This is a genomic window from Reyranella sp., from assembly GCF_965249915.1.
GTDB lineage: Bacteria > Pseudomonadota > Alphaproteobacteria > Reyranellales > Reyranellaceae > Reyranella.
The window spans coordinates 1-50,000 of the sequence record NZ_OZ252257.1 but is presented as its reverse complement, the minus strand read 5'-3'; the positions used below and the strand labels follow the sequence as shown (position 1 = coordinate 50,000).

Below are 50,000 nucleotides of genomic sequence, written 5' to 3'. Positions count from 1 at the left end.
CCCGCTTCAGCGGCCGCGCCCCGTAGACCGGGTCGTAGCCGCGATTGGCCAGCCACTGCAGCGCCTTCTGGTCGATCTTGAGCTCGATCTTGCGATCGGCCAGCAGCTTCAGCAGCTTCTGGATCTGCACCGCGACGATGTCCGTCATGTGCGCCCGGCTCAGCCGGTTGAACAGCAGGATCTCGTCGAGGCGGTTCAGGAACTCCGGACGGAACGCCCGGCGCACCTCCTCCATGACCTGCTCGCGCACCGTATCGGTGGACTCGCCGTCCTTCAGGGCCGCCAGATGCGAGCTGCCGAGATTGGACGTGAGGATGATCAGCGTGTTCTTGAAGTCGACCGTGCGACCCTGCCCGTCTGTCAGGCGACCGTCGTCCAAGACCTGCAGCAGGACGTTGAACACGTCCGGATGCGCCTTCTCGACCTCGTCGAACAGGATCACCTGGTAGGGCCGCCGGCGTACCGCCTCGGTGAGGACACCGCCCTCGTCGTAGCCGACATAGCCCGGCGGGGCGCCGATCAGGCGGCTCACGGAGTGCTTCTCCATGAACTCGCTCATGTCGATGCGAACCATCGCGGTATCGTCGTCGAACAGGAACGCCGCAATCGCCTTGGTGAGCTCGGTCTTGCCGACGCCCGTGGGGCCCAGGAACAGGAACGAACCGATGGGACGGTTCGGGTCCTGCAGGCCCGCGCGGGCGCGACGCACCGCATTCGCCACCGCGACGACGGCCTCGTCCTGGCCGATCACCCGCTTGTGGATCTCCTCCTCCATGCGCAGCAGCTTGGAGCGCTCGCCTTCCAGCATCTTGTCGACGGGCACGCCGGTCCACCGCGACACGACGGCCGCGATGTCCTCGGGCATGACCTCTTCCTTGACGCCCTTGCCACCGGCGACCTCATGGGTCTCGGCTTCCTTGAGCTTCTTCTCGAGGTCGGGGATCACGCCGTAGGCCAGTTCGCCCGCCTTGGCGAGTTCGCCGCGGCGCTGCGCGATGTCGAGTTCGGAGCGCGCCTTGTCGAGCTGCTCTTTCACCTTCTGCGAATCGGCCAGCTTGTCCTTGGCCGAAGTCCACTGCGCCGTCAGCGCCGCCGACTTCTGCTCGAGCTCGGACAGCTCCTTCTCGAGGCGCTCGAGACGGTCGCGCGACGCGGAGTCGCTTTCCTTCTTGAGCGCTTCCTTCTCGATCTTGAGCTGCATGATGCGCCGGTCGAGTTCGTCCAGCGCCTCGGGCTTGCTGTCGACCTGCATGCGGATGCGGCTCGCGGCCTCGTCCATCAGATCGATCGCCTTGTCCGGCAGGAACCGGTCGGCGATGTAGCGGTTGGACAGGGTCGCCGCGGCCACGATCGAGGAGTCCGCGATCCGGACGCCGTGATGCAGCTCGTACTTCTCCTTCAGGCCGCGCAGGATCGAGATCGTGTCCTCGACCGTCGGCTCGGCCACGAACACGGGCTGGAAACGCCGCGCGAGGGCGGCATCCTTCTCGATGTGCTTGCGGTACTCGTCGAGCGTCGTGGCGCCCACGCAATGCAGCTCGCCGCGCGCCAGGGCGGGCTTCAGCATGTTGGAGGCATCCATCGCGCCGTCGGCCTTGCCCGCACCGATCAGCGTGTGCAGCTCGTCGATGAAGACGATGATCTCGCCTTCCGCCGACGAGATTTCCGACAGCACGGCCTTGAGCCGCTCCTCGAACTCGCCGCGGAACTTGGCGCCCGCGACCATCGAGCCGAGGTCGAGCGACATCAGCTTCTTGTTCTTGAGCGATTCCGGCACGTCATTGTTGACGATGCGCAGCGCGAGACCTTCGGCGATGGCGGTCTTGCCGACGCCCGGCTCGCCGATCAGCACCGGATTGTTCTTGGTCCGGCGGCTCAACACCTGGATGGTGCGGCGAATCTCCTCGTCGCGACCGATCACCGGGTCGAGCTTGCCGTCACGGGCAGCCTGGGTGAGGTCGCGCGCGTACTTCTTCAGCGCGTCGTAGCTCTCCTCGGCGGAGGCCGAGTCGGCCGTGCGGCCCTTGCGCAGTTCCTGAACCGCCTTTTCGAGGGCCTGGGCCTTCACCCCGCCCGTGGCCAGCGCCTCGGCCGCCGGCGTGCCCTTGGCAAGCACCAGTGCGATCAGCATGCGCTCGACCGTGACGAAGGAATCGCCCGCCTTCTCGGCGATCGCCTCGGCCTGTTCGAACAGGCGCGCGGTCTCCGGCGCCATGTAGATCTGGCCGGCGCCCTGGCCTTCGACCTTGGGCTGCTTGGCGAGGTTGGCTTCCACGGCACGGTAGACCGCGCGCGAATCGCCGCCCGCCGAGCCGATCAGGTTGGCGGCGAGGCCTTCCGGATCGTCGAGCAGGACCTTGAGAATATGGTCGGGAATAAGCCGCTGGTGGCCTTCGCGCAGCGCCAGCATCTGGGCGCTCTGCAGGAAGCCCCGCATGCGCTCGGTATATTTTTCCTGGTTCATCATTAACCCTTTCCTTTACGCCCCCGTCGAGCGGCGGGCGGAAGAGCGGACCCTCTGAGTAGAAGCATCCTGAAGGCGATATGGGATCGGATCGGCAGGCTGCAAGACCTCATCGATCGTGCGGCTTTCGCTTGTAATGAACGCCGGTTAGAAAGCCGTGGATCAACTTCCGGAGCGCTCTTCATGTCAGGCGGACACGGCCACATCGACGGATCGAACAAGAAAATAGCCCTGCTGGTCGCCATTCTTGCGGCCCTGCTGGCGGTGTCGGAAATGGGCGGCAAGAGCTCTCAGACGAACTCGCTGGCCAGCCACATCGACGCGTCCAACCTGTGGTCCTTCTTCCAGTCCAAGACCATCCGGCAGACGACCCTGCGCACCGCCGCCGACGAGGTCGAGGCCACCTACAAGGACGGCCCGGCGCCCATGCCCCCGGCGCTCAAGGCGCAGGCCGAGCAATGGCGTCGCACGGCCCAGCGCTACGATACCGAGCCGGAGACCGGCGAAGGCCGCAAAGAGCTGGCCGCGCGTGCCAAGATCAAGGAAGAGCATCGCGACCGGTCGCTGTCGGCCTATCACATGTTCGAATACGGCTCGGCCTGCTTCCAACTCGGCATCGTGCTGGCGGGCGCCGCGGCCCTCACTTCCGTGATCTGGCTGACCTTCCTGTCGGTCGGCCTCGGCGTGGTGGGCTTCGCCTTCACCGTGCTGGCCTTCGTCGCCCCGACGCTGATCCACCTGTAGGACCAATGAAAACGCCCGCAGGCGGCTGCCAGCGGGCGTTTTCTCGAGAGATTGGGTCGACCGCTGATCAGGCGCGCCGGCCGCCGCTGGCCGGGACGAATTCCGGAAGCTCGGGCTGCTCCTCGACCGCCGGGTCGTTATTGATCGGCGCGCTGCGGCCCTTCTGAAGAAAAGCCACGCCGTTCAGACCGGGCTCTTCTTCGACTGGCTCGGCCTGGCGACGGTCAGGCTGGCGACGTTCGGGCTGGCGACGCTCGGCCTGACGATCGGATTGCCGATTGTCGGCCGGACGGTCGGTTTGGCGATTGTCGGCTTGAGGAGCCGATTGACGATTCTCGGATTGGCGATTGTCAGCCTGCCGATGATCGGCCTGGCGAGCATCGCCCTGCGCCTCGTCGGCCTGGTTCTGATCGGGCTGTTCGCCGCGACCACCGCGCTCGTTGGACGGCGCCTGATCGCTGCCGTTCTGCTGCGGCTGACCGCCGGGCTGGCCCTGCTGCTGTCCCGGCTGATCGGGTTGGCCTTCTTCACCATTTTCGCCCCAACCGAGGTTGTTGCGCTGGACGAAGCCGCCCTGGGCCTGAATCATCCGATAATAGTGATCGGCATACTGCCAGTAGGACTCGGCCAGAATGCGATCGCCGGAGGACGCCGCCTCTCGGGCCAGCGACTGATACTTGTCGAAAACCTGGTGCGCGTTGCCGCGAACCCGGACGTCGGGGCCGCTGCTATCGAAAATCTGATTTCGATTAGCCGGACGGTTCGAATTGTAATTCTGGGGCTTGTGATGGTGGTTGTTTCCACCGCCGCCACCGCCGCCGCCACCATTGCGACCGCCGCGCGACCGCTGACGATTGTTTGGTCTCATTAACCTAGGGCCAGTTGCACGCCGGACGGATGTTGTTGGAGCCCCTCTGCCCTTCCCGGGCGCCGTCACGGCTGAATTTCAGGGGAGTTGGTGTCCGCCGTTACAGACCGGTCGGACCAAGGCTCCCCAAGGGGTAAAGGGAACCTAGTCTCATTCCCCCTGATTGCCAACCGATTAATACTGGGCCGGCACGACACGTGCGATCCCACCCAAATCCTGCCGGGGCGGCTTGGGTGTCAGGCCCGCGGCGCCAAAAAGAGCCGCTATAGCCGGTGCTTGGCCCTCGCCTGCCTCGACGACCGCCCAGCCGCCCGGAACGACGAGCCGGGGCGCCTCGGCGGCGATGATGCGATACGCCGCAAACCCGTCGGTGCCGCCGTCGAGGGCCAGCCTGGGCTCATGGGCCGCCACCTCGGGCATCAACCCGTCCACCACGGCGGTCTCGATGTAGGGCGGATTGGAGACCAGCAGGTCGAAGGGTCCGTCCAGCGAGGAGGTCCAGCCGGCCTGCCGCCAGTCACCCGCCTGAAGACGCGCCCGGGATGCCACGCCGAGCGCGTCGGCATTGGACTGGGCGATGGCGAGCGCCGCCGCCGAGGCATCGATCCCGACGCCGGTCGCCCGCGGGTACTCCCGCAGCAAGGTGAGGAGCAGACAGCCCGATCCCAGGCCGAGATCGAGGATTCGCAACGTGCGGCTGCGGTCGGGCAGCAGGTCGAGCACCGTCTCGATCACCGTCTCGCTATCGGGCCGCGGGATCAGAACCGCCGGCGAGACCTTGAACGGCAATCCCCAGAATTCGCGCTCGCCCAGGATGTAGGCCATCGGTTCGCGCCGTACGCGGCGCGCCGTGAGTTCGCGCAACGCCACCGCCGAGGCCGCGGGGGCCGGATCGCGCCCGCGCGAAATCAACTGCTCGATCGTCAATCCCGCCGCGCGACTGAGCAGCAGGCGGGCTTCGAAGCGGACATTGTCGATACCGGCCGCCGTCAGGGCGACGGCGGTATCGCGCAGCAGGGCATCGTAGGAGGCGTTCTCCGCCACCGGTCAGGCCGCAAGCTCCGCGAGCCGCGTAGCCTCGTCCTCGGAGGTCAGGGCGTCGACGATGGCGTCCAGCCCGCGCCCGTCCAGAACCTCGGCGAGGTTGTAGAGGGTGAGGTTGATCCGGTGATCGGTCACCCGGCTCTGCGGGAAGTTGTAGGTGCGGATACGCTCGCTGCGGTCGCCGCTGCCCACCTGGCCCTTGCGGTCGGCGGAGCGCAGATCGTCGAGCCGCTGGCGCTCGGCATCGTAAAGACGGGCCCGCAGGATCTTCATCGCCTTGGCGCGGTTCTTGTGCTGGCTCTTCTCGTCCTGCTGGCTGACCACGACCCCGGTCGGAATGTGCGTGATGCGAACCGCCGAATCGGTCGTGTTGACCGACTGGCCGCCCGGGCCCGAGGCACGGAACACGTCGATGCGCAGGTCCTTCTCGTCGATCTTGATGTCGACCTCCTCGGCTTCCGGCAGCACCGCGACCGTCGCCGCCGAGGTGTGGATGCGGCCCTGGGCCTCGGTCGCCGGAACGCGCTGCACGCGATGCACGCCGGACTCGAACTTGAGGCGGGCGAACACGTTGCGGCCGGTCACCGTGGCGATCGCCTCGCGATAGCCGCCAATGCCCGTGTCGGAGAGTTCCATGACCTCGAACTTCCAGCCCTTTTCGGCGGCGTAGCGCTGGTACATGCGGAACAGGTCGGCCGCGAACAGGGCCGCCTCGTCGCCGCCGGTGCCGGCGCGGATTTCCAGGATGGCGTTCTTTTCGTCGGCCGCATCCTTGGGCAGCAGCATCCGCTTCACGGTGCGCTCCAGCTCGGGCAGACGCTTGCGAATCTCCGCAGCCTCCTCCTCCGCCATCGCCTTCATGTCGGGATCGGAGGCCATCGCCTCCGTGTCCTTCAAGTCGCGCTCGGCCTTCTGCCATTCGTTCACCGCCTCGACGAGCGGGCCGAGGTCGGCATATTCCTTCGAGGCCGCGACGAACTTCTGCGAATCGAGCGTGCCGGCAGACAGCGCCGCCTGCAGCTCGGCATGGCGCGTCACGATCTGGTTGAGTTTCAATAACAGCGACATCTCAAACCTTCAGGGCTTCAGCGAGACCGTCGAGCGACACTTCGCGCTGCGCGCCGCTGTCGAGATCCTTGAGCTGCGCCACGCCCTTGGCCAGCTCGTCGTCTCCGATGATCAGCGCGGCGCGGGCATTGAGCTTGTTGGCCCGCTGCATGCGCCGCTTCATGTTGCCACGATAATCCTGCTCCACCGCGATGCCCTGCTTGCGCAGGCTCCGCGCGATGCCAAGCGCCTTGGCCTCGGCCGCCGCGCCCAGAGGCGCAATGACGACGGGTCGCGGCAGGGGCCTGGGCTCGTCGGCCAGCATCATCAGCCGCTCGATACCGCCCGCCCAGCCGATGCCGGCCGTCGGCGGTCCGCCCAGCTCGGCGATCAGACCGTCATAGCGGCCGCCGCCCAGCACGGTGCCCTGGGCGCCGAGATGCGTGGTCACGAACTCGAAGGCGGTGTGGGTATAGTAGTCGAGGCCGCGCACCAGCGCCGGATCGACCTCGAAGGCGATGCCGGCGGCCGTGAGACCGTCCTGCACCGACTTGAAGAAGTCGCGGCTCGCCTCGTTGAGGTGATCGCTGAAGCTCGGCGCCTGGGCGTTGATCGCCTTGTCGCCCTCGTCCTTGCTGTCGAGGATGCGCAGCGGATTGCGCGCCAGGCGATTGCGCGAATCCTCGGAAAGCTTGTCCACGTGACCGGAATAATAGTCGGTCAGGACCTTGCGGTAGCCCGTCCGGCTCTCCGGATCGCCGAGCGAATTGATCTTGAGCACGCAGCGGTCGAGGATCGTCAGCCGGTCGAGGATGTCGGCCGCGACCGAGATCACCTCGATGTCGGCGCCGGGCTCGGGCGCGCCCAATACTTCGAGATCGATCTGGTGGAACTGGCGCTGCCGGCCCTTCTGCGGGCGCTCGTAGCGGAACATCGGGCCCGCCGCGAAGACCTTCAGCGGCAGCTGCTGCGCCAGCTCGCCGTTCGACACGAAGGCGCGGCAGATGCCGGCCGTGTACTCCGGCCGCAAGGTGAGCGATTCGTCGCCGCGATCCTTGAAAGTGTACATCTCCTTCGACACGACGTCGGTGGTCTCGCCGATGCCGCGGGCGAACAGCTCGGTGAACTCGAAGATCGGCGTGGCCATCTCGCGATAGCCGTAGAGGCGCGCGACCTCGCGTGCGGTGTCGACGACGTGCGCGAAGCGCCGGTAGTCATCGGGGAGGATGTCGTGCGTGCCACGCACGGGTTGCATCTTGCTCACGGGAAATCGCCTCGAAAGATCGTCGGGAAAGGAAGGCCTGGACTGCTACTCGGCAGCGGCGCGATGTCGCTCGGCTTCTTCCGCCCTGGCGGCCTCGATCTCGGCCGCCTTCTTCTCGATCAGCTCGACCAGATGGTCGACGACGTTGCCGTCCTTCAGCCGATGGTGCGGAACGCCGGCAATATAGACCTGGTGGGTGTTGGAGCCGCCGCCGGTGAAGCCGATGTCGGTTTCGCGCGCCTCGCCGGGGCCGTTCACGACGCAGCCGATCACCGACACCGTCATCGGCGTGGTGATGTGGGCGACGCGCTTCTCCAGCGCCTCGACCGTGCGGATGACGTCGTATTGCTGGCGCGCGCAGGACGGGCAGGAAATGACGTTCACGCCGCGATGCCGCAGGTTCAGCGCCTTCAGCATCTCGAAGCCGACGCGGACCTCTTCCTCCGGCTCGGCCGAGAGCGAGACCCGGATCGTGTCGCCGATGCCGGCCCACAGGAGCGAGCCCATGCCGATCGACGACTTCACCGTGCCGGTGCGCGTGCCGCCCGCCTCGGTGACGCCCACATGCAGCGGGTAGTCGCAGGCTTCGGCGAGCTGCTGGTAGGCCGCGACCGCCAGGAAGACGTCCGACGCCTTCACGCTGATCTTGAACTCGTGGAAGTCGTGATCCTGCAGGATGCGCGCATGGTCGAGCGCACTCTCCACCATCGCCTCCGGACAGGGCTCGCCGTATTTCTCGAGCAGGTCCTTCTCGAGCGAGCCGGCATTGACGCCGATGCGCATGGAGCAGCCGTGGTCCTTGGCGGCCTTGACGACCTCGCGCACGCGCTCGGCGCTGCCGATGTTGCCGGGGTTGATGCGCAGGCACGCGGCGCCCGCCTGCGCCGCCTCGATGGCGCGCTTATAGTGAAAGTGGATGTCGGCCACGATCGGGACCTTCGCGGCCCGCACGATCCGGGGCAGCGCCGCCGTCGACTCCTCGTCGGGGCAGGAGACGCGGATGATATCGACGCCCACCTCTTCGCAGCGGCGGATCTGGGCGATGGTCGCGTCGGCGTCCGCGGTCAGCGTGTTGGTCATGGTCTGCACGGTGATCGGCGAATCGCCGCCTACCGGCACGGCCCCAACCATCACGCGCCGCGACTTGCGGCGCTGGATGTCGCGGTACGGTCTGATGCTCATGGGGACAATGTAGCGGCGGCGCCCCGCCTCCGCCAGCCGGCGGCCGTTACAAAGGCGCGACGGACCCTACCGGGCCTCGGTGATGCGGTAGGCGATGCCTGCCGGGACGACGTAGCTCTCGCCCGCCCGGACATAAGTCTGCGTCAGCACGTCGCCATTGGGCGCGCGAAGCTCGACCCAGCTGTTGCTCTTCACGCTGATCGGGGTGTTGACCCGCACCGGAATCGGCGGCGGGGCGGCCGGCTCCGCCGGACGGGCCGTCGCTTCCTCGACGGGCGCGCGCGCCGGGTCGATGCGCGGCGGATCGATGGCGGCCGGCGGCTGCGCGGCCTGCGCCTGGCCGATCGAGGGAACGGTCATCACGACGGGGGGCGGCGCGGGAACGGCGACGACGACCGGCGGCGGCGCCAAAGCTGCAGGCGCCGCGCTACCATCGAGACGCTGCGCAGGCCAGACCTGCGCGGGCAGCGAGCCGCCGAGAGTGCGCGTGTCGGGCGCCGTCGCGGACGGCAACTGCGCGACGAACGGGTTGGGGGCGGCAGCCGGCGGGCTCGGCCGCTCGGAGAGCAGACGGTCCGGCACGGGCGGAACCTTCTGGGCGACGACGGCCTGATCGCGCGGCATGTAGTGCCACACGCCATAGCCCGCAGCGACGACGAGAAGAACCGTGAGGACCGCGAGGCCGATCGGCGCGCGCCTCTCCATGACCGGGAAATCGGCCGGCAGCGCCACCGGGCGCTTGATCGGCACGGCACCCGACAGGTGATAAGCGGTCATGACCTTCTCGGCATCGAGACCGACATGGGTCGCGTAAGCGCGCAGGAAGGCGGGGATGTAGGCGGCGCCGGGGAGTTCGTCGTAGCGACCTTGCTCGATCGCTTCGAGGTGAGAGCGCCTGATGCGGATGCTCTTCTCGACTTGAGTCAGGTCCAGACCGCGTGCCTCGCGTTGATCGCGTAGGAGTCGACCGACCGCCTGGCCTGGTCCGGCCTCGCGCTCAATCGCCCGCCAGTCAACCTGATCCGGCATTGATATTCCCTGCTTGTCCCCTCGTCGCGACTCTTAGCAGAGGCCCCATGGCAGGGCAAAAGCGATTCGACTTTCGGTCGTTAAATTTCGATCGCATGGTCGGCGGCGAAGAGACGCAACGTCTCGCGCAATGGACGATCCGGTTGCGTAAGCGCAGTGGTCATGAAACCTGCCGACTCATTTAGATCAAGCGAACGAATCATCGCCTTCACGGGGCCGATCGCGCCGGGCGACATCGACAAAGAGCGTATGCCTATTGAAAGCAACGCGAGGGCCTCGACCGGACGCCCCGCCATTTCTCCACACACCGCGACGTCCACGCCTGCAGGCCGCACTTTGTTCACTACAAAATGTAGCAGTCGCAGCAGTGCCGGGGACAAGCTGTCGTAACGGCCGGCGATGCGGGTGTTGCCGCGATCGGCGGCATAGAGGAACTGCAGGAGATCGTTCGTGCCGATCGAGATGAAATCGACATGAGGCACCAGACTGTCGAGTTGCCATGCCAGCGCCGGCACTTCGAACATGACGCCGACACGCAGACGCTCGGGCACCGGCTGGCCGCGCCGCCTCGAACGATCGAGTTCGAGATCGAGCAGATGACGCGCCCGTAGCAATTCTGTGACCTCGGCGATCATGGGGAACATGATCGACAAGGGCCGCCCGCTCGCGGCAAGGATCATGGCGCGCAACTGACGACGCAGCATCGCCGGACGATCGAGCCCGATGCGGATCGCGCGCCAGCCCATGGCGGGATTTTCATCTCCAAAGGCGCCGATATAGGGAAGGACCTTGTCGCCTCCCACATCGAGCGTCCGGAAAACGACGGGACGTCCGTCCGCCAGGTCGAGCACGCGCCCGTAGAGCCAGGCCTGTGCATCGACGTCGGGAAACTCCGAACGCACCATGAACGGAATCTCGGTCCGGTAGAGGCCGACACCGTCGGCGCCCGTATCGTCGAGATGCTGCATGTCGATCAGCAGGCCGGCATTCATGTTGAGCGAGATGCGCGCCTGATCGCGCGTGGCCGGCGGCAGGTCGCGCAGCGCCGCATACTTGCGGCGGCGTTCGGCGCGCGCATCGATCGCAAGATGGACTGTCTGGAGGATGTCCTCGGCCGGCCGCACCAGGACCTGCGCGTTGTCACCGTCGACCACGATCGGATCGCCGGCCTCGACCCTCGCCAGCACGTTCGGCGCGCGGCCAACGACGGGAATGTCGAGGGCCCGCGCCACGATCGCCACGTGACTGAGCGCCGAGCCTTCCTCCAGCACGACGCCGCGCAGACGGTTGCGGTCGTAGTCGAGCAGCTCGGCCGGTCCCATGTCGCGGGCGACCACGATCATGTCGTCCGGCAAGGTGCTGGGATCGGTTGCGACGCGACCGGTGAGACGCAGCAGCAGCCGGTTGCTGAGATCCTGCAGATCGCTCAGCCGCTCGCGGATATAGGGATCGGTCGACTGGCCGAGGCGCGTGCGGACATCGTCGAAGGCACGCTGCACGCCGGCCTCGGCGGTAAGGCCCGAGTCTATTGCCTCGCGCACCCGCTCGGCCCAGCCGCGATCGTCCACGAACATGCGGAAGGTCTCGAGAATCTCGCGCTGCTCGCCCGACTGCATGTCGTGCGCCTCGAGCATGCGATCGACATCTTCGCGCACGCCGCGCAGCGCTTCGAGAAAGCGGACCTTCTCCTGCTCGACATCCTCCGCCACCACGCGCTGGATGACGATGCGGGGTTCGTGCAGCACGGCGCGGCCGATCGCGACACCGGGCGTGAGCTGTACACCGTCGACGCGCAGCGGCAGCAGTCCGATGCCATCGACCTGCTGGACCTCGTTGGGACTGACGACGTGACTGGCCGAGACCAGTTCCGCCAGCACCATGGCGATGGTCTGAAGCGTCTCGACCTCTTCCTCGTCGTACTGCCGACGCGTGCGGTTCTGCACGACCAGAACGCCCAGCACGCGGCCGGCGCGCACGATCGGCACGCCTGCCAGCGAATGGTAGATTTCCTCGCCGGTCTCGGGGCGGTAGGCGAATTGCGGATGATGCTGGGCATCGTCGAGCGCCAGCGGCCTGCCGTGGGCGGCGATGTCGCCGACCAGTCCCTCGCCGACCCGCAGGCGCGTGGCATGGACGGCCGACGGGTTGAGGCCCTGGGTTGCGAACAGTTCCAGCACCTCGCCCGCCCGCAGCAGGTAGATCGAGCAGACCTCGGCCACCATTTCGTTGGCGACCAGGCGCACGACCTCGCCCAGCGTCACTTCGACGGACTCGGCACGCGCCATCGTGTCCCGGAGCCGCTTGAGGAGCATTCGCGGTCCGGCCAGGGGAGTCGATCTCTCCATGGTCAGACCGCTAGATGCTTGAGTCGAATGACGACGAAGCTGCGGTCGATGACGCAGGCGCAAACTCGCCAAGCCGCGGCCGCCGAATTGGTCGGGCGGGCATTGCTGCAAGACATATGGGCGAGTGCGGCGTCCATGCGCGGGTTATAGCAAGACCCGCGCCGGACTGCCTACCGGCTAATTCGCAGAGTCCAACCGCGATTTAGGGGCGTTCCAATACCCTTCCGGGTGATTTCAGGCGGCGTCCAATTCATAGGCTGTGTGAAGCGCCCGCACCGCCAGTTCGGTGTACTCCGCCGCCACCAGCACGCTGATCTTGATCTCCGACGTCGAGATGACCTGGATGTTAATGCCCTTGGCCGCGAGGGTTTCGAACATCTTGAGCGCGACGCCGGCATGGCTGCGCATGCCGACGCCGATCACCGAGACCTTGGAGACGTTGAGGTCGGACTTGACCTCGGCGAACTTCAGCTCGTCCTTCGCGCGCTCGAGCTGCTGCACCGCTCGCGCCAGGTCCGGCTTGGGCACCGTGAAGGTCATGTCGGTGGAGCTGCCGTCGACCGAGACGTTCTGCACGATCATATCGACATTGATGTTGGCCGCGGCCAGCGGGCCGAAGATCGCCGCCGCGACACCGGGCCGGTCGGGCACCTGGGTCACGGTGATCTTCGCCTCGTCCTTGGCGAAGGCAATGCCGCTCACGACGGACTTCTCGAGGCCCTGGGCCATGATCTCTTCCTCGTCCACAACCAGAGTTCCGGGCAGATCGCTGCCGAGCGCCTCGTCGAACGACGACAGCACCTGCACGCGTACATGATGGTTCATCGCCAGCTCGACCGAGCGCGTCTGCAGCACCTTCGAGCCGAGCGAGGCCATTTCGAGCATTTCCTCGTAGGTCACGCGATCGATCTTCTGGGCCTTCTCGACGATCCGGGGATCGGTCGTATAGACGCCGTCGACGTCGGTGTAGATGTCGCAGCGATCGGCCTTGAGGGCGGCCGCCAGCGCCACCGCGGAGGTGTCGGAGCCGCCACGGCCCAAGGTCGTGATGCGACCTTCCGGCGAGATCCCCTGGAAACCCGGCACCACGGGAACTTCGCCCGCCGCCATCGTCCTGGCCATCTCGACCGTGTCGATCTCGACGATACGCGCCTTTGCGTAGGCGTCGTCGGTCTTGATCGGCAGCTGCCAGCCGACCCAGGAACGCGACTTGACCCCTTCCTGCTGCAGGGCCATCGCCAGCAGGCCGATCGTGACCTGCTCGCCGGTCGCCACCACGACATCGTATTCGCGCGGATCGTGCAGCGGCGAGATCTCGTTCACCCACTTGACGAGCTGGTTGGTGGCGCCCGACATGGCCGAGACCACGACCGCGACCTCGTTGCCGCGCGCGACTTCGGCTTTCACCTTGCGCGCGACGTTCTTGATCCGATCCGTGTCACCGACCGATGTGCCGCCAAATTTCAGAACGATGCGCGCCATGAACCCACTCGAAGGGCAAGCCCCTGCCCGGAAAGCGGGCTATAGACACCGATGCTGCCATATGGGTCAAGAGAACCATGGTTGAAACCGCGCATAACCCCACCGCCGGAACGGTCGATCCCGCCGACGTCGAACGCTTCTCCCGAATCGCAGACGAGTGGTGGGACCCCGCTGGCAAGTTCGCCCCCCTGCACCGGCTGAACCCGGTGCGGATCGGCTATGTCCGCGACCGGGTCGCCGCCCACTGGCAGCGCGACCCGCTGGGCTTCGATCCGCTGCAGGGCCTCTCCCTGCTCGACATCGGCTGCGGCGGCGGTCTGCTCTGCGAGCCGATGACCCGCCTCGGCGCCTCCGTCACAGGGGTCGACGCCTCCGAGCGCAACATCTCTGTCGCCTCGCTGCATGGCGAAGGCCAGGGCCTCGCCATCGACTACCGCCAGGGCACCGCCGAAGCGCTGGCCGAAAGCGGCGCGCAATTCGACGTCGTGCTGGCCCTCGAGATCGTCGAGCACGTGGCCGATGTCGATCTATTCCTGCGCTCCTGCGGCCGCCTCGTGAAGCCGGGCGGGCTGCTCTTCCTGTCGACGCTCAATCGCACCGCCAAGGCCTGGGCGCTCGCCATCGCCGGCGCCGAATACGTGCTGGGCTGGCTGCCCCGCGGCACGCACGACTGGAAGAAATTCCTCAAGCCGTCCGAGGTGGCGCGCGGCCTGCGCGCCGGCGGCATCGAACCGCAGGAGATCGTCGGCGTCGTCTACAGTCCGCTCAGCCGCAAATGGTCGCTGAACAAGACCGACCTCGACGTGAACTACATGCTGTACGGAGTCGCGGGGCCCAAATAGCGGCCCGGCGAACGGATCAGTTGCCGCGCGGGATCCAGGGGAGGCGGCCGAACTCGATGCCTTCCTCTGCCAGGGCGTCGGCCTCTTCTTCGCTCGTCTGGCCATAGATGCCGCGCTTGTCGCTCTCGCCATAGTGAATCTTGCGGGCCTCTTCGGCGAATTTGTCGCCGACATGCTCGCAGTTCTTCTCGACCTCGGCGCGGACCGCCAGCAGGGCCTCGCGCAGTTCCTTGGGCATTTGCCGGGCGAGCGCCGCGATCTGCTGCTGTTGCTCGGGCGACGGCGCGACGGGCGTTTCCGTCCCAGGCGCCTCGACGACGGCCGGCAGCGTGGCGTCCTTGCCCTTCTTGCCGATGCGGGGCGCCATGAGGGCGCGCTCGACCTTGTCGGTGCCGCAGACGGCACAGCCGATCAGGGATTTCTTCTCCTGACGTTCATAGGTCTTGCTGTCCTTGAACCAGCTGTCGAACTCGTGGCCGTTGGCGCAGCGCAAGCGATACAAAATCATGACAACCAGAAAAATGGTGGCTTGTCGGGTCGGACGCAAGGCCCGATTGTCGCGCCCCGCCTCTCGAGGCCCCCAGCAGCAGCCGTCGATGTCTCCGCAACCCTCCAATCTCAAAGCTGCCTTCTGGATGGCCGGCTGGCTGACGGCCATGCTCGTCATGGCGATTGCCGGACGGGAGACGACGCGCGAACTCGACGTGTTCCAGATCCTGGAGATGCGCTCGGTCATCGGCCTGGCCATGCTGTATCCGCTGATCCACCGCGCGGGCGGCTTCGGCAAGCTGAAGACGGCGCGGCCCTGGCAGCAGGCCGGCCGCAACATCGCCCACTACGGCGCGCAGTTCGCCTGGTTCAAGGCGCTGACCCTGATCCCGCTGGCCCAGGTCATCTCCATCGAGTTCACCATGCCGATCTGGACGGCGATCCTGGCGGTCGCCTTCCTGGGCGAGCGGATGGGGCTGTGGAAGAACCTCGCGGTGGCGTTCGGGATCGTCGGCGTCGTCATCATCGTGCGGCCAGGGGCCAACGAGATCGTGCCCGGCCAGATCATCGCACTGGCGGCCGCCGTCGGCTTCGCCATCTCGGTGACCATGGTGAAGTCACTGACCCGCACCGACAGCGTGGTGACCATCCTGTTCTGGATGCTGCTGATCCAGTCGATCATCGGTCTGGTGCCGGCGCTCGAGATCTGGCGCTGGCCCTCGGCCTATGTCTGGGCCTGGATCATCGCCATCGCCTTCTGCGGAACCTTCTCGCACTACTGCCTGACGCGCGCCATGCTGCATGCCGACGCCACCGTCGTCGTTCCGATGGATTTCCTGCGCGTGCCGCTGACCGCCCTCGCCGGCTGGCTGCTCTACAACGAACGGCTGGACATGCTCACGATCCTCGGCGCCGCGCTGATCCTCTCGGGCAACCTGCTGAACCTGAAGGGCGCGGGAGTGCGCAAGACATGACGCCTTCCTCCTGGATCGCCGCCTGGGCCGGCCTCGTCCCGCCCGGCGCCGCCGTCCTCGATCTCGCCGCCGGAAACGGTCGCCACACCGCATTCTTCGCCGCCCGCGGTCACCGGGTGACCGCGCTGGATCGCGACGTGAGCAACCTCGTGCCGTCCGACACGATCGAAGTGATCGCAGCCGATCTCGAGGATGGTTCGCCGTGGCCGCTGGCCGGCCGCCGCTTCGGCGCGATCGTCGTCACCAACTACCTGCACCGTCCGCTGTTTCCGGCACTCTTCGAGACGCTGCTGCCGGGCGGCATCCTGCTCTACGAGACCTTCATGGAGGGCAACGAGCGCTTCGGAAAGCCAAGCCGCCCGGAATTCCTGCTGAAGGACGGCGAACTGCTCGACCTCGTGCGCGGGCGCTTTTCGGTGACCGCCTACGAAGCGCGCATGATCAGCCAGCCGAAGATGGCGATGGTGCAGAGGATCGCCGCCCGCCGTCTCTAGCTTCCGCTCAGGCGCCGCGCGCGCCGCGGATCAGCCGGCCGGGCAGCGCGCCGGTCGCCTCGCCCTGCCGATAGACGATCGCGCCCGACACGACGGTCGCGTCGAAGCCCTCGGTTCGCTGGATCAGTCGCTTTCCGCCGGCCGGCAGGTCGTAGACGATTTCGGGTCGGCGCAGTCGCATCTTGTCGTAATCGATGACGTTGATGTCGGCCTTCAGGCCCACCTGCAGCAGCCCGCGGTCGCGCAGACCGATCTCCGCCGCATTGTCGGCGGTCAGCCGCTTGATGGCCCACGACACCGGAAACAGCGAGCCGCGCGCACGATCGCGCGTCCAGTGCGTCAGCGTGTAGCTGGTCGCCGTCGCGTCGCACATCACCCCGACATGAGCGCCACCGTCGCCCAGGCCCAGCAAGGTGTTGGGCCGGTCGATCATCTCGCGCACCACGTCGAGATTGCCGGCGACGAAGTTCGTCACGGGAAGATAGATGATCTGCTTGCCATCGCGTTCGAGCAGCATGTCGTACGCGACCTCGGCGGGCGGGCGGCCCTGTCGCGCGGCTATGGCGGCGATGCTCTGGTCCGCGGTCGGCTCGTAATCCGGCGGATCGCCCAGCGGGAACATACGATCCCAGCGGTCGACCAGCCGCCTCTGCCTGTCGCCTTCGAAAGATTCGGCGAGCACGCGCGCCCGAAATTCGGGCGTGCGCCACTGCGCGAGGCGCTCGGCGAACGGCAGGCGGCCGGCGCTGTCGGCACTCGGCCGGCCCGTGAACGGCGTCTGCGACAGCTCGAGGCCCAGCAGCACGGAGGTCGGCCGCGTGCGGACCTGGGCGGTGATGCGCAGCCCCTCCCGATTGGCCTCGTCGATCTCCGCCATGGTCTCGCGCCAGCCGTCGGGGCGGGCGTTGGACTGCAGCAAGGTGATGGTGACCGGCCGCCCGGATTCCTTCGCCAATCGGCGGAACAGCGCGACCTCGCCTTCCTGGAAATCCGACACGATCTGCAGCCAGCCGGCGTCGGCCCGGCGCATCGCGCGGGCAATGGCGGTGAGCTCTGCCTCCTCGGTGCGTAGGGTCGGGATGTGCTTGCCGTCGGCCGACTTGTGATTGAGCGTGCGCGAGGTCGAAAAGCCCAGTGCGCCGGCGCGCACGCCTTCGATAGTGAGCTCGGCCATGCGATCGCGATCCTGCTCGGTCGCCGGCTCCCGGTCGGCGCCGCGCTGGCCCATCACATAGACGCGCAACGCCGCGTGCGGCACCTGCGTCGCCACATCGGCATCGTAGGAACGCGCGGCGATAGCATCCATGAAATCCGGAAAGCTGTGCCAGTTCCACGGCAGGCCCTCCGCCAGCACGACCTCGGGAATGTCCTCCACCCCCTCCATCAGGTTGATCAGCATCGCGTGCTGATCCTCGTGGCAGGGCGCGAAGCCGACGCCGCAATTGCCGAGCACGACCGTGGTGGCGCCGTTCCACGACGACGGCGACAGCCGCTCGCTCCACGTCACCTGCGCGTCATAGTGGGTGTGAACGTCGACGAAACCCGGCGTCACCAGCCTGCCACGCGCGTCGATCTCCTCTTCGCCCTTGGCAATGTCCCTCCCTATCGCCGCGATCTTGCCGTCGACGATTGAAAGATCGGCTTCATAGGGATCGCCGCCCGAGCCATCGACGATGGTGCCATTGCGAATCACGAGTCTGGAAGAGGACATCGGATGCTCCAGGATGGGGTGGCCGAGACTGGCGCGATTCGGGGTCTCGGTCGAGGCCGAAGCCGCCGCAATTTTTGCCAGTTTCGCCGCAAGGATTACGCATGCGATCCAGCCGAATATTCCGCAAATGGCGGCGCCTCGACGAGCCCGGCCTCGAGCTCATGACCTTGTCGACCACGGCCTTCGGGCTGACCGTCCGCTCGACACTGGTCCATGCCGGCGCGGAAGGATTCGGCCTGCGCTATCGCTGGGACCTCGACACGTCCTGGCGGACGCGCACGCTCCACGTCGAGCGTACCGACGCGGTCGAGACGTCGCTCACGATCGAACGGACCGGCGATACGAGCTGGCGCGTCGATGGTGAGCCGCGCAGCGACCTCGCGGGCTGTCACGAGGTCGACGTCTCGGCGACTCCCTTTTGCAACAGCCTCGCGATCCGGCGCCTGGGCGCGGCAGGCGGCGATCTGCTCGCGCTGTTCGTCGATGCGCCCGCTCTCAGCTGTCAGCCGTCGCGCCAGCGCTATGAGCCTCTCGGCCCGCGCGCCTGGCTCTATGTCGACAAAGGTGTGTCCGAGGGCTTCACGGCAAGACTCGATCTCGACGAGGACGGCCTCGTCGCGACGTACGAGCACCTGTTCGAGGCGCTCTAGGGTACCTCCCGGAACAGCGGCCTACGACGCCGTGCAGCTCCGAACGCTCGTTGACAGACGTTCGGGCGAACCACTAAGTGACGTCCCATGAGTGGCGCCCACCTCCGCACCGCAAACCGACGCCGTCGCTGCTTCCAGCGGCGGCTTTCGTGGCTGCGTGCAGACAGGCCCCTCACCCGGTGAGGTCCGCGCCCTAGCGGTCCACCCCCGAGGCGGCATCAGCCCGCATCTCCGAACCCCCGCAGCCCTTGGCTTTCGGGGGTTTTTCTTTGCCCTTACTCCAGCAGCAGGACACAACCATGAGCATTCGCGTCGGCATTGTCGGAATCAGCGGTTTTGGCGGCGGCGAGGCGATGCGCCTGGTCGCGAGCCACCCGTCCTTCGAACTCGTCTACGCCGCCGGCGAAGGCAGCGCCGGCAGCCGCTTGGGCGACCGGTTTCCCGGTGCGCCGGCCAGGCTGGCCGGTCTGGTGATCGAGAAGTGGGACCCGGCGCGCCTGCCGAAGCTCGACCTGCTGTTCGCGTCGCTGCCCACCGGCACCTCGGCCGAGGCGCTGGCCCGCGTGCCCCAGGACGTGAAGATCGTCGATATCGGCGGCGACCACCGCTACGTCGAGGGTTGGGCCTACGGCCTGGCCGACGTCTGGCCGTCACAGATCGAAGGACAGACTCGCGTCGCCAACCCCGGCTGCTTCCCGGCGGCGACGCTGACCGCGCTGGCGCCGCTGCTGGCCGGCAAGCTGATCGAGCCCGGCAACATCGTGATCGACGCCAAGACCGGGATCTCCGGCGCCGGCCGGGGCGGTGCCGACAACAGGTTCGGCTACGCCGAGAGCAACGAGAACCTGATGCCCTACGGTCTGCTCAAGCACACCCACATGCCCGAGATGGCCACGACGATCGAGCGGCTGGGCGGCGGCAGCGCAGCCGGGCTGGTGTTCACGCCGCACCTGGTGCCGATGACCCGCGGCGTACTCGCCACAATCTACTGTCGCGGCCGCGCCACCACGGAGCAGTGCCTGGACGCGGCGCGGGACTTCTACGCCGGACGCGCGTTCGTCCGCGTCACCGACAAGCCGCCGCAGACCAAATGGGCGACCGGCTCGAACCTGGCGTTCGTCAGCTACGCGGCCGATCCGGAGCGCAACCTGGTGATCGCGATGGGTGTGGTCGACAATCTCGGCAAGGGAGCAGCCGGCCAGGCGGTGCAGAATGCGAACCTGATCTGCGGCCTGCCGGAAACTGCGGGGTTGGAAGGCGCACCTGTTTGGCCATGAGATGGCCTCGCAGGTCGCCTCCCTAAGTCGGCTACTCCGCCGCCTTGGCGATCGTGGCCTTGTGCAGGGTCGCCGGCGCGTATTTGCGGTCATGCGTCAGCGACGGGACCATCTTCCGCGCCTCCTCGATCTTCGCCATGTCGACATCGGCAATGACGAAGCCCGCTTTTTCGCCGCCGGCATCGGCCAGCACCTCGCCCCACGGGGCGACCGCGATCGAGTGACCGTAGGTCTTGCGGTTGGAGCCCTTGTGCGTGCCGACCTGGGCCGGCGCGAAGACGAAGCAGCCGGTCTCGATGGCGCGGGCGCGCATCAGCGTGTGCCAGTGCGCCTGGCCCGTCGGCACGGTGAAGGAGGACGGGATCGCCAGCATCGTGGCGCCGGCATGCGCCAGCTCGCGATAAAGATAGGGAAAGCGCAGGTCGTAGCAGATCGTCATGCCGAGCAAGCCCCACGGCGTCTCGGCCAGCACCGCTCTCTCGCCCGGCTTGAACGTCGAGGACTCACGGTAGCTCTCGCCGCCCGCGAGCTGGACGTCGAACATGTGGATCTTGTCGTAGCTCGCCACGATGCCGCCCGACGAATCGATCAGATAGGAGCGGTTGCGGATCTGCTCTTCGCCCGGCACCCGCACATGGATCGAGCCCAGCAGGAACCAGGCGCCGGTGTCGCGTGCCGCGGCACGGCAGGCCGCGAGCATCGCGTGCTCTTCCTCGGTCTGCGCCTTGGCCAGCGTCTCGGTGCGATTGGCGCCGATCAGGCCGGTGTTCTCCGGCGTCATGATGAAGTCGGCGCCCGCTTCGCGCGCGAGCTTCGCCTGCTCGCGCAGGGAGGCCACGTTCTCGGCCATGTCGTTGCTGACGTTGGTCTGGATCAGGCCGGCCTTGAACGCGGTCATGATGGAAGCTCCTCAGCCCGGCTGTGCGAGCAGCGCGTCGAGCTTGCCCGCCTGTTCGAGAGCGGCGAGATCGTCGGAGCCGCCGATGTGCTGCCCGTTGATGAAGATCTGCGGCACGCTGGTGCGATTGGTACGGCTGCGCATCTCGGTGCGCTTCTTGTCGTCCATCATCACGTCGGTCTCTTCGTAGTCCGCGCCCTTGCTGTCGAGCAGGCTCTTGGCGCGTGCGCAGTAGCCGCAGAACGGCGTCGTATAAATCTCGATCTTGGCCATGGGTGAACCTCTTTCTCGAACTATAACGCTGGCCGGACGACCCGCGCCAGTGTCAGGACATCAACCGATTTGGCCCCGGCGCGTTCCAGCGTGCGCGTGCACGCCTCGACCGTCGCGCCGGTCGTCAGGACGTCGTCGACCAGCAGAACGGTCTTGCCGGCCACGTGCGGTCGCCATTTCGGATGAATGTCGAAGGCCTCGCGGACGTTGCGCCGCCGCTCCGTCGCCTTGAGACCGGCCTGAGACCCCGTCCAGCGCCGCCGCCGCAACAGGTCGGGCGCCAGATGCAGGTCGTGTCGAGGTGGCGCCGTGCGCACGGCGATGCGGGCCAGCAGCAGCGCCTGATTGTAGCGTCGCACCAGAAGCCGCCGCCAATGAAGCGGCACCGGCGCGACAAGGTCGGCCGAGGCGAGAAGATCGGCACCGGCCCGCGCCATCCAGCCGCCACAGGCCCGCGCGATGTCCGTGCGGTCACCGTGCTTGAACGGCAGGACGAGCCGGCGGCTCTGGTCGTCATAGACCAGCGCGGCCCGGGCCCGGTGGTAGCGCGGGCGACGGACCAGGCAGCCGGCGCAGAGCGCCTCGTCGCCAAGGTCTTCCACGAAGGGCGTGCCGCAGCAGGCGCAGTGCGGGGCGGAAATGAAGGAAAATCCCTGCCAGCAGGCCGCGCACAAGGCTCCCGGTGCTTCGACGATCTCGTTGCAGCCGAGACAGAGCGGCGGCAGAACCGCGTCCAGCACGGCCCGGCCCACTCCGCTCACCGCCCCTTTCACGCCCATCGGCACCATGCGTCGGATTGGGGCGGGCAAATGCGCCCACAGGATGGCGTTCCCCTACCCGCCGAAGCCCTTTGGTCTTACATACCCACTGTGACGAGAAATTCCCCGTGACGGGCCTCGACCCTCTGCTGGTGTTCGACCGTGCCCTCCTGCGCCAGCGTCGCGAACGCGCCGCCCGCGACTGGGACCGTCATGACTTCCTGAAACGCGAGATCGCCGAGCGGCTGGTCGACCGCCTGACGGACGTGCGCCGCACCTTTCCCCTGGCCCTCGATCTCGGCAGCCACGGCGACGAGGTGGCGACCGCCCTGGGCGGGCGCCCGACCGTCGGGCAGCTGATGCGCGCCGATCTGAGCCATGGCTTCGCACGACGGGCGCACGGACCGGCAATCGTTGCCGACGAGGAGTTCCTGCCCTTCGCCGCCGGCCGCTTCGACCTGGTGCTGAGCGCCATGAGCCTGCACTGGGTCAACGACCTGCCGGGCACGCTGATCCAGATCGCGCGCATCCTGAAGCCCGACGGCCTGTTCCTCGGCGCGATGCTGGGCGGCGCCACCTTGTGGCAGTTGCGCCAGGCACTGGCGGCCGCCGAGAGCGAGATCGATGGCGGCTTGAGCCCGCGCGTGTCGCCCTTCGCCGACCTGCGCGACGCGGCCGGCCTGTTGCAGCGCGCGGGCTTCGCCCTGCCGGTGGCCGACAGCGAGACGATCGAGGTCGAATACGAGAGTGCGCTCGCCCTGATGCGCGATTTGAGCCGGATGGGCGAAGGCAACCTTGTGGTCGGCCGGCGCCGCACCGTGACGCGGCGCGCCGTGCTGCTGCGCGCTGCAGAACTCTACGGCGACCGGTTCACGCGCCCCGGCGGCCGGGTCTCTGCGAGCTTCGAGGTCCTGTTCCTGCATGGCTGGTCGCCGCACGCCTCCCAGCCCAAGGCGCTCAAGCCCGGCAGCGCCGCGCAGCGACTGGCCGACGCGCTGGGGACCTCCGAACTGAGTGCCGGCGAAAAAGTGGAACGGAGCTAGATCGTGCCCGTGGTGAAACTCTCGTTCGGCGGCCTGGTCGCCCAAAGCTTCGGCTTCGTCTTTTCCAACCTCGGCCTGTTGTTCCATCTCGTGACCATTCCGTGGATCGCCTCGCTTGCGATACGGCTGCTGGGATCGACGATGAGCCGCGACTCGCTGATGCCGATGCTGATCGAGAAGGCCGTCGATATCGTGCCAACGGTGATGTTCATGGTGGCGTGGCAGCGCGTCGTCCTGCTCGGGCCCCAACGCGTCGGTCGCTTGCCTGGGCTCGGCTGGTCGGCGCGCGAGACGGCATTCCTCATTCACCTGATCAAGGTCGGCGGCTTCACCTTCGTGCTGCTCGCGGCCTTCGTGCTGACCCTGGGCACGATCGATCCCGAGATGCTGGCGGCGGGCGCCGCGATCGATCCCGAGGTCGCGCGCAAGCAGGCGCTGGCCGCGCCGATCGGTGCGGGCTTCACCGTGTCGATCGTGCTGGCGCTGCGCGTCAGCTACGGCCTCGCCGCGACCTCGGTCGACGAGCCCTTCTCGCCGCGCCTGTCATGGGCTCACAGCCGCGGCAACGCCTGGACGATCATCGGCGTGCTGTTCCTGATCTTCCTCACGAGCGCGCTCGCCACCACCATGGCGACCCTCGTGGTGCTCGGGCTGACGCGCGGCGTGCTGGGCGCCGACGAATCGGCGGCCGTGATCACCTGGACGGCGGCCATCCTCGTGTCCTACAGCGGCACCGCGGTGGCGGCGACGGCGCAGGCGCTGATCTTCCGCGACCTCCTCGGCTGGCGCGAAGGCACGGCCCTGCGGGTGTCGACCTAAAGCAGGTCGCGCAGCAGGCCGACCAGCGGCAGGTCGGCGGGCGGCATCGGATACTTGTTGAGCTCCATCGGGGCGACCCATTTCAGGGTCTGGCCTTCGCGCGGCTGGGGCGTGCCGTTCCATTTGCGGCAGGCGAAGACTGGCATCAGGAGATGGAACTTCTCGTAGCCGTGGCTGGCGAAGGCGATCGGCGCCAGGCAGCTCGTCGCCGTCTCGATGCCCAGCTCCTCGTGCAGCTCGCGCACCAGCGCCTGCTCCGGGGTCTCGCCGGGATCGACCTTGCCGCCGGGAAATTCCCAGAGGCCGGCCATCGACTTGCCGGCCGGGCGCTGGGCGATGAGGACGCGGCTGTCGGTATCGACCAGGGCGACCGCCGCCACCAGCACGAGCGGCCGCTCGCCGAGCGGCGGCGGGCCGCCCGGACACGAATCGTCGAAGCCGTCCATCAGGAGCGGTAGCTGCCGTTGATGTCGATGTAGCCGTGTGTGAGATCGCAGGTCCAGACGGTGGCACGGCCGCGGCCGATGCCGAGATCGATGTCGATCACCACGTCGGAGCCCTTGATGTGCTGGGCGACCGGCGCCTCGTCGTAATTCGGCACGACCTGGCCCTGGTCGGTGATCCGCACGCCGCCGATCGAGATGCGCAGCTTGTCGCGATCGGCGCGCTCGCCCGACTTGCCGACCGCCATGACGATGCGGCCCCAGTTGGCGTCCTCGCCGGCGATCGCGGTCTTGACCAGCGGCGAGTTGGCGACCGCCAGGCCGATCTTGCGCGCGGCACCATTCGACGAGGCGCCGCCCACGTTGATGGTCACGAACTTGGTGGCGCCCTCGCCGTCACGCGCGAGAAGCTGCGCCAGCTCGATCATCACCTCGTCGAGGGCGCGCTTGAAATCGACCAGCACGGGGTCGTCGGCCTCTTCGATCGGCGCGTGGCGCGCCGCGCCCGTGGCGACCATCAGGAAGGTGTCGCTGGTCGAGGTGTCGCCGTCGACGGTGACGCAGTTGAGCGACTTGTCGGCCGCGTCGGAGAGCAGCTTCTGCAGGACGGGGCCCGGGATCTTGGCGTCGGTGAAGGCAAAGCCCAGCATCGTCGCCATGTCCGGCGCGATCATGCCCGAGCCCTTGAGGAAGGCGTTCACCGTCACCGTGCGCTCGCCGATCTTGGCCTGGCGCGTGGCGAGCTTCGGGAAGGTGTCGGTGGTCATGATGGCGCCCGCGGCGGCCGACCAGGCGTCTTCCTTGCCCGACTTGATGAGAGCCGGCACGACGGCCGCGATCTTCTCCCACTCGAGCGGCTGGCCGATCACGCCGGTCGAGGCCATGAAGACCTCGTTGCGCGGGCAGCCCAGCGCCTGGGCGATGGCCCGGGTCGTCTCCTCGACCGCCTTGTCGCCCAGCTTGCCGGTGAAGGCATTGGCGTTGCCGGCATTGACCACGATCGCGCGGACCTTGCCGCGGGCCAGGTTCTTGCGGCACCAGTCGACCGGCGCCGAGCACGTCTTGGATTTGGTCAGGACACCCGCGATGGTCGCCCCCGCCGGCACGACCGCCAGCAGGACGTCGTCGCGGTCGATGTATCGCACGCCCGAGCGCGCAACGCCGAGCTTTACCCCCGCAATGCGGGGCAGACTCGGAATCGACTTGGGTGCGAGCGGCGATACGGCGTGCGTGGCGGACATGGTTCTCCCCTCAGGCACGGCCACAGGTACGCGGCCGGCCAGCGGCGGAGCCTACACCAGAAACGCCCCAAAACGTGAGTTCTACTTGCGCGCGGCCCCTACTTCGGCGGCTGGGCCGGAGCAGCGGGCTTGGCCGGGGTCGCGGCGGGAGCCGCCGGCGCAGCAGGCGCAGCCGGTGCCGCCTCCGCCTTGGTCCCGTCGATGTTGAACTTCTCGATCTTCGATCCGGCCCGGATCTTGTCGAGCTGGGCGGTCACCGCCTCACGCGCCAGTTCCTCGCGGATCTGGTCGGAAAGCTCTTCCAGGGCCGGCGGCGGCGCCGTGCGACGATCGTCGATCTTGATGACGTGGTAGCCGAACTGGGTCTTGGTCGGCGTCTCCGAGGTCTGACCCTTCTTCAGGTCGAAGGCGGCATCGGCGAATTCCTTCACCATGTCGGACTTCTTGAACCAGCCGAGATCGCCGCCCTCGGCGCCCGAAGCCTTGTCGGTCGACTTCTCCTTGGCGATCTTGTCGAAGGGCGTGCCCTTCTTCAGCTCGGCGATGATCGCCTTGGCCTCGTCCTCGGTGGCGACCAGGATGTGGCGCGCATGAACCTCTTCTTCCGGCGGCATCGACTTCAGGCGCTCCTGGTAGCGCGCCTGGATCTTCTCCAGGGTGACGAGGCGGGAGATCTCACGCTGGATCCAGAAATCCTGCAGGACCTGCTCCTCGACGAAAGCCATGCGCTTCTTGAAAGCCGGATCCTCGTTGGTCTTGGTCTTCCTGCCTTCCTGGACGACCAGCTTGCTGTCGATGATGCGCTCGAGCAGCGCCGGGAACACCGCCTGCAGCGGCATCGAGCGATACTGCTGCGGCAGCGACTGCTGGGCGATCTCGAGTTCGGACAGGCGGATCTGCTGGCCGTTCACGATGGCCACGACCGGGTCCTTGATGGTGGCCGGAGTCGCGGCGGCGGCCGGCGGCTTGGCGGCCGGGGCGGCGGGAGCCGCGGGGGGCTTCGCGGGCTGGCCGGCCGGCGGGGTCTGGGCCAGGACCGGACCCGCGAGGAGCGCGACCGCGCCACTCAGGAGGGCGAGGCGCAAGGAACGCAGGTCATGACTCATGGCGGACTCCAGCAGATTCATTCGTTTCGAAAGGCGCAAACGGTTTACACAGGGCCCATTGGGCCAAGCAAGCGCCGCCTCCCCGGCAGGGTGGGTGATGGCGCTGAATTGCGGCACTTTTCCGTGAGCATGGCGTCCATGTCGGGGCGATGACACTTTATGGTCGGCCCTTCGCCGTGCCTGCGGTGGTCCGCTGCGTTGACACTCTACCGGGCGCTCTCTATCTCTCACAGGAAGGGCGGGCCGCTGTGCCCGCCTAAGTCATTAGAATATCGAGGTTTTCATGCTTGGCGCGCTTGCCCGGACGCTCTTCGGGACGGCCAACGACCGGATCGTCAAAGGCTTCGACAAGACGGTGGCGAAGATCAACGCCCTCGAGCCGGAGTTCGTCGCCCTTTCGGACGACCAGCTGAAAGGCAAGACCGTCGAATTCCGCGAACGCCTGGCCAAGGGCGAAACGCTCGACAGTCTGCTGCCCGAAGCGTTCGCGACGGTGCGCGAGGCGGCCAAGCGGACACTCGGCCAGCGCCACTTCGACGTCCAGCTGAAGGGCGGCATCGTCCTGCACCAGGGCAAGATCGCCGAGATGAAGACCGGCGAAGGCAAGACGCTGGTCGCCACGCTCGCCACCTACCTGAACGCGCTCACCGGCAAAGGCGTGCACGTCGTCACCGTGAACGACTATCTGGCCCGCCGTGACGCCGAATGGATGGGCCGCGTCTACAGGTTCCTCGGCCTCACCGTCGGCATCATCGTCCACGAACTCGACGACGAGCAGCGCAAGGCAGCCTATGCCTGCGACGTCACCTACGGCACCAACAACGAGATCGGCTTCGACTATCTGCGCGACAACATGAAGTATCGCCTGGACGCGATGGTCCAGCGGCCCTTCAACCATGCCATTGTCGACGAGGTCGATTCGATCCTGATCGACGAGGCGCGCACCCCGCTCATCATCTCGGGCCCCGCCGAGGATTCCTCCGAGCTCTATCGCCGCGCCGATACGGTGATCCCCAAGCTCAAGCCCGAGCATTTCGAGAAGGACGAGAAGAACCGCACGGTCGTCCTGACCGACGCCGGCATCGAGGCGATCGAGGACATCCTGCGCACCGACGGGCTGCTGGCCGAGGGCATCAGCCTCTACGCGCCGACCATGGTCTCGGTGCTGCATCACATCACCCAGGCATTGCGCGCCCACAAGCTGTTCAGTCGCGACGTCGACTACATCGTGAAGGACGGCCAGGTCGTCATCATCGACGAGTTCACCGGCCGCATGATGCAGGGCCGCCGCTATTCCGAAGGCCTGCACCAGGCGCTCGAGGCCAAGGAGCAGGTCGAGATCCAGCGCGAGAACCAGACGCTGGCCTCGATCACCTTCCAGAACCTGTTCCGCATGTATCCGAAGCTCTCGGGCATGACCGGCACGGCGCTGACCGAAGCCGCCGAGTTCTCCGAGATCTACAAGCTCGATGTCGTCGAGATCCCGACCAACGTGCCGGTGGCCCGCAAGGACGCCGACGACGAGATCTACCGGACCCTGGCCGACAAGACGCGCGCCATCGTCAAGCTGATCGGCGAATGCCGCGCGCGCCAGCAACCCATGCTGGTCGGCACCGTGTCGATCGAGAAGTCCGAGGAGCTGTCGGAAGCGCTGAAGAAGGCCGGCATCCCCCACAACGTGCTGAACGCCCGCTTCCACGACCAGGAAGCCCAGATCGTGGCCCAGGCCGGACGTCCGGGCTCCGTCACCATCGCCACCAACATGGCCGGCCGCGGCACCGACATCCAGCTCGGCGGCAACGTCGAGATGCTGGTGCAGCAGAGCGTGCCGGAGATCACCGCGAAGTTCCCCGACGAGGCGGCCCGCAACGCCGAGATCGCCCGCGTCGAGGCCGAGATCCGCGCCGGCGTCGAACGCGACCGCGCGATCGTGCGCGAGGCGGGCGGCCTGTTCGTGGTCGGCACCGAACGCCACGAATCCCGCCGCATCGACAACCAGCTGCGCGGCCGCTCGGGCCGCCAGGGCGATCCCGGCGCCTCGCGCTTCTTCCTGTCGCTCGAAGACGACCTGATGCGCATCTTCGGCAACAACAAGGTCCTCGACTGGGTCCAGAAGAAGGGCATGGCCGACGACGAGGCGCTGACCCATCGCTGGCTCAACAAGGCGCTGGAAACGGCGCAGGGCAAGGTCGAGGCGCGCAACTTCGAGATCCGCAAGAACCTGCTGCGCTTCGACGACGTGATGAACGCCCAGCGCCAGGAGATCTACAAGGAGCGCATCGAGCTGATGGGCACCGAGGACGTGTCCGACACGGTCGCCGGCATGCGCCGCGACGTGGTCGACACGCTCATCCGCCGGACCATCCCCGAGGGCGTCTACGCCGAGCAGTGGAAGATCGGCGAGCTCAAGGACGACGTGCAGCGCATCTTCGGCCTCGACCTGCCGGTCGAAGAGTGGGCCAAGGAAGAGGGCATCGCCGACGAGGAGATCAAGGTTCGCCTCAATGACGCGGTCGAGCGCGTGTTCGCGCAGAAGGCCGCGCAGTACGGACCCGACGTCTGGCGCCAGGTCGAGAAGAGCGTGCTGATGCAGATCTTCGACCAGAGCTGGAAGGACCATCTCCTGCACCTCGACCATCTGCGTCAGGGCATCGGGCTGCGCGCCTACGGCCAGAAGGATCCGCTGAACGAGTACAAGCGCGAGGCCTTCAACCTCTTCAGCGACCTGCTCACCAACCTGCGCGAGCAGGTGGTCACGCTGCTGGCGACCCTGCAGATCCGCATGGAGCCGCCGCCGATGCCGGAGATGCCGTCCAACATGCACGAGGTGCACGAGGACCCCGCGCTGGCCGCGTCGATGAGCGACGACCCCGCCTACGATCCGGCCGACCCGGATGGCGGCGGCGTGGCGACGCTGCACCGCCCGCGTCCCGTGGCCAAGGGCCCGGTCGATCCCAACGATCCCGCGACCTGGGGCAAGGTCTCACGCAACTCCCTGTGCCCCTGCGGCTCCGGCAAGAAGTTCAAGCACTGCCACGGTCGGGTTTAGGCCCCTCGACTTCGGGCGCGGCCTGCTTGGCCAGCCAAGCGCGGGCCTTCTTCTCTGTCGAGAACAGGGCGGCCGGGCGCTTCGACGGCGAGATGTTGACGAAGCGCTTGAAGGCCAGGACAACGGACTCGTCGCGCCCGATGACGGCCAGCGGCCCGCTCGGGAAGTGTTCCGTATAGGCGCTCAGCCGCGCGCCCATGGCCATCACATCGGCGGCGTCGTAGACCGGCTTGAGGCGGGTCGCGTCGAACAGCTTCGAGTAGCCGAGCGCATTCGCCACGACCAGCGCGTCGAAATGCGCCTCCATCTCCTTGAGCGTCACCTCGCCTTCGGCAACGACGTGAATCAGCTTCTGCGGATCAAGAATCTCCCAGCGCAGGGGCATCCTCGGCGTCTCCCTCAACATCCTAATTCGAACGGGCCGGCGAGCCCGTAGCGAAGCCGTTCGGGCTTGCCGAGAGGTGTTTGGCAGATTCGCGACGCGGCTGTGGTCACATCATGGCGATTGACGGTCTCGAATGTTATACTGTAACTCATTACTTTATAACGTTTTGATGGAGTCCCGCATGCAACGGATCGGCGTATCCACACTGGCCCTCGCAGCAGGTCTCTCGACGTTGACTCCGGCTATGGCGCAGACGCCCCCGGCCGACCCGGCCCCGCCGCAGGTTCCATCCGACGGACTCTCGATCGAGGTGGTCGGCAAGCGGCTCGACCGCGAGCGCAGCGAGATCCAGCCGAGCCTCGGCGCGACCCGCTACGATTTCAGCAAGACGGCGATCAGCAACACGCCGCTCGGCGAGAACGCCCCGCTCAACCAGGTGCTGCTGCGCGCGCCCGGCGTCGTGCAGGACGGGTTCGGCCAGATCCATGTCCGCGGCGACCATGGCAGCCTGCAGTACCGGCTCGACGGCGTGCAGCTTCCCGAGGGGTTGGCCCTGTTCAGCAACATCATGTCGCCGCGCTTTGCCGACCAGCTCTCGCTGATCACCGGCGCCCTGCCCGCGCAGTACGGCCTGCGCACCGCCGGTGTGGTCGACATCACGGTGAAGTCCGGCACGACCAATCCCGGCGGCGAGGTCTCGGCGATGGTCGGATCCAACAACTGGGTGCAGCCGGCGCTGGAATATGGCGGCCGCTCCGGCAACTTCGACTATTTCGCGGTCGGCCAGTATGTCAGCAACAACATCGGCATCGAGAATCCCACGTCCAGCACGGCCCCGCTCCACGACGCCACCGCGCAATGGTACGCGCTGACCAAGCTCAGCGCCCTGGCCGACGAGAATACCCGCCTGAGCTTCATCGCCGGCGGCGCCAGCGCGCGCTACCAGATCCCCAACGTGCCCGGTGAGACCCCTGCCTTCACGGTCAACGGAATCTCCGATTGGAACAGTGCCGCGCTCGACCAGCGCCAGTGGGAGGATACCTACTTCGGCATCGCGTCGATGCAGAAGAGCTACCAGAACTTCAACATGCAGCTCTCGGGCTTCGGCCGCTATTCCAAGCTTTCCTACCAGCCCGACGCGCTGGGCGACCTGCTGTACAACGGCATCGCGCCATGGTCGCAACGCTCCAGCCTGGCGTTCGGCGCCCAGGGCGACGCCAGCTGGAAGGTCGCCTCCAACCACACGCTGCGCGGCGGCTTCCTGGTCCAGCGCGAACAGGTCTCGAGCTACAGCCAGAACAATGCGCTGGGCATGGTGCCCGACCCCGCCGACCCGACGGCGCAGATCCCCGGCGACAGTCCGGTCGGCTTCAGCGACGGCTCCACCCTCGTCGGCTGGACCTACAGCGTCTACCTGCAGGACGAATGGAAGGTCATCCCGACCGTAACGGTGAACTTCGGCGCGCGCTTCGACGCCATCTCCGGACAGATCGCGGAGAACCAGATCAGCCCGCGCATCAACGTCGTCTGGGAACCGACATCGCAGATCAGCCTGCGCGCCGGCTACTCGCGCTACTTCGTGCCGGCGCCGCTCAACCAGGTCGGCTTCGGGTCGCTCGCCGCCCGCATCGGCACGACCGCCGAGCCCGAGAACTTCACGAACGATCCCGTGCGGGCGGAACGCTCCGACTATTTCGACGTCGGCCTCACCGTGAAGCCCGTGGAGGGCCTGACCCTCGGCTTCTCCGGCTACTACAAGTTCGCCGAGAACTATCTCGACAAGGGCCAGTTCGGCGCCCCGATCCAGCTGGCGTCCTTCAACTATGCGAATGCGCAGGTGAAGGGCTTCGAACTCTACGCCAACTACGATCAGGGTCCGTGGTCCCTCTACGGCAACCTCGCCTGGTCCAAGGTCAGCGCCACCGGCATCAAGTCCGCCCAGTACAATTTCTCCACCGAGGATCTCAACTACATCGCCAACCATTGGATCGCCGCCGACCACGACCAGGGCTGGACCGGTTCCGCCGGCGCCGCCTACATCTTCAACTCGGGCACCGACCGGGCCACCCGGGTGTCGGCCGACATGCTGTTCGGCAGCGGCCTGCGCACCAGCGTCGTGACGCCCAACGATACGTCGCTGCCGGCCTATGCCACGCTCAATCTCTCGGTCACGCAGAAAGTGCCGCTCGGCGGCAGCAAGGGCACCCAGATCCGCCTCGACGCGATCAACGTCACCGATGGCGTCTACCAGCTGCGCACCGGCGAGGGTGTCGGCGTCGGCGCACCGCAATACGGAATGCGCCGGGCCTTCTTCGTGACGCTCGCGCAAAAATTCTGACGCGCAAACGACATGATGCCGGAAGGCCGGGCGTGGTAGAAAACACCATGCCTGACACCAGCCTTCCCTTCGTTCTGGCCCTTCAGGGCGGCTCCAACTTCCGCGACCTCGGCGGCTACAGGACTGAGGACGGACGCACCGTGCGACGCAACGCGGTGTTCCGCTCGGCCCATCTCGGCGGGCTGACCGCCGAAGACCGCAGCGCCCTCGGACGCCTCGGCGTGCGCACCATCGTCGACCTGCGCGGGGTCAGCGAAGCGGCCGAGACGCCGCACCTGATCGAGGGCCTCGCGTGCCGCATCGTCGGCGCCCACATCGAACCGGGCGTCGGCGACAAGATCCGCGGCGCCGTGGCCGACGGATCCGCCAACCCTCACATCATGATGGGGTTCCTCACGGATCATTATCGCGACTATCCGCGCCGCTGCGCGCCGGGTTTCCGCACCCTGTTCTCGACCCTGAGCGACGGCGAACATCGACCGCTGGTATTCCACTGCACCGCCGGCAAGGACCGCACCGGCTTCGCCTCGGCCCTGCTGCTCTCCCTGCTCGGCGTGCCCTGGGAAACGGTGCTGGAGGATTACCTCCGCACCAACGAACTCTGGACCGGCCATATCGGCCGCTATCCCGAACTCGACATCGACACCCGCGCCGCCATCATCGAGGCGCGCACGCCCTATCTCGAAGCCGCCTTCGAGGTCGTCCGCGGCGACTTCGGCTCGCCCGAGGCCTTTGCGGAGAAGGCGCTCGGGATCGACGCGGCCGCCCGCGAGCGGCTGAAGGCGGATTTGCTGGAGGGGTGAGTTCCGCGCTACGCCTGTCGGCATGGCCGACACGCGCTACGACACTCCCGAGCCCTTCAAGGTCGATATTCCCGAGCGGGCGCTGATCGATCTCGACGAGCGCCTGCGCCGCTGGCGCCCGCCGGTGGCGATTGCCGATAACGGCTCCTGGGCGTCCGGAACCGATCCCGCCTTCCTGGCCGAGCTGGTCGACTACTGGCGCCATGGCTACGACTGGCAGCGCTGCCAGGAGGCCATCAACCGCTTTCCCAACTACCTGGTCGATATCGGTCCGCAGCGCCTTCATTTCATCCGCGAGCCCGGCACCGAGGTCGAGGACGCGCCGCGGCCCTTGCCGCTGGTCGTCACCCATGGCTGGCCGGGATCGATCGTCGAGTTCCTGCACCTCATCGATGTCCTCGCCCATCCCGAGGACCATGGCGGCGATCCGCTCGACGCCTTCGACGTGATCGTGCCCTCGCTGCCGGGCTACGGCTTCTCAGGCCCGCCGATCCGCGAGAACGGCACGACGGGCCCGATCGGGCCGCGCGCCATTGCGGGCCTCTGGCACAAGCTCGTCACCGAGAAACTCAATTACGAACGTCCCTACGGCATCCAGGGCGGCGACTGGGGCAGCGTCGTGTCGTCGTGGCTGGCGTTCGACCATCCGCAGCAGGACGAATCGGGCGTCCTCGGCGTGCATCTCAACATGATGGGGCTGCGGCCGGGCCTCGATCTCGAGACGGCCACCTTGAGCGCCGACGAGCAGGCCTGGCTGGCGAAGATGGGCAGCGCGCTCGACGACAAGACCGCCTACCAGCGCATCCACGCGACACGGCCGCAGACCCTGGGCGTCGCGCTCGCCGATTCGCCGGTCGGGCTGGCCGCCTGGATCGTCGAGAAGTTCCAGGCGTGGAGCGACTGCGGCGGCGATCCGCTCAAGCGCTTCTCGATGGACACGCTGCTCGACAACATCATGGTCTACTGGCTGACCGGCACCGCCGGCACCTCGACGTGGCTCTATCGCGGCGTCACCGAGCAGAAGCCGCGAACGCTGCCTGCAGGGGCGAAGGTCGAAACGCCCACGGGCTTCGCCGCCTTCCCCGCCGACATTGCGCCCGCCCCGCCACGCGAATGGATCGAGCGCACTTACAATCTCCGCCGCCACACGATCATGCCGAGCGGCGGCCACTTCGCGGCGCTAGAGGAACCGGAGCTTCTGGTGGAGGACATCCGGTCCTTCTTCCGCCCCCTGCGCTACGGCGCGGCGAACGATTAGAGCGGGCTGACTTGAGATCCGATGCCTTCCTCTTTCACCTCCCCCGTCTTACGGGGGAGGCCGGGAGGGGGAAAGCAACGCGAAGAATTCTTGGCGTGGAGAGTTCCGAAACCGTGGCCTTCCCCCTCCGGCCCTTCGGGCCACCTCCCCCGTGTGACGGGGGAGGAAAGTGGTAAGTAAAACGGGACGATCCTCAGGCCACTCTAGATCGCCAGAACTCGCGGCCGCTGCGCCATCAGCGCCGCGATCACGCCCAGCGTCGCCAGCGTGCCGAACAGCAGCAGCGAATCGGTGTAGGTGCCGCTCCAGTCGCGCAGCATGCCCGAGGCGAGCGGCCCGGCGGCCTGCGCCGTGACCTGCAACGACAGCGCCACGCCACGAATGGCGCCATAGCTCTCGCGGCCGAAATAATCGGCCCAGGCCACGGGCAGCAGCAGCAGGATGCCGCCGATGCCGATGCCGAACAGACCGGCGGCCGCCATCGCGCTCTCGACCCCCGAGACGAAGATCAGCCCGTAGCTGCCGAGCGCCATGCAGGCCGCACACAGCGCCATCTGGTAGCGCACCGGCCACCGGCGCGGCAGGAAGCCGATGCCGAAGCTCGCCACCCCCGAAAGCATGGCGACGAAGGCGATAACCGAAGCCGCCGCAACCGGCGACAGGCCACGCTCGATCAGGTGCGGCGCGTTGTGCAGGCTGACCCCGGCCTGCACGGGAAACAGCAGGACGGTGTAGAGCGAGAGCAGCCAGAAGGCCGGCGTCCGCATCGCCTGTGCCCGGCTCCAGCGCGGCTCGACGAGCGGGGCGGCCTTGCCGTCGGCCAGCCTGTCGGGCTGCAGGCCGACATCCTCCGGGCGCCGCACCAGCAGGAGCCAGCACGGCACGAAGCCGACCAGCAGCACCGTCGCGCCGACCGCGATCCAGCCGGCGCGCCAGTCGGCACCGCTTATGGCAAACTGCGCGATCAGCGGCAGCCCGACCAGCCCCGCCATCTGCGCCAGAGTCGCGAACGATGCCGCGATACCACGGCGCGCCACGAACCAGTTGTTGAGGGCGCCGTAGAGGCCGAGGTCGAACGGCCCGGCCCAGATCATCCGCGCGAAGCAGAACAGCACGTAGAACAACAGCAACGACTGGATGAGCGACAGCGCCATGCAGGCGATGCCCGTGCCCGCCACCGCGAGGCAGAGCACGAGGCGCGCGCCACGGCGATCGACGAACGGCCCGATCAGCGGCGAGAGGATCGCCGCCAGCACGCCGCCCAGCGACACCGCGCCCGACATCTCCGTGCGCGACCAGCCGAACGCCTCGGTCATCGGCACGACGAAGATCGAGAGCACGGCCACCGCCGGCCCCTGCCGCGCGAAGCCCGCGAGGCAGATGCAGCCCAGCACCACCCAGCCGTAGAAGAACGGCAGCCGCGGAATCAGGAACCGCGGCAGGGGTGGTGCTCGCATCCGCAACCCGGAGTCTTTCTGACTCAAAGTCAGCCCCCAAATACCTCATCCCGAGGAGCGCGCGCAGCGCGCGTCTCGAAGGATGGGCAACGAGCGTGGTGTCTGTAGCCCATGCTTCGAGACGGCTGCTCCGCAGCCTCCTCAGCATGAGGAGGTAGTTGGATCACAATTCCATTCAACCAGACCCTAGGCGAAGGTGGCCGTCGCCTGCGCCGCGATCGTGCCCTGGGGCGTCACCGTCCAGAGTTCCGCACCCTTGCCGTCCGCGGTCGGCCGGCCGATCGCGTCGAACGGCGCGGTGTCGAACAGCGGCGCGCGGGCGCGGATGGCGAAGCTCCTGATCGGCCGCCCGGGGTTGGAATCGCGCAGCAGGTCGAACAGGCATTGCTGGGCGAAGGGCCCGTGCACGACGAGACCGGGATAGCCTTCTGTCTCGATGCAGTAGGTCCGGTCGTAATGAATGCGGTGTGGGTTGAAGGTGATGGCCGAGTAACGGAACAGCATTACCGGATCGACCTTGATCGTCCGCCGCCACGGCACGTCGGTGGGCGCCGCTTCGCGCACCGGCACGCCGCTCTTCTCGCCGGCCTTCACCTCTTCGCGGAACACGGTGTTGGCGACCTCGGTGACGGCAAGCCCGCGCGGCGTGTAGATCCGGCGCGTCTGGCTGGTGACGATGAGGCTGCCGGTGCCGCCGCCGCGCAGCTGCACATCGGAGAACTCGGTCTCGCGGCGGAGCCTGTCGCCGACGCGGATATCGCCCTCGAACGTGAAGGTCGAGCCGGCATACATGCGGCGCGGTAGCGGGATCTTGGGCAGCACGCCACCCTCGGTCGGCAGCCCGTCCTCGGCCAGCACGTTGCGGCGGGCATAGGAATGCAGGAAGCAGAGATGCCAGCCCGGCGCGATAGGCTCGCCCTCTTCCGGCACCTTGTCGTCGCGGTCGAAGGTCGCGATCATCGCCTTGAGCGGCGCCTGCGTGACGACGTCCTCGTCCTCGATCTTGCGGCCGAGTTCCTTCTTGAGCGGTTCGATGTCGATGGTCATGGGTACTTCCTCCGGGCCTGGCGACAGCGTACCCAATCGGGCGTCATGATTCGCCACCCGCATCCGCCTGAAATCAAGCTGCTGCCGCAGATCGAAAACGAAGCCGACCTGCGCTATCGCCGCGTGGGCCTCGGCCGCGTCGTCGACATGCCGCCCGCCAGTCTCGCCTCGCTCGAAGCCGGCCGGCGCGAAGGCCGGCTGTGGGTCGCGGTGTCGCCGCTTGGCCGGCCCATCGGTTTCGCCCTGATGAAGTTTCCCGGTAGCGCCGCGTGGCTCGACCAGCTTTCGGTGCTGACCCGCTGGCAGGGGTACGGCTTCGGCAGTGCATTGATCGAACAGGTCGCGACAGCCGCTCGCAGCCTGGGCCATCGCACGCTCCATCTCTCGACCTATCGCGATGTCTCGTGGAACGCCCCGTACTATTCACGCCGTAGCTTCGTGGAGATGCCGCGCGGGGACTGGCCGCACATCTTCCGCATGCAGGCCATGGAAGAGAACCAGCATGGCCATCCGCCGTGGCGGCGGACCATCATGCGACGGTCCCTCGATTGAGGGGCGTTGCGTAGCCCCCTCACCCAGCCTCTCCCCCTGGCGGGGGAGAGGAGTCTGAATTCATGTTCCTCTCCCCCGATGCGCGGAGAAGTGAGGCGAGGGTTGGCGCACTATTCCGCGGCGACGGAGAGGCCCATCTGCTCGCAGGTCGGAGCCACGTCGGAGACGGTGGCGCGGCGCATGTCGCGCTTGTAGCGCTGGTCGTCGAACTCCATGCCGCGATGCATGGTGCAGCGATTGTCCCAGATCACCAGATCCTTCTCGCGCCAGCGATGGGCGTGGACGAACTGACGCTGCGTCGCGTGCGCGGTGAGCTCGTCGATGAGCTGGCGCGCCTCGTCGTCGGCCATGCCGCGGATCGCGCCGGCGTGGCTGGCGATGTAGAGGCTCATGCGGCCCGAGTCGGGGAGGCGCCGGACCAGGACCTGCGGCACCGGCGCGAAGGCCGCGCGCTCGCTCTCGTCGAAATCCTTGAAGCCCAGCCGGGCGCGCGACGTCATGATCGAATGCTCGGCGACCAGCCCGGCGATCCGCTCCTTGGTCGTGTCGGGCAGCGCGTCGTAGGCCGCCCGCATGTCGGCGAACTCGGTATGGCCGCCGATCGGCGGGATCGAGCGCGCATGCAGCATCGAGCAGTAGGCCGGCAGGCGCTTGAACGACGAGTCCGTGTGCCAGAGGCGATTGCCGAGATTGTAGAGACGCTGGCGGTTGTTGGTCTCGAGGATGCGGTTCTCGGCGTCGAGATTGCCGACATCGGCCATGTTCTGGTGCAGGCGCAAATTATGGCCCTTGCGCGCCATGAAGACGGTCGTCTCGAGCGGACCGAAATGGCGCGCGAAGGCGAGCTGGCTCTCGTCGTCGAATTCCTGGTCGGGGAAGACCAGAACCGCATACTTGGTGAAAGCCGCGCGGATCGCGGCGAGGTCTTCGCTCGAGACCTTGTTCAGGGCGACATCGCCGACTTCGGCCACGAAGTCGGGCGTCACGGCATGGATCGACACAGCCACCGGGCTTCCTCCTTGCTCTTGCTTATGCGGCGGATTGGATCACCTAACGGACAATCGGGCAATCGCGCGATATACTTTCAGCCATGATCGAGAAGCAGGAAGTGCAGGAGATCTTCCCGACCCCGTTGTGGATCGTGGACCTCCAGCCGGCAGCCGCAGCCACCCTCAATGGGAAACTCAAGGCCGAGATCGAACGTTTGATCGCGCCGCGACCCAAGGTCCCGGCCGGCAGCAACTGGCAGACGCCGCAGGATCTCCACACGCGCCCGGCGTTTGCGGAGTTCACCAAGCTGGTCGAGCTGGCGGCCCGCGGCGTCGCCCGCTTCCTGCAGGTCGATCAGTATCCGATGGCGATCACCGGCTGCTGGGCGAACGTCAATCCGCCCGGCGCCTATCATCCGATGCACCACCATCCGAACAACTACCTGAGCGGCGTCTACTACGTGTCGATCCCGGCCGGCGGTTCGCAGATCGTGTTCCAGGATCCGCGCGGCCAGGCCTCGATGATCATGCCCAGGCCGCGCCAGTACACGCGCCTCACCGCCAACGGCGCCAACGCGCCGAGCAAGGAGGGCCGCATGGTGATCTTCCCGTCCTGGCTGAAGCACACGGTGCAGGCCAATGACGGCGAGAGCGACCGCATCAGCATCTCGTTCAACCTGATGTTCAAGAATTTCAGCGAGACCATGGCTTCCCCGATGTGGGATCCCACGGCGGGCAAGGACAAATGATGAGCCTGCAGGATCGCTACGGCAACCAACTCGCCACCCGGTCGACCGCGGCGCGCGACGCCTATCTGGCGGGTGTCGAGAGCCTGATGAGCGCGACCCCCGGCATGGAAGCCGCCTTCCAGGAGGCGATCGACGCCGACGAGACTTTCGCGCTGGGCCATATCGCGCTGGCGCGCGCCAAGCAGCTGCTCGGCCGCGGACACGAGGCCAAGGCGCCGCTCGCCCGCGCGAAGGAGCTGGCCGGCGACGCCAGCCCGCGCGAGCAGAGCCAGATCGCGATCTTCGAAAAGATCCTGACCGGCCAGGCCGCCGCCGCGCTCGAGGCGATTCGCGAACACATGAAGGACTGGCCGCGCGACGGCATGGCGCTGGCGCCCGCCACCGGCGTGTTCGGCCTGATCGGCTTCTCGGGCAAGCAAGGCCGCGAGGTGGATCAGCTCGCCTTCCTCGAACCGTTCGAGAAGCACTATGGCGACGACTGGTGGTTCCGCACCCAGCTCGCCTTCGCTCAGGTCGAATTGCAGAAGCTCGACGAGGGCCGGCGCAACATCGACGCCGCGCTCGATGCCTTTCCGAAGAGCGCTCACGCCGCCCATATCTGCGGCCATCTCTTCTACGAGCTGGGCGAGCGCGAAGAGGGACTAGCCTTCCTGCGGGAGTGGATGAAGGACTATCCGCGCGAAGGCCTGATGCATGTCCACAACAGCTGGCATCTCGCGCTGTGGTCGATGGAGACCGGGCGGATGGCGGAGGCCTGGCGCCTCTACGACGAGGCGCTCCGCCCCGCCGTCGCCTGGGGACCGCAGATCAACGTCGCGACCGACTGCGCGGCCTTCCTGGCCCGCGCCGAGATGGCAGGCGAAGCGCGCCGGCCGGACCGCTGGCGCGAGCTGGCGGACTACGTCACCAAATGGTTCGGGCGGCCGGGCCTGGGCTTCGTCGACATGCACACGGTGCTGGCCTATGCGATGGCCGGCGACGACGCGGCCCTGGCGAAGTTCACGGAGACGCCGGCGGGCGCAACCGCCGACCTGCTGGCGCCGCTGGCGCGCGGCTTCGCGGCCTATGCCCAGGGCGACTGGAGCCGCGCCGTCGAAGAGATCGAACCGCTGCTCGCCACGCATGAGCGCCTGGGCGGCAGCCGGGCGCAACGCGACCTGCTGGAATATCTGGTGACGTCGGCGATGGTGAAAGCCGGCCGCGCGAGCGAGGCCCGCGCGATGATCGAGACGCGCCGGCCGCAGAACGGCAAGGGCAAGGGATTCCCGCTGGCGGGGCTCTAATCATTGGAGCGCGCCACTCTAGTGGCGCAATCATGATCATGAGCGCCACTGGAGTGGCGCGCTCCGATGATACGCTACGGGCTCAACCCGAACTCTTCGGCCAACAACTCGTACGACCGCTTCCGCTTCTCGAAGTCGTAGCAGATCGTCACCGCCATGATCTCGTCGACCTCGTAGGCGGCGGCGTGGCGTTCGAGCCCGGCCCTCACCGTCTTGGGCGAGCCGACCACCGAGCGGCGGCGCAGCGCCGGCAGCCAGCGCTCGGCGCCGGGCGCCTTCGCGGCTTCCGTCGCTTCCGCAACCGAGGGGACGGGACCGGGATTGCCCAGCGTCCGCAGGCGCATCGCCCAGACCTCGCGGCTGCGCGACAGCAGGTCGGCCTCCTCGTCGGTTTCCGCGCAGAGCACCGAGATCGCCATCATGGGCATCGGCTTGGGATGGAGCGACGACGGCTTGAAGTGCGCGCGATAGGCGCGAGTGACGCCATCGCCGCCGTCGGGATTGATGAAGTGGGCGAAGCAGAAGGGCAGGCCGAAATGCGCCGCCAGCGCCGCGCTGTCGTCGCTCGATCCCAGCAGCCAGACATCGGGGGCCGTCTCGCCGGTCGGCTGCGCCACGACGCCGGTGCCTTCGTGGTTCAGCGGCAGAGCGTCGTGCAGCCAGGCGACCAGATCGCGCACCTGGTAGGGATACTTCTCGGCATCGCTCCAGTTGGGCTTGCCGTCGGCCAGGATGCGCATCGTGTGCTGGTCGCTGCCCGGGGCGCGGCCGATGCCGACATCGATGCGGCCGGGGAACAGCGTCTCGAGCATGCGGAAGTTTTCCGCCACCTTGTAGGCGCTGTAGTGCGGCAGCATCACGCCGCCCGATCCGACGCGGATGCGCTCGGTGAGACCCGCAACCCGCGTGATCAGCACCTCGGGCGTCGAGCCGGCCAGTGCCTCGCTGCTATGATGCTCGGCCAGCCAGTAGCGCGTGTAGCCCAGCCGGTCGCAGAGCTGCGCCAGTTCCAGCGTGTCGCGCACGGCTTCCGCCGGCGTGCCGCCCTTGCGGATCGGCGACTGGTCGAGAACGCTGAGGCGCAGCGACAAGGAAGTCAGAGACCCTTCTTGCCCATCGCCAGGAACTTGTCCTGGCGACGCTCGCGCAACGTGTCGGCGTCGAGCTTGGAGAGGTCGGCGATCGCTTCGGCCACGACCTTGCCCACGACGTCGATCGTCTCGGTGGCTGCGCGATGGGCGCCGCCCATCGGCTCGGGGATCACGTCGTCGATCACTTCGAGCTTCTTGAGGTCGGCGGCAGTGACCTTCATCGCCTCGGCGGCATCCTGCGCGTTGGCGTTGTTGCGCCACAGGATCGAGGCGCAGCCTTCCGGCGTGATCACCGAGTAGACCGAGTTCTCCAGCATGTAGACGCGGTCGGCCGAGGCGATGGCGAGCGCACCGCCCGAACCGCCCTCGCCGATCACCACGCTGACCAGCGGCACGCCGAGCCCGAGACAGGTCTCGATCGAGCTGGCGATGGCTTCGGCCTGGCCGCGCGCCTCGGCCTCGATGCCGGGATAGGCGCCGGGCGTGTCGACCAGCGTCAGCACCGGCAGCTTGAAGCGGTCGGCGAGCCGCATCAGGCGCTGCGCCTTGCGATAGCCCTCGGGCCGCGCCATGCCGAAATTGTGCTTGATGCGCGAGTCGGTGTCGTCGCCCTTCTGCTGGCCCAGCACGACGATGCTGCGGCCCTGCAGGCGGCCCATGCCGCCCACGATGGCGGCGTCCTCGCCGAAGGCGCGGTCGCCGGCCAGCGGCGTGTAATCGGTGATCAGCCGGTCGATATAGGCCTGCGCATGCGGCCGCTCAGCGTGGCGGGCAACCTGCACCCGCTGCCACGGCGTCAGCCTCGCGTAGGTCGCGCGAATCTGCTTATGCGCCTTTTCCTGCAGGCGCATGACTTCCTCGGCGATGTCGACATCGCCGGAATTGGGAAGATGCCGAAGCTCGGCGATCTTGCCTTCCAGCTCCGCAATCGGCTTCTCGAAGTCGAGGTAAATCGTCATTGAGGGCAGGTGTCGCCCGGTCGCGGAATCCTGTCAACCGGCCGGCCGGCGCTTTCGCCGGGCCAGCGGATGATGCTCCTGAACCAGCGAGCGCAGCTTCTCGTCGAGCACGTGCGTATAGATCTGGGTGGTGGCGATATCTGCATGGCCCAGCATCAATTGGACGGAGCGCAGATCGGCGCCGCCCGCCAGCAGATGGCTGGCGAAGGCGTGGCGCAGCACGTGCGGCGACACGCGCGCGGGATCGATGTCGGCGGCCAGCGCGGCTTCCTTCAGGAGCTGTGCGAAACGCTGTCGTGTCAGGTGCCCGGTCCGGCCGCGCGACGGAAACAGGAACTTCGAGGTTTCGCCTTCGGCGAGCTGGCCGCGGCGCATGTGCAGCCACGCGACGATGGCCGTCCGTGCCGGGTCCGACAGCGGCACCAGCCGCTCCTTGTCGCCCTTGCCGCGGACCAGCAGCATCGAGGGATCGCGTTCGACGGCGGACAGAGGAAGGCTGACCAGCTCCGACACGCGCAGGCCGGCCGCGTAGAGGATTTCAAGCAGCGTCGCCATGCGCCCGCCATCGACCGCATCCTTGGTGCGCGCCGCCTCGATCAGCCGATCGACTTCCTCGCGCGACAGGACCTTGGGCAGCGGGCGGCCGAGCCGCGGCGAATCGAGGGTGCTCGCCGGATCGTCGTCGCGCAGCCGCTCGGCCAGCAGGAACCGGAAGAACTGGCGCATCACCGAGAGGCGCCGCGCCACCGTGCGCGGCGTCATGCCGACATAGTCGAGCGACTTCAGATAGGCACGCAACGCCGCCGCGTCGGCCGTCGCCGGGCTTTGCTTGCGCCGCGTCAGGAAACTCTGGAGATCGGCCAGGTCGGCTGCGTAGGCGAGCAGCGTGTTCTTGGAGGCGCCGCGCTCGGCCTGCAGCATCTCGAGAAACGCCTCGGCCTCGCGCACGTGGCTGAAGGGAGGCTTGCGCTTCACAGGCCGTAGGCGATCGCGACTTCGACCGCGAACAGCCTCCCCGCATACTCTTCGCCGACCTGGCGCAACGCCCGCACGATCGCGCCGACCGCAGCCGGATGCAGTTCGCCGAGCGGGGTTTCGCCGCTGGCGATGCAGGCCAGCAGCGCGGTCTCGGCACGGCGACGGCCGGTCGCCGCCGCCTGCAGCATCTGCATCGTGGCCGCGGGCGGCGACACGAGCCGGGCCGCGCCCGGCGTCTCGGGCAGGTTCGTCGCCTTGGCGGGAATGTCGAAGCCGATGGCGCGGAACAGTTCGAGCAGGAGATAGCCGCGCAGCGGCGCCTGCGCCTGGTTCTCCTTCGCCAGCACCTCGTACCAGCGATTGATCTCCTCGGGCGGCAGCCGCTTGGCGTCGTCGACGCCGGCCACGGCCATCAACGGCATCAGCCGTTCGAGCGAGCCCATCGCGCGGCTGTCGTTGAAGGCCGTCGACACGGCGAGGCGCGTCCATGCCTTGCCCTGCTGCTTGTCGCCCAGCAGCAGGAAGCCGCGAATGACCTCCTGCGCCACGGCCGCATATTCCGGTTTGGGCGCCACGTTCATCAGCGCCCCCGCGCTGGCCCGGGCAACCGTCGGGAAGAGCGGGCCGCCGCGCTCGTCGCCATAGACCGCGGCGATCGCACTCATGAGCTGCTGCGCGTTCTGGGCCCCGCGCGCGGCCGCGACCATGCGCGCCCGCTTGGCCATCGGGGCCGGCAGCACGACCCTGTCGCGTACCGCTTCCAGATAGAGGTCGCCGAGCTTCGAGGCCTCGACGATGGCCAGCGCCTCGCCTCGCTCGGCAATGTCGAGCCGCGTCGGCACCGGCAGGGTCCGGTGAGCCACCAGCGAGCGCATCAGCGAGGGCTGCGTCGATCTCAGGGTCGCAGCCGACGGCTGGATGTAGGCCAGGTCGAGCATCACCATCGCCGGTCCGTCGAGCTGGGCGGGCGGCGGCGCGGTGGGCGACAGGCCTTCCGCCGCGATCTCGACCAGCCTGTAGAAGGCGGGATCGCTGGTGCGCAGGGAGGCCGCAGTTTCCCGCGCCCCGGCATTGTCGCCGGCCACCAGCTTGCAGACGGTGCCGGCGCGGCGTGCGAAGGGCTCGGCCAGGGCATTGGTGCGCACGATCTGGCAGGCCGAGTCCTTTTCGCCGGCCATCATCAGCGCGTTGACCGTTGCCGCCGCCAGCGCCGGATCGGCATAACCGCCGATGCTGCGCACGATCTCGTTCAGGCTCTCGGCCTCGCCCATGGCGGCCAGCCGATCGACCTTGCGGGCGAACAGGCTGGGCGGCGGGCTGCCGTCGGAGGCCGGGGGCCGGACGTCGCTCACCAGCAGCTTGAACTGGAGGTCGCGCAAGGCGCGGCTGCGCGGCGCCGCCTGCAGGGACGAAACCAGTCGCTTGGCCGTGGCGAGCGATGTGCCGTTCCAGGCGTCGGCGGGCATGCCGCCGGTCTTTTCGGTGAGAAACCCGCTCGGGCGGCTATCGAAATCGATGGTCTGGGCCCGTACTGGGGCCGGGACTTGGGCCTGGGCCGAAGGCCATCCGAGGGTCAGGGAAGCGACAAGGACCGCCAGCGCGCCGCAGCTAGCGCGCAAAACGTTCATTGGGCACCGTGATCTCGAAGTGCTTGAGTGGGGGGCGCGGTTCGACGACCGCAAGGGCCACCAACCCGGCAAATACCAGGGTCAGGACGGCAACGATGATCACAGGCCCGAGACGCAGGGTGGGCATGCTGAATCGGTTTCTGGAGCGGAACAGGGCCACGACGCCGGCAACCTACTCGGCCGCCGTCCGGGCGGCAATTGCCGAGAGCGAAGACGAACGACTTCGGGACCGGTCGCTTGAAACCCGAGGCATTATGGGCGACATCCATGGCCTGCAGCTCGACATGGACGCCACTTCCCCCCTGTCCTTGCCGCGCACCGTGGCCCTCGTCGGGTTGATGGGCGCGGGCAAGAGCGCCATCGGCAAACGGCTGGCGGCAAGACTCGGCCTCCCGTTCGTCGATGCAGACGACGAGATCGAGCGCGCCGCCGGCTGCACGATCGCCGAATTCTTCGAAAGATATGGCGAGCAGGAGTTCCGCGCGGGCGAGCGCCGCGTGATCGGCCGCCTGCTGGAGGAGTCACCGCACGTCCTGTCGACCGGCGGCGGCGCCTACATGGACCCCGAGACGCGGGCGCTGATGAAGACCCGCGCGCTCACCGTGTGGCTGCGCGCCGAACTCGACGTGCTGTTCGACCGGGTGAAGAAGCGCGCGCACCGTCCGCTGCTCCGCCAAGGCGATCCCAGGGAAATTCTCGCGCGCCTCATGCAGCAGCGCTACCCGATCTATGCGGAGGCCGACATCGTGGTCGATTCGACCGCCCAACCGGCCGAACGCACCACCGAGCAGGTGATCGACGCCATCCGCGCGCATCTGCAGGCCCAGACGACAGGACAAACGGCATGAGTTCACCTCGCACCATTCGCGTCGACCTGGCCGGTCGCGCCTACGACATCGCCATCGGTCCCGGCCTGATCGACCGCGCCGGCGAACTCGCGCGCCCGCTGCTGGCCGCGCCGCGGGTCACGATCGTGAGCGACGACACGGTGGCACCGCTCTACGGCGCGCGCCTCGCCGCTTCGTTCGACAAAGCGGGCGTCGAGACGCGCATGGTGACCGTGCCCGCCGGCGAGAGCAGCAAGGACTTCGCGAGCTTCGGCCGTCTGATGAACGAGCTGCTCGACCTGCGACCCGACCGCAAGACCACGCTGGTGGCGTTGGGCGGCGGCGTGGTGGGCGACCTCACGGGCTTCGCCGCGGCGGTGCTGTTGCGCGGCGTCGATTTCATCCAGGTGCCGACGACTCTCCTGGCCCAGGTCGATTCCTCGGTCGGCGGCAAGACCGGCATCAACACCCGCCACGGCAAGAACCTGGTCGGCGCCTTCTACCAGCCGCGCCTCGTCCTCGCCGATACCGCGGTGCTCGACACGCTGCCGCGCCGCGAGCTGCTGGCGGGCTATGCCGAGGTCGCGAAGTACGGGCTGATCGACGATCCCGACTTCTTTACCTGGTGCGAGAAGAACGGCGAGGCCGTGCTGGCGGGCGATGCCGCGGCCCGCACCTATGCGATCGAGCAGAGCTGCCTTTCCAAGGCGCGCATCGTGGCGGCCGACGAGCGCGAGACCACGGACCTGCGCGCCCTGCTCAATCTCGGCCACACGTTCGGCCATGCGCTGGAGGCCGAAACCGGTTTCGGCGGGGCGCTGTTGCACGGCGAAGCCGTCGGCGCGGGCATGGCGATGGCTTTCGACCTGTCGGCCCGGCTGGGCCTCTGCCCGCCCGAGGATGCCGAGCGCGTGCGCCGCCATCTCGGCGCCGTCGGCCTGCCGGTCCGGCTGCGCACGATCGGCGGCGACAACAGCCGCACCTGGAACGCGGCGAAGCTGGTCGAGCACATGCGCGGCGACAAGAAGGCCGAGGGCGGCAAGCTCACCTTCGTGCTCGCGCGCGGCATCGGCCGCTCCTTCGTCACCCGCGACGTCGACGAGGCGGGCCTGCGCGGCCTGCTCGACGACGCCATCGCGGCCTAGGAGCGGCATGGACGCCGAGCTGCATTTCGACATCCCGCTTTCCTTCGCGATTCCCCTCGTGGTGGTCTGCCTGTTCCTGGCGGCCTACCTCTCGGCCGCGGAGACGGCGATCACCGGCGCCTCGCGGCCGCGCATGCATCGCCTGGCCCTGCAGGGCCATCCGAACGCGGTCATCGTGAATGCGCTGCTCGACCGCAAGGACGAGACGGTGAGCGCCGTGCTGCTGGGCAACAACGTGGTCAACATCTTCTCCGCGTCGCTGTCGACGGCGGTGCTGACGGCCCTGTTCGGCGCGGCCGGCGTGGTCTACGCCACGCTGGTCATCGGCATCCTGATCGTGATCTTCGCCGAGGTCATGCCTAAGACCTGGGCGCTGCTGCGGGCCGACCGGGTGGCCCTGGCGCTGGCGCCGTCGATCATGGTCACGCTGACCATCCTGGGCCCGATGGCGCGCGGCGTCGCCGCGGTCTCGCGCTTCTTCCTCAGGCTCCTGAACGTCCGCACCGACCGCACGCCCGACGCCGACGAACAGAGCGAAGCGCTGCGCGGCGCCATCGAACTGCACGGCGAGGGCCAGATCGGCGACAGCGCGCCGGCCGAGAAGGCGATGCTGCGCTCGGTGCTCGATCTCGGCGACCGCACGGTGGGCGACGTCATGACCCATCGCGGCAACGTCGTGCTGATCGACGCCGACCAGCCGACCGAGGCCATCGTGACGCAGATGCTGGCGGCGCCCTTCACGCGCATCCCGCTCTATCGCGGCGAGGCCGACAATGTGGTCGGCATCATGCACGCCAAGGACCTGTTCCGCGCCGTCGAGGCGGCGGGCGGTCCGAAATCGGTGCAGATCGATCCGATCCTGACCCCGCCCTGGTTCATTCCGGAGTCCACGGTGCTGTTCGACCAGCTCGAGGCGTTCCGCGCCCGGCACGAGCATTTCGCCATCGTGGTCGACGAGTACGGCGCGCTGCGCGGCATCGTGACGCTCGAGGACATCATCGAGGAGATCGTGGGCGACATCGAGGACGAGCATGACGCGATCCGCCGCGGCGTGGCCCGGCGCGAGGACGGCAGCGTGGTCTGCCGGGGCGACGTGCCGATCCGCGACCTCAACCGCGAGTTCGGCTGGGGCCTGCCCGAGAGCGTCGCCACGACCATCGCGGGACTGGTGCTGCACGAGGCGCGACGCATTCCCGAAGTCGGCCAGGTTTATGCATTTTACGGTTTCCGCTTCGAGATTCTGAAGCGCGAGGGCACCCGCGTCGCCGAGTTGCGGATCGTGCCGCCCGCCGCCATACAGGCAGGCAACTGACTTCCACCTGACACAACGAGGAACGACCATGCCGCTTTCGCCGCCGGTCGGGCGACAGCACCTTCATACGCGCCGCGTCGTCTGCCAGGGTTTTTTCCGCGACGACGGGCTGTGGGACATCGAAGGCCGTATCACCGACGAGAAGACCTACGAACACGCCAACGAATGGCGCGGCCCGCTGCAGCCGGGCGACTTCGTGCACGACATGTCGATCCGGCTGACGATCGACCACAAGTTCACGATCGTCGATGCCGAGGCGGTGACCGACAAGTCTCCCTACAGCATGTGCGGCGACATCGCGCCGGCCTTCAGGAAGCTGATCGGCCTGCGCATCGGCGGCGGCTTCCATCGCGCGGTGCGCGAGCGGCTGGGCGGCGTCCATGGCTGCACCCACATCGTCGAGCTGCTGGGACCCGTCGCCACGACGGCCTTCCAGACCGTCTCGTCGAAGAAGGCGCAGGATCTCAACCGGGCGCATCGCGAGAAGACCGGCACCCTGCCGCCGAAGGATCCCGACGCGCCGCGCAAGCCCCCGCGCAAGCCCTACATGCTCGACACCTGCCACACCTGGGCGTCGGACAGCGAGGTCACCAAGCGCTGGGTGCCGCACTTCTATACCGGCCCCGACGCCGAAGCCGTGCGCGCCGCGGTCGAAGGCAAGGACGTGGAGATGGAAGGCTGACGGCAAGATACCGTCAGCCCAAGGATCCCTCGCTGCGCTCGGGATGACACCGCTTTTGAGAAAGGCGCACTGCGCCAATCCGACTATCCGTGTCATCCCGAGCGCAGCGAGGGATCCTTCTCTTTCCTCGTTATGACCGATTTCCGTCTTCGGCCGGCGTCAGGGTCTCCATCGCCAGGGCGTGCAGGCCGGCGTCGAGTTCTTCCTTGAGGGCGGCGTAGACGAGGCGCTGGCGGGCGACGCGGGTCTTTCCCTCGAAGGCCGGCGACACGATCTCCACCCGGAAATGCGTCTCGCCCCCTTCCCGCCAACCGGCATGGCCGTGATGTTTCGACGATTCGTCCTCGATGGCCAGACGCACCGGTTCGAAGGCCGCCCGAAGCTTGCTGTCAATCGCCGTCGCCACCTTGCCCATGACCATCTTGCCTCATCTTGCCGGTTCTACTGGTTGAACACATATTAGCCCGATGGCCCGACGGAGAGCGAACCCACTGGCGGCACTGGATGGTGCGAAGCCGCACCAGCGCGTCTGCGAGACCCCAGGCTGCCGCCTGCAGGGGGAATATCGTGCGCCGCGCGCCCGCGACAAGCTCGACGAGTATCGCTGGTTCTGCCTCGAGCATGTCCGCGACTACAACAAGAAGTGGGACTATTTCGCCGGCCTCGACTCCGACGAGATCGAGGCCCACATCCGCGCCGACACGACCTGGCGGCGGCCCGTCTGGCCGCTGGGCGCCCGCCGCAACGGCAATCCCTACGCCCATATCAAGGACCCGTTCGGCCTGGCCGACGATGCCGGCCTCGGGGAAAAGCCGCCGCCCAAGTACGATGGCAGCGAGCAACTGACCCCGGCCGAGCGCAACGCCATGGATGTCCTTGAACTTTCATGGCCCCTTACCCGGAAAGACGTGAAATCCCGGTACAAGGAGCTGGTGAAGCTCCACCATCCGGACGCCAACGGCGGCGCCCGGGAGGCCGAGG

Annotated in this window: 47 protein-coding genes (1 of these 47 running past the window's edge); 20 read left to right on the top strand and 27 right to left on the bottom strand. The window is 67.5% G+C overall.

All coding sequences use genetic code 11. The features are described from left to right. Positions 1–2,464, bottom strand: partial view of an ATP-dependent chaperone ClpB gene (clpB, locus tag ACP15H_RS00235; RefSeq protein ID WP_425069843.1) — the 5' portion only. 143 nt of this gene lie to the left of the window's left edge; only the first 2,464 of its 2,607 coding nucleotides appear in the window; it begins with the start codon at positions 2,462–2,464; the stop codon falls past the left edge of the window. A 183-nt stretch (positions 2,465–2,647) separates the two neighbouring features. On the opposite strand from clpB, the gene ACP15H_RS00230 reads away from it, so the two are divergent. Further along, positions 2,648–3,208: a DUF4337 domain-containing protein gene (locus tag ACP15H_RS00230; RefSeq protein ID WP_425064227.1), complete on the top strand. Its 561-nt coding sequence runs from the start codon at positions 2,648–2,650 to the stop codon at positions 3,206–3,208. A 67-nt stretch (positions 3,209–3,275) separates the two neighbouring features. Here the strand turns inward: ACP15H_RS00230 and ACP15H_RS00225 are convergent, their stop codons facing one another. The 8 genes from ACP15H_RS00225 to ACP15H_RS00190 all read right to left on the bottom strand — a co-directional run bounded on the left by ACP15H_RS00225 (position 3,276) and on the right by ACP15H_RS00190 (position 13,469). Then, positions 3,276–4,076, bottom strand: a complete 801-nt coding sequence (locus tag ACP15H_RS00225) for a DUF4167 domain-containing protein (protein WP_425064226.1) — start codon at positions 4,074–4,076, stop codon at positions 3,276–3,278. Between the two features lie 174 nt (positions 4,077–4,250). Further along, on the bottom strand, positions 4,251–5,120 hold the full coding sequence (prmC, locus tag ACP15H_RS00220) for a peptide chain release factor N(5)-glutamine methyltransferase (protein WP_425064225.1): 870 nt from the start codon (positions 5,118–5,120) through the stop codon (positions 4,251–4,253). A gap of 3 nt (positions 5,121–5,123) precedes the next feature. After that, the gene (gene prfA / locus ACP15H_RS00215; RefSeq protein ID WP_425064224.1) at positions 5,124–6,188 is read right to left on the bottom strand and encodes a peptide chain release factor 1; all 1,065 of its coding nucleotides are present in this window, start codon (positions 6,186–6,188) and stop codon (positions 5,124–5,126) included. Between the two features lies 1 nt (position 6,189). Beyond that, positions 6,190–7,422: a histidine--tRNA ligase gene (gene hisS, locus ACP15H_RS00210; protein ID WP_425069842.1), complete on the bottom strand. Its 1,233-nt coding sequence runs from the start codon at positions 7,420–7,422 to the stop codon at positions 6,190–6,192. Between the two features lie 54 nt (positions 7,423–7,476). Continuing rightward, on the bottom strand, positions 7,477–8,613 hold the full coding sequence (ispG, locus tag ACP15H_RS00205; RefSeq protein WP_425064223.1) for a flavodoxin-dependent (E)-4-hydroxy-3-methylbut-2-enyl-diphosphate synthase: 1,137 nt from the start codon (positions 8,611–8,613) through the stop codon (positions 7,477–7,479). Positions 8,614–8,679: 66 nt separating this feature from the next. Then, the gene (locus ACP15H_RS00200; RefSeq protein WP_425064222.1) at positions 8,680–9,642 is read right to left on the bottom strand and encodes a helix-turn-helix domain-containing protein; all 963 of its coding nucleotides are present in this window, start codon (positions 9,640–9,642) and stop codon (positions 8,680–8,682) included. A gap of 80 nt (positions 9,643–9,722) precedes the next feature. Beyond that, the gene (gene ptsP / locus ACP15H_RS00195; RefSeq protein ID WP_425064221.1) at positions 9,723–11,987 is read right to left on the bottom strand and encodes a phosphoenolpyruvate--protein phosphotransferase; all 2,265 of its coding nucleotides are present in this window, start codon (positions 11,985–11,987) and stop codon (positions 9,723–9,725) included. Between the two features lie 234 nt (positions 11,988–12,221). Further along, a complete protein-coding gene (locus ACP15H_RS00190; protein WP_425064220.1) occupies positions 12,222–13,469 on the bottom strand; it encodes an aspartate kinase in 1,248 nt (415 codons plus the stop codon). A 77-nt stretch (positions 13,470–13,546) separates the two neighbouring features. Between ACP15H_RS00190 and ubiG the strand changes: the two genes are divergently transcribed. After that, positions 13,547–14,311, top strand: a complete 765-nt coding sequence (ubiG, locus tag ACP15H_RS00185; protein ID WP_425064219.1) for a bifunctional 2-polyprenyl-6-hydroxyphenol methylase/3-demethylubiquinol 3-O-methyltransferase UbiG — start codon at positions 13,547–13,549, stop codon at positions 14,309–14,311. 16 nt (positions 14,312–14,327) lie between these two features. Here ubiG and ACP15H_RS00180 read toward each other — a convergent pair whose 3' ends face one another. Further along, positions 14,328–14,819, bottom strand: a complete 492-nt coding sequence (locus tag ACP15H_RS00180; protein ID WP_425064218.1) for a DUF1178 family protein — start codon at positions 14,817–14,819, stop codon at positions 14,328–14,330. 88 nt (positions 14,820–14,907) lie between these two features. Between ACP15H_RS00180 and ACP15H_RS00175 the strand changes: the two genes are divergently transcribed. Both ACP15H_RS00175 and ACP15H_RS00170 read left to right on the top strand, forming a co-directional pair. Further along, a complete protein-coding gene (locus ACP15H_RS00175) occupies positions 14,908–15,774 on the top strand; it encodes a DMT family transporter (RefSeq protein ID WP_425064217.1) in 867 nt (288 codons plus the stop codon). Beyond that, positions 15,771–16,268: a class I SAM-dependent methyltransferase gene (locus ACP15H_RS00170; RefSeq protein ID WP_425064216.1), complete on the top strand. Its 498-nt coding sequence runs from the start codon at positions 15,771–15,773 to the stop codon at positions 16,266–16,268. Before ACP15H_RS00175 ends, ACP15H_RS00170 begins: the two co-directional genes overlap by 4 nt. 7 nt (positions 16,269–16,275) lie before the next feature. Here ACP15H_RS00170 and ACP15H_RS00165 read toward each other — a convergent pair whose 3' ends face one another. Next, complete coding sequence (locus ACP15H_RS00165; protein ID WP_425064215.1) at positions 16,276–17,979, bottom strand: N-acyl-D-amino-acid deacylase family protein; 1,704 nt, start codon at positions 17,977–17,979, stop codon at positions 16,276–16,278. A 101-nt stretch (positions 17,980–18,080) separates the two neighbouring features. On the opposite strand from ACP15H_RS00165, the gene ACP15H_RS00160 reads away from it, so the two are divergent. After that, positions 18,081–18,629 carry a putative glycolipid-binding domain-containing protein gene (locus tag ACP15H_RS00160; protein WP_425064214.1) on the top strand — a complete coding sequence of 183 codons (549 nt, stop codon included), beginning with the start codon at positions 18,081–18,083 and terminating at the stop codon, positions 18,627–18,629. A 299-nt stretch (positions 18,630–18,928) separates the two neighbouring features. Then, positions 18,929–19,906, top strand: coding sequence for an N-acetyl-gamma-glutamyl-phosphate reductase (gene argC, locus ACP15H_RS00155; RefSeq protein ID WP_425064213.1), 978 nt, complete (start codon positions 18,929–18,931; stop codon positions 19,904–19,906). Between the two features lie 31 nt (positions 19,907–19,937). On the opposite strand, the gene ACP15H_RS00150 is transcribed toward argC, so the two are convergent. From ACP15H_RS00150 to ACP15H_RS00140, 3 genes are read right to left on the bottom strand one after another with little or no spacing between them, the layout of a single operon-like run. Further along, the gene (locus ACP15H_RS00150) at positions 19,938–20,804 is read right to left on the bottom strand and encodes a carbon-nitrogen hydrolase family protein (protein WP_425064212.1); all 867 of its coding nucleotides are present in this window, start codon (positions 20,802–20,804) and stop codon (positions 19,938–19,940) included. A gap of 12 nt (positions 20,805–20,816) precedes the next feature. After that, positions 20,817–21,077, bottom strand: coding sequence for a glutaredoxin 3 (gene grxC / locus ACP15H_RS00145; protein ID WP_425064211.1), 261 nt, complete (start codon positions 21,075–21,077; stop codon positions 20,817–20,819). A gap of 20 nt (positions 21,078–21,097) precedes the next feature. Beyond that, positions 21,098–21,817: a ComF family protein gene (locus ACP15H_RS00140; RefSeq protein WP_425064210.1), complete on the bottom strand. Its 720-nt coding sequence runs from the start codon at positions 21,815–21,817 to the stop codon at positions 21,098–21,100. A gap of 146 nt (positions 21,818–21,963) precedes the next feature. Between ACP15H_RS00140 and ACP15H_RS00135 the strand changes: the two genes are divergently transcribed. Together ACP15H_RS00135 and ACP15H_RS00130 are read left to right on the top strand one after the other, a co-directional pair. Beyond that, positions 21,964–22,878: a methyltransferase domain-containing protein gene (locus tag ACP15H_RS00135; RefSeq protein ID WP_425064209.1), complete on the top strand. Its 915-nt coding sequence runs from the start codon at positions 21,964–21,966 to the stop codon at positions 22,876–22,878. A 3-nt stretch (positions 22,879–22,881) separates the two neighbouring features. Continuing rightward, on the top strand, positions 22,882–23,697 hold the full coding sequence (locus ACP15H_RS00130) for a hypothetical protein (RefSeq protein ID WP_425064208.1): 816 nt from the start codon (positions 22,882–22,884) through the stop codon (positions 23,695–23,697). On the opposite strand, the gene mutT is transcribed toward ACP15H_RS00130, so the two are convergent. From mutT to ACP15H_RS00115, 3 genes are all read right to left on the bottom strand, one after another. Continuing rightward, positions 23,694–24,143 carry an 8-oxo-dGTP diphosphatase MutT gene (gene mutT / locus ACP15H_RS00125; protein ID WP_425064207.1) on the bottom strand — a complete coding sequence of 150 codons (450 nt, stop codon included), beginning with the start codon at positions 24,141–24,143 and terminating at the stop codon, positions 23,694–23,696. The genes ACP15H_RS00130 and mutT overlap by 4 nt on opposite strands. After that, complete coding sequence (argJ, locus tag ACP15H_RS00120; protein ID WP_425064206.1) at positions 24,143–25,381, bottom strand: bifunctional glutamate N-acetyltransferase/amino-acid acetyltransferase ArgJ; 1,239 nt, start codon at positions 25,379–25,381, stop codon at positions 24,143–24,145. Before argJ ends, mutT begins: the two co-directional genes overlap by 1 nt. A gap of 98 nt (positions 25,382–25,479) precedes the next feature. Further along, a complete protein-coding gene (locus tag ACP15H_RS00115; protein WP_425064205.1) occupies positions 25,480–26,487 on the bottom strand; it encodes a peptidylprolyl isomerase in 1,008 nt (335 codons plus the stop codon). Between the two features lie 283 nt (positions 26,488–26,770). On the opposite strand from ACP15H_RS00115, the gene secA reads away from it, so the two are divergent. Continuing rightward, complete coding sequence (gene secA / locus ACP15H_RS00110) at positions 26,771–29,536, top strand: preprotein translocase subunit SecA (protein ID WP_425064204.1); 2,766 nt, start codon at positions 26,771–26,773, stop codon at positions 29,534–29,536. Here secA and ACP15H_RS00105 read toward each other — a convergent pair. Then, positions 29,511–29,921 (bottom strand): hypothetical protein, encoded by a 411-nt coding sequence (locus ACP15H_RS00105; RefSeq protein WP_425064203.1) that lies wholly within the window; start codon positions 29,919–29,921, stop codon positions 29,511–29,513. The genes secA and ACP15H_RS00105 overlap by 26 nt on opposite strands. A 244-nt stretch (positions 29,922–30,165) precedes the next feature. Between ACP15H_RS00105 and ACP15H_RS00100 the strand changes: the two genes are divergently transcribed. The 3 genes from ACP15H_RS00100 to ACP15H_RS00090 are packed head-to-tail and all read left to right on the top strand — an operon-like array spanning position 30,166 to position 34,320. Beyond that, the gene (locus ACP15H_RS00100) at positions 30,166–32,259 is read left to right on the top strand and encodes a TonB-dependent receptor (protein ID WP_425064202.1); all 2,094 of its coding nucleotides are present in this window, start codon (positions 30,166–30,168) and stop codon (positions 32,257–32,259) included. A 47-nt stretch (positions 32,260–32,306) separates the two neighbouring features. Continuing rightward, a complete protein-coding gene (locus ACP15H_RS00095) occupies positions 32,307–33,062 on the top strand; it encodes a tyrosine-protein phosphatase (RefSeq protein WP_425064201.1) in 756 nt (251 codons plus the stop codon). 22 nt (positions 33,063–33,084) lie between these two features. Next, positions 33,085–34,320 carry an epoxide hydrolase family protein gene (locus ACP15H_RS00090; RefSeq protein WP_425064200.1) on the top strand — a complete coding sequence of 412 codons (1,236 nt, stop codon included), beginning with the start codon at positions 33,085–33,087 and terminating at the stop codon, positions 34,318–34,320. A 203-nt stretch (positions 34,321–34,523) separates the two neighbouring features. On the opposite strand, the gene ACP15H_RS00085 is transcribed toward ACP15H_RS00090, so the two are convergent. Both ACP15H_RS00085 and ACP15H_RS00080 read right to left on the bottom strand, forming a co-directional pair. Continuing rightward, entirely contained in the window at positions 34,524–35,777 is a 1,254-nt protein-coding gene (locus ACP15H_RS00085; protein ID WP_425064199.1) for an MFS transporter, read from the bottom strand. 186 nt (positions 35,778–35,963) lie between these two features. Beyond that, the gene (locus ACP15H_RS00080) at positions 35,964–36,824 is read right to left on the bottom strand and encodes an FAS1-like dehydratase domain-containing protein (RefSeq protein WP_425064198.1); all 861 of its coding nucleotides are present in this window, start codon (positions 36,822–36,824) and stop codon (positions 35,964–35,966) included. 45 nt (positions 36,825–36,869) lie between these two features. On the opposite strand from ACP15H_RS00080, the gene ACP15H_RS00075 reads away from it, so the two are divergent. Then, positions 36,870–37,376: a GNAT family N-acetyltransferase gene (locus tag ACP15H_RS00075; RefSeq protein WP_425064197.1), complete on the top strand. Its 507-nt coding sequence runs from the start codon at positions 36,870–36,872 to the stop codon at positions 37,374–37,376. Between the two features lie 110 nt (positions 37,377–37,486). On the opposite strand, the gene ACP15H_RS00070 is transcribed toward ACP15H_RS00075, so the two are convergent. Then, positions 37,487–38,383, bottom strand: a complete 897-nt coding sequence (locus ACP15H_RS00070; protein ID WP_425064196.1) for a TauD/TfdA dioxygenase family protein — start codon at positions 38,381–38,383, stop codon at positions 37,487–37,489. A gap of 83 nt (positions 38,384–38,466) precedes the next feature. Here ACP15H_RS00070 and ACP15H_RS00065 point away from each other — a divergent pair, with 83 nt between their 5' ends. Further along, positions 38,467–39,114, top strand: coding sequence for a TIGR02466 family protein (locus ACP15H_RS00065; RefSeq protein ID WP_425064195.1), 648 nt, complete (start codon positions 38,467–38,469; stop codon positions 39,112–39,114). Beyond that, entirely contained in the window at positions 39,114–40,397 is a 1,284-nt protein-coding gene (locus ACP15H_RS00060) for a tetratricopeptide repeat protein (RefSeq protein ID WP_425064194.1), read from the top strand. Before ACP15H_RS00065 ends, ACP15H_RS00060 begins: the two co-directional genes overlap by 1 nt. 74 nt (positions 40,398–40,471) lie before the next feature. Here ACP15H_RS00060 and ACP15H_RS00055 read toward each other — a convergent pair whose 3' ends face one another. From ACP15H_RS00055 to ACP15H_RS00035, 5 genes are all read right to left on the bottom strand, one after another. Further along, positions 40,472–41,488, bottom strand: a complete 1,017-nt coding sequence (locus ACP15H_RS00055) for an LLM class flavin-dependent oxidoreductase (RefSeq protein WP_425064193.1) — start codon at positions 41,486–41,488, stop codon at positions 40,472–40,474. 5 nt (positions 41,489–41,493) lie between these two features. Continuing rightward, positions 41,494–42,447 (bottom strand): acetyl-CoA carboxylase carboxyltransferase subunit alpha, encoded by a 954-nt coding sequence (locus tag ACP15H_RS00050; protein WP_425064192.1) that lies wholly within the window; start codon positions 42,445–42,447, stop codon positions 41,494–41,496. Positions 42,448–42,480: 33 nt separating this feature from the next. Then, positions 42,481–43,422, bottom strand: a complete 942-nt coding sequence (gene xerD, locus ACP15H_RS00045) for a site-specific tyrosine recombinase XerD (RefSeq protein ID WP_425064191.1) — start codon at positions 43,420–43,422, stop codon at positions 42,481–42,483. Continuing rightward, entirely contained in the window at positions 43,419–44,891 is a 1,473-nt protein-coding gene (locus ACP15H_RS00040) for a hypothetical protein (protein ID WP_425064190.1), read from the bottom strand. The genes xerD and ACP15H_RS00040 overlap by 4 nt, the downstream gene beginning before the upstream one ends. 142 nt (positions 44,892–45,033) lie before the next feature. Then, positions 45,034–45,213, bottom strand: coding sequence for a hypothetical protein (locus ACP15H_RS00035; RefSeq protein WP_425064189.1), 180 nt, complete (start codon positions 45,211–45,213; stop codon positions 45,034–45,036). 94 nt (positions 45,214–45,307) lie between these two features. Between ACP15H_RS00035 and ACP15H_RS00030 the strand changes: the two genes are divergently transcribed. The 4 genes from ACP15H_RS00030 to ACP15H_RS00015 are packed head-to-tail and all read left to right on the top strand — an operon-like array spanning position 45,308 to position 49,019. Continuing rightward, a complete protein-coding gene (locus ACP15H_RS00030; protein WP_425064188.1) occupies positions 45,308–45,901 on the top strand; it encodes a shikimate kinase in 594 nt (197 codons plus the stop codon). Beyond that, positions 45,898–47,025 (top strand): 3-dehydroquinate synthase, encoded by a 1,128-nt coding sequence (gene aroB / locus ACP15H_RS00025; protein WP_425064187.1) that lies wholly within the window; start codon positions 45,898–45,900, stop codon positions 47,023–47,025. Before ACP15H_RS00030 ends, aroB begins: the two co-directional genes overlap by 4 nt. A gap of 7 nt (positions 47,026–47,032) precedes the next feature. Beyond that, positions 47,033–48,337, top strand: a complete 1,305-nt coding sequence (locus ACP15H_RS00020) for an HlyC/CorC family transporter (protein ID WP_425064186.1) — start codon at positions 47,033–47,035, stop codon at positions 48,335–48,337. Between the two features lie 28 nt (positions 48,338–48,365). After that, a complete protein-coding gene (locus tag ACP15H_RS00015) occupies positions 48,366–49,019 on the top strand; it encodes a DUF2889 domain-containing protein (protein WP_425064185.1) in 654 nt (217 codons plus the stop codon). A 130-nt stretch (positions 49,020–49,149) separates the two neighbouring features. Here ACP15H_RS00015 and ACP15H_RS00010 read toward each other — a convergent pair whose 3' ends face one another. Further along, a complete protein-coding gene (locus ACP15H_RS00010; RefSeq protein ID WP_425064184.1) occupies positions 49,150–49,434 on the bottom strand; it encodes a BolA family protein in 285 nt (94 codons plus the stop codon). A 52-nt stretch (positions 49,435–49,486) separates the two neighbouring features. Here ACP15H_RS00010 and ACP15H_RS00005 point away from each other — a divergent pair. Beyond that, the coding region (locus ACP15H_RS00005) for a J domain-containing protein (protein ID WP_425064183.1) at positions 49,487–50,000 on the top strand (514 nt) is incomplete at its 3' end.

What these genes read in the sequence shown, in the direction of transcription:
- ACP15H_RS00230 (WP_425064227.1), top strand. Translation starts at nt 2,648, where the DNA reads ATGTCAGGCGGACACGGCCACATCGACGGATCGAACAAGAAAATAGCC.
- ACP15H_RS00225 (WP_425064226.1), bottom strand. Translation starts at nt 4,076, where the DNA reads ATGAGACCAAACAATCGTCAGCGGTCGCGCGGCGGTCGCAATGGTGGC.
- prfA (WP_425064224.1), bottom strand. Translation starts at nt 6,188, where the DNA reads ATGTCGCTGTTATTGAAACTCAACCAGATCGTGACGCGCCATGCCGAG.
- hisS (WP_425069842.1), bottom strand. Translation starts at nt 7,422, where the DNA reads ATGCAACCCGTGCGTGGCACGCACGACATCCTCCCCGATGACTACCGG.
- ispG (WP_425064223.1), bottom strand. Translation starts at nt 8,613, where the DNA reads ATGAGCATCAGACCGTACCGCGACATCCAGCGCCGCAAGTCGCGGCGC.
- ACP15H_RS00200 (WP_425064222.1), bottom strand. Translation starts at nt 9,642, where the DNA reads ATGCCGGATCAGGTTGACTGGCGGGCGATTGAGCGCGAGGCCGGACCA.
- ptsP (WP_425064221.1), bottom strand. Translation starts at nt 11,987, where the DNA reads ATGGAGAGATCGACTCCCCTGGCCGGACCGCGAATGCTCCTCAAGCGG.
- ACP15H_RS00190 (WP_425064220.1), bottom strand. Translation starts at nt 13,469, where the DNA reads ATGGCGCGCATCGTTCTGAAATTTGGCGGCACATCGGTCGGTGACACG.
- ubiG (WP_425064219.1), top strand. Translation starts at nt 13,547, where the DNA reads ATGGTTGAAACCGCGCATAACCCCACCGCCGGAACGGTCGATCCCGCC.
- ACP15H_RS00180 (WP_425064218.1), bottom strand. Translation starts at nt 14,819, where the DNA reads ATGATTTTGTATCGCTTGCGCTGCGCCAACGGCCACGAGTTCGACAGC.
- ACP15H_RS00175 (WP_425064217.1), top strand. Translation starts at nt 14,908, where the DNA reads ATGTCTCCGCAACCCTCCAATCTCAAAGCTGCCTTCTGGATGGCCGGC.
- ACP15H_RS00170 (WP_425064216.1), top strand. Translation starts at nt 15,771, where the DNA reads ATGACGCCTTCCTCCTGGATCGCCGCCTGGGCCGGCCTCGTCCCGCCC.
- ACP15H_RS00165 (WP_425064215.1), bottom strand. Translation starts at nt 17,979, where the DNA reads ATGTCCTCTTCCAGACTCGTGATTCGCAATGGCACCATCGTCGATGGC.
- ACP15H_RS00160 (WP_425064214.1), top strand. Translation starts at nt 18,081, where the DNA reads ATGCGATCCAGCCGAATATTCCGCAAATGGCGGCGCCTCGACGAGCCC.
- argC (WP_425064213.1), top strand. Translation starts at nt 18,929, where the DNA reads ATGAGCATTCGCGTCGGCATTGTCGGAATCAGCGGTTTTGGCGGCGGC.
- ACP15H_RS00150 (WP_425064212.1), bottom strand. Translation starts at nt 20,804, where the DNA reads ATGACCGCGTTCAAGGCCGGCCTGATCCAGACCAACGTCAGCAACGAC.
- grxC (WP_425064211.1), bottom strand. Translation starts at nt 21,077, where the DNA reads ATGGCCAAGATCGAGATTTATACGACGCCGTTCTGCGGCTACTGCGCA.
- mutT (WP_425064207.1), bottom strand. Translation starts at nt 24,143, where the DNA reads ATGGACGGCTTCGACGATTCGTGTCCGGGCGGCCCGCCGCCGCTCGGC.
- argJ (WP_425064206.1), bottom strand. Translation starts at nt 25,381, where the DNA reads ATGTCCGCCACGCACGCCGTATCGCCGCTCGCACCCAAGTCGATTCCG.
- ACP15H_RS00115 (WP_425064205.1), bottom strand. Translation starts at nt 26,487, where the DNA reads ATGAGTCATGACCTGCGTTCCTTGCGCCTCGCCCTCCTGAGTGGCGCG.
- secA (WP_425064204.1), top strand. Translation starts at nt 26,771, where the DNA reads ATGCTTGGCGCGCTTGCCCGGACGCTCTTCGGGACGGCCAACGACCGG.
- ACP15H_RS00105 (WP_425064203.1), bottom strand. Translation starts at nt 29,921, where the DNA reads ATGCCCCTGCGCTGGGAGATTCTTGATCCGCAGAAGCTGATTCACGTC.
- ACP15H_RS00100 (WP_425064202.1), top strand. Translation starts at nt 30,166, where the DNA reads ATGGCGCAGACGCCCCCGGCCGACCCGGCCCCGCCGCAGGTTCCATCC.
- ACP15H_RS00095 (WP_425064201.1), top strand. Translation starts at nt 32,307, where the DNA reads ATGCCTGACACCAGCCTTCCCTTCGTTCTGGCCCTTCAGGGCGGCTCC.
- ACP15H_RS00090 (WP_425064200.1), top strand. Translation starts at nt 33,085, where the DNA reads ATGGCCGACACGCGCTACGACACTCCCGAGCCCTTCAAGGTCGATATT.
- ACP15H_RS00085 (WP_425064199.1), bottom strand. Translation starts at nt 35,777, where the DNA reads ATGCGAGCACCACCCCTGCCGCGGTTCCTGATTCCGCGGCTGCCGTTC.
- ACP15H_RS00080 (WP_425064198.1), bottom strand. Translation starts at nt 36,824, where the DNA reads ATGACCATCGACATCGAACCGCTCAAGAAGGAACTCGGCCGCAAGATC.
- ACP15H_RS00075 (WP_425064197.1), top strand. Translation starts at nt 36,870, where the DNA reads ATGATTCGCCACCCGCATCCGCCTGAAATCAAGCTGCTGCCGCAGATC.
- ACP15H_RS00065 (WP_425064195.1), top strand. Translation starts at nt 38,467, where the DNA reads ATGATCGAGAAGCAGGAAGTGCAGGAGATCTTCCCGACCCCGTTGTGG.
- ACP15H_RS00060 (WP_425064194.1), top strand. Translation starts at nt 39,114, where the DNA reads ATGAGCCTGCAGGATCGCTACGGCAACCAACTCGCCACCCGGTCGACC.
- ACP15H_RS00050 (WP_425064192.1), bottom strand. Translation starts at nt 42,447, where the DNA reads ATGACGATTTACCTCGACTTCGAGAAGCCGATTGCGGAGCTGGAAGGC.
- ACP15H_RS00040 (WP_425064190.1), bottom strand. Translation starts at nt 44,891, where the DNA reads ATGCCCGCCGACGCCTGGAACGGCACATCGCTCGCCACGGCCAAGCGA.
- ACP15H_RS00030 (WP_425064188.1), top strand. Translation starts at nt 45,308, where the DNA reads ATGGGCGACATCCATGGCCTGCAGCTCGACATGGACGCCACTTCCCCC.
- aroB (WP_425064187.1), top strand. Translation starts at nt 45,898, where the DNA reads ATGAGTTCACCTCGCACCATTCGCGTCGACCTGGCCGGTCGCGCCTAC.
- ACP15H_RS00020 (WP_425064186.1), top strand. Translation starts at nt 47,033, where the DNA reads ATGGACGCCGAGCTGCATTTCGACATCCCGCTTTCCTTCGCGATTCCC.
- ACP15H_RS00015 (WP_425064185.1), top strand. Translation starts at nt 48,366, where the DNA reads ATGCCGCTTTCGCCGCCGGTCGGGCGACAGCACCTTCATACGCGCCGC.
- ACP15H_RS00010 (WP_425064184.1), bottom strand. Translation starts at nt 49,434, where the DNA reads ATGGGCAAGGTGGCGACGGCGATTGACAGCAAGCTTCGGGCGGCCTTC.